General features: G+C 70.4%; 58 protein-coding genes (1 of these 58 cut by a window edge). 20 read left to right on the forward strand and 38 right to left on the reverse strand.

The genetic code is table 11. The features are described 5' to 3' along the window. From ACWD3I_RS40005 to ACWD3I_RS40015, 3 genes are all read right to left on the reverse strand, one after another. The coding region (locus ACWD3I_RS40005) for an NACHT domain-containing protein (protein ID WP_451084316.1) at positions 1 to 2375 on the reverse strand (2375 nt) is incomplete at its 3' end. A gap of 40 nt (positions 2376 to 2415) precedes the next feature. Further along, entirely contained in the window at positions 2416 to 4335 is a 1920-nt protein-coding gene (locus ACWD3I_RS40010) for an AMP-dependent synthetase/ligase (RefSeq protein ID WP_365393975.1), read from the reverse strand. 289 nt (positions 4336 to 4624) lie between these two features. Then, positions 4625 to 5896: an acetyl-CoA C-acetyltransferase gene (locus ACWD3I_RS40015; protein ID WP_365393974.1), complete on the reverse strand. Its 1272-nt coding sequence runs from the start codon at positions 5894 to 5896 to the stop codon at positions 4625 to 4627. A 99-nt stretch (positions 5897 to 5995) separates the two neighbouring features. Here ACWD3I_RS40015 and ACWD3I_RS40020 point away from each other — a divergent pair, with 99 nt between their 5' ends. Together ACWD3I_RS40020 and ACWD3I_RS40025 are read left to right on the forward strand one after the other, a co-directional pair. Further along, positions 5996 to 7264, forward strand: a complete 1269-nt coding sequence (locus ACWD3I_RS40020; RefSeq protein ID WP_365394078.1) for a 3-oxoacyl-ACP reductase — start codon at positions 5996 to 5998, stop codon at positions 7262 to 7264. Continuing rightward, positions 7264 to 8106, forward strand: coding sequence for a MaoC family dehydratase (locus ACWD3I_RS40025; protein WP_365393973.1), 843 nt, complete (start codon positions 7264 to 7266; stop codon positions 8104 to 8106). Before ACWD3I_RS40020 ends, ACWD3I_RS40025 begins: the two co-directional genes overlap by 1 nt. On the opposite strand, the gene ACWD3I_RS40030 is transcribed toward ACWD3I_RS40025, so the two are convergent. The 6 genes from ACWD3I_RS40030 to ACWD3I_RS40055 form a co-directional block, all read right to left on the reverse strand. Further along, entirely contained in the window at positions 8088 to 8738 is a 651-nt protein-coding gene (locus tag ACWD3I_RS40030) for a TetR/AcrR family transcriptional regulator (RefSeq protein ID WP_365393972.1), read from the reverse strand. The two genes, ACWD3I_RS40025 and ACWD3I_RS40030, sit on opposite strands and share 19 nt — an antisense overlap. Positions 8739 to 8858: 120 nt before the next feature. Continuing rightward, positions 8859 to 9158 carry a DUF4229 domain-containing protein gene (locus ACWD3I_RS40035; protein ID WP_365393971.1) on the reverse strand — a complete coding sequence of 100 codons (300 nt, stop codon included), beginning with the start codon at positions 9156 to 9158 and terminating at the stop codon, positions 8859 to 8861. An 86-nt stretch (positions 9159 to 9244) separates the two neighbouring features. Then, on the reverse strand, positions 9245 to 9766 hold the full coding sequence (locus ACWD3I_RS40040) for a GNAT family N-acetyltransferase (RefSeq protein WP_365393970.1): 522 nt from the start codon (positions 9764 to 9766) through the stop codon (positions 9245 to 9247). Between the two features lie 103 nt (positions 9767 to 9869). After that, complete coding sequence (mqnE, locus tag ACWD3I_RS40045) at positions 9870 to 11033, reverse strand: aminofutalosine synthase MqnE (protein ID WP_266889153.1); 1164 nt, start codon at positions 11031 to 11033, stop codon at positions 9870 to 9872. 38 nt (positions 11034 to 11071) lie between these two features. Next, on the reverse strand, positions 11072 to 11527 hold the full coding sequence (locus ACWD3I_RS40050) for an Lrp/AsnC family transcriptional regulator (protein ID WP_266889154.1): 456 nt from the start codon (positions 11525 to 11527) through the stop codon (positions 11072 to 11074). 79 nt (positions 11528 to 11606) lie between these two features. Then, positions 11607 to 12296, reverse strand: a complete 690-nt coding sequence (locus ACWD3I_RS40055) for a UbiX family flavin prenyltransferase (protein WP_365393969.1) — start codon at positions 12294 to 12296, stop codon at positions 11607 to 11609. 81 nt (positions 12297 to 12377) lie between these two features. Here ACWD3I_RS40055 and ACWD3I_RS40060 point away from each other — a divergent pair, with 81 nt between their 5' ends. Continuing rightward, positions 12378 to 12980 carry a rhomboid family intramembrane serine protease gene (locus ACWD3I_RS40060; RefSeq protein WP_365393968.1) on the forward strand — a complete coding sequence of 201 codons (603 nt, stop codon included), beginning with the start codon at positions 12378 to 12380 and terminating at the stop codon, positions 12978 to 12980. A gap of 8 nt (positions 12981 to 12988) precedes the next feature. Here the strand turns inward: ACWD3I_RS40060 and ACWD3I_RS40065 are convergent, their stop codons facing one another. From ACWD3I_RS40065 to ACWD3I_RS40075, 3 genes are read right to left on the reverse strand one after another with little or no spacing between them, the layout of a single operon-like run. Next, positions 12989 to 13126: a hypothetical protein gene (locus ACWD3I_RS40065; protein ID WP_365393967.1), complete on the reverse strand. Its 138-nt coding sequence runs from the start codon at positions 13124 to 13126 to the stop codon at positions 12989 to 12991. Positions 13127 to 13140: 14 nt separating this feature from the next. Continuing rightward, on the reverse strand, positions 13141 to 14043 hold the full coding sequence (gene mqnP, locus ACWD3I_RS40070; protein ID WP_365393966.1) for a menaquinone biosynthesis prenyltransferase MqnP: 903 nt from the start codon (positions 14041 to 14043) through the stop codon (positions 13141 to 13143). Next, entirely contained in the window at positions 14040 to 15497 is a 1458-nt protein-coding gene (locus ACWD3I_RS40075; protein ID WP_365393965.1) for a menaquinone biosynthesis decarboxylase, read from the reverse strand. Before ACWD3I_RS40075 ends, mqnP begins: the two co-directional genes overlap by 4 nt. A gap of 87 nt (positions 15498 to 15584) precedes the next feature. Here ACWD3I_RS40075 and ACWD3I_RS40080 point away from each other — a divergent pair, with 87 nt between their 5' ends. Continuing rightward, a complete protein-coding gene (locus ACWD3I_RS40080) occupies positions 15585 to 15905 on the forward strand; it encodes a PLD nuclease N-terminal domain-containing protein (RefSeq protein ID WP_365393964.1) in 321 nt (106 codons plus the stop codon). Then, positions 15905 to 16813, forward strand: a complete 909-nt coding sequence (locus ACWD3I_RS40085) for a LysR family transcriptional regulator (RefSeq protein ID WP_365393963.1) — start codon at positions 15905 to 15907, stop codon at positions 16811 to 16813. The genes ACWD3I_RS40080 and ACWD3I_RS40085 overlap by 1 nt, the downstream gene beginning before the upstream one ends. On the opposite strand, the gene ACWD3I_RS40090 is transcribed toward ACWD3I_RS40085, so the two are convergent. After that, positions 16758 to 17699: a DMT family transporter gene (locus tag ACWD3I_RS40090; RefSeq protein ID WP_365393962.1), complete on the reverse strand. Its 942-nt coding sequence runs from the start codon at positions 17697 to 17699 to the stop codon at positions 16758 to 16760. The two genes, ACWD3I_RS40085 and ACWD3I_RS40090, sit on opposite strands and share 56 nt — an antisense overlap. Positions 17700 to 17868: 169 nt before the next feature. On the opposite strand from ACWD3I_RS40090, the gene ACWD3I_RS40095 reads away from it, so the two are divergent. Further along, positions 17869 to 19266: a purine-cytosine permease family protein gene (locus ACWD3I_RS40095; RefSeq protein WP_365393961.1), complete on the forward strand. Its 1398-nt coding sequence runs from the start codon at positions 17869 to 17871 to the stop codon at positions 19264 to 19266. On the opposite strand, the gene ACWD3I_RS40100 is transcribed toward ACWD3I_RS40095, so the two are convergent. Together ACWD3I_RS40100 and ACWD3I_RS40105 are read right to left on the reverse strand one after the other, a co-directional pair. Further along, on the reverse strand, positions 19248 to 19874 hold the full coding sequence (locus tag ACWD3I_RS40100; protein ID WP_365393960.1) for a hypothetical protein: 627 nt from the start codon (positions 19872 to 19874) through the stop codon (positions 19248 to 19250). The genes ACWD3I_RS40095 and ACWD3I_RS40100 overlap by 19 nt on opposite strands. Before the next feature lie 41 nt (positions 19875 to 19915). After that, a complete protein-coding gene (locus ACWD3I_RS40105; RefSeq protein ID WP_365393959.1) occupies positions 19916 to 20248 on the reverse strand; it encodes an ArsR/SmtB family transcription factor in 333 nt (110 codons plus the stop codon). A gap of 116 nt (positions 20249 to 20364) precedes the next feature. Between ACWD3I_RS40105 and ACWD3I_RS40110 the strand changes: the two genes are divergently transcribed. Both ACWD3I_RS40110 and argG read left to right on the forward strand, forming a co-directional pair. Further along, positions 20365 to 21339, forward strand: coding sequence for a quinone oxidoreductase family protein (locus ACWD3I_RS40110; RefSeq protein ID WP_365393958.1), 975 nt, complete (start codon positions 20365 to 20367; stop codon positions 21337 to 21339). 201 nt (positions 21340 to 21540) lie between these two features. Beyond that, a complete protein-coding gene (argG, locus tag ACWD3I_RS40115) occupies positions 21541 to 22995 on the forward strand; it encodes an argininosuccinate synthase (protein WP_365393957.1) in 1455 nt (484 codons plus the stop codon). 149 nt (positions 22996 to 23144) lie between these two features. Here the strand turns inward: argG and ACWD3I_RS40120 are convergent, their stop codons facing one another. After that, entirely contained in the window at positions 23145 to 23912 is a 768-nt protein-coding gene (locus tag ACWD3I_RS40120; RefSeq protein ID WP_365393956.1) for a CDP-alcohol phosphatidyltransferase family protein, read from the reverse strand. A gap of 133 nt (positions 23913 to 24045) precedes the next feature. Between ACWD3I_RS40120 and ACWD3I_RS40125 the strand changes: the two genes are divergently transcribed. Then, entirely contained in the window at positions 24046 to 24957 is a 912-nt protein-coding gene (locus ACWD3I_RS40125) for a transglutaminase-like domain-containing protein (RefSeq protein ID WP_365393955.1), read from the forward strand. Here the strand turns inward: ACWD3I_RS40125 and ACWD3I_RS40130 are convergent. Together ACWD3I_RS40130 and ACWD3I_RS40135 are read right to left on the reverse strand one after the other, a co-directional pair. Continuing rightward, positions 24954 to 25598 carry a PucR family transcriptional regulator gene (locus tag ACWD3I_RS40130; RefSeq protein WP_365393954.1) on the reverse strand — a complete coding sequence of 215 codons (645 nt, stop codon included), beginning with the start codon at positions 25596 to 25598 and terminating at the stop codon, positions 24954 to 24956. The two genes, ACWD3I_RS40125 and ACWD3I_RS40130, sit on opposite strands and share 4 nt — an antisense overlap. After that, positions 25550 to 26296, reverse strand: a complete 747-nt coding sequence (locus ACWD3I_RS40135; protein WP_365393953.1) for a PucR family transcriptional regulator ligand-binding domain-containing protein — start codon at positions 26294 to 26296, stop codon at positions 25550 to 25552. Before ACWD3I_RS40135 ends, ACWD3I_RS40130 begins: the two co-directional genes overlap by 49 nt. A gap of 112 nt (positions 26297 to 26408) precedes the next feature. Here ACWD3I_RS40135 and ACWD3I_RS40140 point away from each other — a divergent pair, with 112 nt between their 5' ends. After that, positions 26409 to 26858: a nucleoside deaminase gene (locus tag ACWD3I_RS40140; protein ID WP_365393952.1), complete on the forward strand. Its 450-nt coding sequence runs from the start codon at positions 26409 to 26411 to the stop codon at positions 26856 to 26858. Then, positions 26851 to 27819, forward strand: a complete 969-nt coding sequence (locus ACWD3I_RS40145; protein ID WP_365393951.1) for an isopenicillin N synthase family dioxygenase — start codon at positions 26851 to 26853, stop codon at positions 27817 to 27819. The genes ACWD3I_RS40140 and ACWD3I_RS40145 overlap by 8 nt, the downstream gene beginning before the upstream one ends. Before the next feature lie 129 nt (positions 27820 to 27948). Here the strand turns inward: ACWD3I_RS40145 and ACWD3I_RS40150 are convergent, their stop codons facing one another. The 9 genes from ACWD3I_RS40150 to hemL form a co-directional block, all read right to left on the reverse strand. Further along, positions 27949 to 28899 (reverse strand): CU044_5270 family protein, encoded by a 951-nt coding sequence (locus tag ACWD3I_RS40150; RefSeq protein WP_365393950.1) that lies wholly within the window; start codon positions 28897 to 28899, stop codon positions 27949 to 27951. Next, positions 28896 to 29501, reverse strand: coding sequence for an RNA polymerase sigma factor (locus tag ACWD3I_RS40155; protein ID WP_365393949.1), 606 nt, complete (start codon positions 29499 to 29501; stop codon positions 28896 to 28898). The genes ACWD3I_RS40150 and ACWD3I_RS40155 overlap by 4 nt, the downstream gene beginning before the upstream one ends. A 91-nt stretch (positions 29502 to 29592) precedes the next feature. Continuing rightward, a complete protein-coding gene (gene ccsB, locus ACWD3I_RS40160; RefSeq protein WP_365393948.1) occupies positions 29593 to 30693 on the reverse strand; it encodes a c-type cytochrome biogenesis protein CcsB in 1101 nt (366 codons plus the stop codon). Beyond that, complete coding sequence (gene resB / locus ACWD3I_RS40165) at positions 30690 to 32477, reverse strand: cytochrome c biogenesis protein ResB (protein ID WP_365393947.1); 1788 nt, start codon at positions 32475 to 32477, stop codon at positions 30690 to 30692. Before resB ends, ccsB begins: the two co-directional genes overlap by 4 nt. Positions 32478 to 32480: 3 nt before the next feature. Continuing rightward, complete coding sequence (locus tag ACWD3I_RS40170) at positions 32481 to 33248, reverse strand: cytochrome c biogenesis CcdA family protein (protein WP_365393946.1); 768 nt, start codon at positions 33246 to 33248, stop codon at positions 32481 to 32483. A gap of 1 nt (position 33249) precedes the next feature. Continuing rightward, positions 33250 to 33852, reverse strand: coding sequence for a TlpA family protein disulfide reductase (locus tag ACWD3I_RS40175; RefSeq protein WP_365393945.1), 603 nt, complete (start codon positions 33850 to 33852; stop codon positions 33250 to 33252). Positions 33853 to 33918: 66 nt separating this feature from the next. Continuing rightward, positions 33919 to 35202, reverse strand: coding sequence for a polysaccharide deacetylase family protein (locus ACWD3I_RS40180; protein WP_365393944.1), 1284 nt, complete (start codon positions 35200 to 35202; stop codon positions 33919 to 33921). Positions 35203 to 35333: 131 nt separating this feature from the next. Further along, the gene (locus ACWD3I_RS40185) at positions 35334 to 35981 is read right to left on the reverse strand and encodes a histidine phosphatase family protein (protein WP_365394077.1); all 648 of its coding nucleotides are present in this window, start codon (positions 35979 to 35981) and stop codon (positions 35334 to 35336) included. A gap of 38 nt (positions 35982 to 36019) precedes the next feature. Then, complete coding sequence (gene hemL, locus ACWD3I_RS40190; RefSeq protein ID WP_046261349.1) at positions 36020 to 37336, reverse strand: glutamate-1-semialdehyde 2,1-aminomutase; 1317 nt, start codon at positions 37334 to 37336, stop codon at positions 36020 to 36022. 483 nt (positions 37337 to 37819) lie between these two features. On the opposite strand from hemL, the gene ACWD3I_RS40195 reads away from it, so the two are divergent. Further along, positions 37820 to 38257, forward strand: coding sequence for a hypothetical protein (locus ACWD3I_RS40195; RefSeq protein ID WP_003974483.1), 438 nt, complete (start codon positions 37820 to 37822; stop codon positions 38255 to 38257). An 84-nt stretch (positions 38258 to 38341) separates the two neighbouring features. On the opposite strand, the gene ACWD3I_RS40200 is transcribed toward ACWD3I_RS40195, so the two are convergent. Continuing rightward, positions 38342 to 38707 carry an SCO4225 family membrane protein gene (locus tag ACWD3I_RS40200; protein WP_351691759.1) on the reverse strand — a complete coding sequence of 122 codons (366 nt, stop codon included), beginning with the start codon at positions 38705 to 38707 and terminating at the stop codon, positions 38342 to 38344. A gap of 79 nt (positions 38708 to 38786) precedes the next feature. After that, complete coding sequence (locus tag ACWD3I_RS40205) at positions 38787 to 39149, reverse strand: SCO4225 family membrane protein (RefSeq protein WP_365393943.1); 363 nt, start codon at positions 39147 to 39149, stop codon at positions 38787 to 38789. Positions 39150 to 39353: 204 nt separating this feature from the next. On the opposite strand from ACWD3I_RS40205, the gene ACWD3I_RS40210 reads away from it, so the two are divergent. Beyond that, positions 39354 to 40184, forward strand: a complete 831-nt coding sequence (locus tag ACWD3I_RS40210) for a LolA-like protein (protein ID WP_365393942.1) — start codon at positions 39354 to 39356, stop codon at positions 40182 to 40184. 438 nt (positions 40185 to 40622) lie between these two features. On the opposite strand, the gene ACWD3I_RS40215 is transcribed toward ACWD3I_RS40210, so the two are convergent. From ACWD3I_RS40215 to ACWD3I_RS40235, 5 genes are all read right to left on the reverse strand, one after another. Then, a complete protein-coding gene (locus ACWD3I_RS40215; protein WP_365393941.1) occupies positions 40623 to 41885 on the reverse strand; it encodes an ArgE/DapE family deacylase in 1263 nt (420 codons plus the stop codon). A gap of 71 nt (positions 41886 to 41956) precedes the next feature. After that, positions 41957 to 43369: a HAMP domain-containing sensor histidine kinase gene (locus ACWD3I_RS40220; protein ID WP_365393940.1), complete on the reverse strand. Its 1413-nt coding sequence runs from the start codon at positions 43367 to 43369 to the stop codon at positions 41957 to 41959. Beyond that, complete coding sequence (locus ACWD3I_RS40225; RefSeq protein ID WP_365393939.1) at positions 43370 to 44086, reverse strand: response regulator transcription factor; 717 nt, start codon at positions 44084 to 44086, stop codon at positions 43370 to 43372. It abuts the gene before it with no gap. 259 nt (positions 44087 to 44345) lie between these two features. Beyond that, on the reverse strand, positions 44346 to 44984 hold the full coding sequence (locus ACWD3I_RS40230) for a CE1759 family FMN reductase (protein WP_365393938.1): 639 nt from the start codon (positions 44982 to 44984) through the stop codon (positions 44346 to 44348). After that, a complete protein-coding gene (locus ACWD3I_RS40235) occupies positions 44981 to 46069 on the reverse strand; it encodes an LLM class flavin-dependent oxidoreductase (RefSeq protein ID WP_365393937.1) in 1089 nt (362 codons plus the stop codon). The genes ACWD3I_RS40230 and ACWD3I_RS40235 overlap by 4 nt, the downstream gene beginning before the upstream one ends. A gap of 109 nt (positions 46070 to 46178) precedes the next feature. Between ACWD3I_RS40235 and ACWD3I_RS40240 the strand changes: the two genes are divergently transcribed. Further along, on the forward strand, positions 46179 to 47597 hold the full coding sequence (locus tag ACWD3I_RS40240) for an MFS transporter (RefSeq protein WP_365393936.1): 1419 nt from the start codon (positions 46179 to 46181) through the stop codon (positions 47595 to 47597). Positions 47598 to 47699: 102 nt separating this feature from the next. Here ACWD3I_RS40240 and ACWD3I_RS40245 read toward each other — a convergent pair whose 3' ends face one another. Continuing rightward, the gene (locus ACWD3I_RS40245) at positions 47700 to 48596 is read right to left on the reverse strand and encodes an NADP-dependent oxidoreductase (RefSeq protein ID WP_365393935.1); all 897 of its coding nucleotides are present in this window, start codon (positions 48594 to 48596) and stop codon (positions 47700 to 47702) included. A 151-nt stretch (positions 48597 to 48747) separates the two neighbouring features. Here ACWD3I_RS40245 and ACWD3I_RS40250 point away from each other — a divergent pair, with 151 nt between their 5' ends. Beyond that, entirely contained in the window at positions 48748 to 49146 is a 399-nt protein-coding gene (locus ACWD3I_RS40250) for a winged helix-turn-helix transcriptional regulator (protein ID WP_365393934.1), read from the forward strand. Positions 49147 to 49178: 32 nt separating this feature from the next. Here the strand turns inward: ACWD3I_RS40250 and ACWD3I_RS40255 are convergent, their stop codons facing one another. Continuing rightward, entirely contained in the window at positions 49179 to 49664 is a 486-nt protein-coding gene (locus tag ACWD3I_RS40255) for a MarR family winged helix-turn-helix transcriptional regulator (RefSeq protein WP_365393933.1), read from the reverse strand. Between the two features lie 78 nt (positions 49665 to 49742). Further along, on the reverse strand, positions 49743 to 50219 hold the full coding sequence (locus tag ACWD3I_RS40260; protein ID WP_365393932.1) for a hypothetical protein: 477 nt from the start codon (positions 50217 to 50219) through the stop codon (positions 49743 to 49745). Between the two features lie 132 nt (positions 50220 to 50351). Between ACWD3I_RS40260 and ACWD3I_RS40265 the strand changes: the two genes are divergently transcribed. Next, on the forward strand, positions 50352 to 50687 hold the full coding sequence (locus ACWD3I_RS40265) for a YnfA family protein (RefSeq protein ID WP_361547159.1): 336 nt from the start codon (positions 50352 to 50354) through the stop codon (positions 50685 to 50687). Between the two features lie 30 nt (positions 50688 to 50717). Here ACWD3I_RS40265 and ACWD3I_RS40270 read toward each other — a convergent pair whose 3' ends face one another. Further along, the gene (locus tag ACWD3I_RS40270; RefSeq protein ID WP_365393931.1) at positions 50718 to 51152 is read right to left on the reverse strand and encodes an ester cyclase; all 435 of its coding nucleotides are present in this window, start codon (positions 51150 to 51152) and stop codon (positions 50718 to 50720) included. 236 nt (positions 51153 to 51388) lie between these two features. Here ACWD3I_RS40270 and ACWD3I_RS40275 point away from each other — a divergent pair, with 236 nt between their 5' ends. From ACWD3I_RS40275 to ACWD3I_RS40290, 4 genes are all read left to right on the forward strand, one after another. Further along, positions 51389 to 52165: an SDR family NAD(P)-dependent oxidoreductase gene (locus tag ACWD3I_RS40275; protein ID WP_365393930.1), complete on the forward strand. Its 777-nt coding sequence runs from the start codon at positions 51389 to 51391 to the stop codon at positions 52163 to 52165. Beyond that, positions 52166 to 52324, forward strand: a complete 159-nt coding sequence (locus ACWD3I_RS40280; protein WP_365393929.1) for a hypothetical protein — start codon at positions 52166 to 52168, stop codon at positions 52322 to 52324. Positions 52325 to 52520: 196 nt separating this feature from the next. Next, complete coding sequence (locus ACWD3I_RS40285; protein ID WP_365393928.1) at positions 52521 to 54365, forward strand: hypothetical protein; 1845 nt, start codon at positions 52521 to 52523, stop codon at positions 54363 to 54365. A 29-nt stretch (positions 54366 to 54394) separates the two neighbouring features. Then, positions 54395 to 54430: the 5' portion of a DUF5955 family protein gene (locus tag ACWD3I_RS40290; protein ID WP_365393927.1), read on the forward strand. It continues 390 nt past the right edge of the window; 36 of the gene's 426 nt are visible here — the first part of the coding sequence; the start codon lies at positions 54395 to 54397; its stop codon lies off the right edge, out of view.

Genomic DNA, 54430 nt, shown 5'->3' on the forward strand with positions numbered 1-54430 from the left:
TGAATCCGGTACTCAGCCACCAGGGACACCGCTTCGCAACGGGCAGCCGCATCACCCCCGGAGCCTGCGAACTCGACAATCGGCTCCCACAGAGCCTCGGCGTCATCCCTCAGGGACAGTGCGAACGCTCGCACTGTCAGCGAGGGGTCCGTGGTGGAACGGTCTCTGACGAGTCCACGTACGTCGCCTCGCCCGGACAGAAGCTCCAAGACCGTTTTGCGAACGTACTCGTCCGGTTCCGCCACCACCCGAGCCCGGAGCAGCTCACGAACTTCCCGCTCGCCGCCCCAGTGCGCTGACAGAGTCTCCAGCAGTGCCGCCCGAGCGTGCATCACATAGGCATGCACGGCCATGACCTGTGGCAATGCCGGTTGCTGGTAGAGCGCGGCCGCGATCCTCCCTGGCTGGGGCCGCCACCCGAAGTGACCGCGCAGGTGAAACCAGCGCAGGAGTCGGCGTCTCCCACTCCAATGGGGCGGAAATGTTCTGAAAGCGGCAGAGATATCCACCGCCCCTTCCAACAGGCCGAACCTCGAGTCAGCCGCCTCCAGCCCCATGATGACCGCGTCCACCACTGCCCGGCTCTGCCGCGCCAACGCCCCGATCCCGCGCACCTCAGCCAGAGCGCGCACCGCCAGGACCAACAGCCCTCCACCCCAAGGATCCTCAACCCGCCGCCGATGCAGGTCCAACAACCGGTCGATGACCGCCGCCGCCTCCCGCTCTCCCACCCTCCCCACGACCAGCAGCAACACCTCATGCCACGCCGGATCCTCCGCATGCCCCGCGAAGATCTCCTCGATGAACTCCTCCGGCGTCCACTCCCGCTCCCGCGTGTACCGCCGGTCGATGTCCACCGCCGCCAGGTACTCCAGGAACGCCCGATGGACGAAGCCGTACACCCCGCCCCCGTAGTGGCTGAGGATGAAGTTCCGTTCCCGGAACTGCCGCACCATCGTCCGGGCCGCCGACACCGCCTGGGCGACGGGGAGTTCGTACTGCCCGCGCAGGTAGTCCTTGAACGTGTCCAGCAGCACGTCCTGGTGGATGTGGTTGCCCGCGATGCCTCCCTCACCGTCCTGCATCCGCCGTGCGACCAGCCGCAGCAGCTCGTGCCGGTCCTCGTCGCCCAGGTACGACAGGGCTTCGACCTCGTCGGGCGCGCGCAGGTGCTTGGCGTGCTCGTCCCAGTGGGCGACCAGGACCGCGACGGCGTGCCGGTAGACGCCCTGGCGGTCGCGTGGCAGTTCCCGGCGCCGGCCGATGATGGCGAGGATCGTCAACAGGAGGGGGTTGCCCGCCAGTTCACCCACGGGGCGGGACTGGCCCACCGCGTCGGTGAGCCGTCGGCACAGCCGGGCGGCGCGCTCCTCGTCGTACGGGTACGCGGAGGCGTACCACTGCCGGGCGAACCGTTCGATCTGGCGGGAGTTCAGGTCCTGGACCATGTGGTGCGAGAACCCGGCACGCTCCAGGACGCCCCGTCGATAGCCGATGACGCGCGAGGTCACCACGACACGGACGCCGCGCGTCCCGCCGTACCGGCCGGCGAAGTCCGCGATGCGATGGCTCACCTGTTCCCGGGCGGCGGGGTCGAAGAGTTCGTCCAGGCCGTCGAAGACGACGACCGCCCGCCTCTCGGCCAACAGCCGCTCCACCACCGGCACCGGCGGGGCCATGCCCTTCGTGCCGTGCAGATACCTGAGGAAGTCCTCGAAGGTCCGCTCCCGCCACTCCCCCACGGCGTACTCCCGCAGCTCCACGACGAGGGGTACGAGGCCCGCGAGCGGTTCCAGTGGGTCGCCCGGCGGGACCTCTCGTGTGAGCGTGAGCGCGAGGTGACGGGCGAGCGTCGACTTGCCAGCGCCCGGATCACCGAGCAGCACGAGACGCCCCTCACTCGGGTCGGCCAGCATCTCCAGGACATCGCGTGCCGGACGCTCCGCGTACGCCTGCCGGGCACGGTCCAGCGCCTCCCGTTCCAGGCCGGGCGGGAGGCTGGACGGCCACTCCCCGGTGTCGACGAGCCTCTGGCGGATGTCCCTCGGCAGCTCGAGTGGCGGTGGGTCCGCGCGCACGGCCGGCGCCACGAACACCTCGTCCAGGCCGATGGGCGGGTGCTCGCCCGCCTCCGTGGGGATCAGGACGTCCAGGTCCAGACGTCCGTAGGTTTCACGGATACGGGTGGCGTAGCGCCGCAACGCCTCGTCGATCTCCTCACCGGTCAGCGCCACCGGCTCCGGCGCCTGCTGCACGTACTGATTCTCGATGTACGTCGCACTGCTGCCGTCCCCGGTCACCACGGCCCTGGCATCACCCGCCGCCCCGACCGCCCGCTCCCCATCCGCCGCGACCTGCTCCGATTCCCGCCCCATGCCAGGACGGTAGCGGTCAGGGGACAGTGGTGAGGGGTGGTCAGCGGGCGTACAACCCCTCGATCTCCGCGGTGAAGTCCCCCATCACCGTCTCCCGCCTCAGCTTCATCGACGGGGTCAGGTGGCCGTCCGTCTCCGTGAAGTCCCTCGGCAGTACCGTGAAGCGGCGGATCGACTCCGGTCTCGACACGAGTTTGTTCGCCTCGTCCACCGCGCGCTGGAGGATGGCCCGCAACTCCTCGTCGTCGGCGAGGAGTTCCGCCGGAACGGGGTGTTTGCCGTTCATGCGGCGCCAGTGGGTGATGCCCTCCATGTCGAGGGTGATCAGGGCGGCCACGTAGGGGCGGCGGTCGCCGACCACCATGCACTGGGAGACCAGGGGGTGTTGGCGGAGCCAGTTCTCCAGGGGGGCCGGGGCGACCGTCTTGCCGCCTGCCGTGATCAGCAGTTCCTTCTTGCGTCCGGTGATGGTGAGGTAGCCCTCGTCGTCCAGGCTGCCGATGTCGCCGGTCGCGAACCAGCCGTCGGAGGACGCCGGGGTGACGCCGCCCGCGTTCGGGTCCCAGTAGCCGCGGAATATCTGGCCGCCGGCCAGCAGGATCTCGCCGTCCGCGGCTATGCGGACCCGGGTCCCGGGCAAGGGCCAACCCACCGTTCCCAAGCGGGACTTCAGGGGTGGGGTCACCGTTGCCGCGCCCGTGGACTCGGTCAGGCCGTACCCCTCGTAGATCTCCATGCCCGCGCCCGCGAAGAACGCGTGGAGGCTGCGGCCCAGCGGTGAGCCGCCGCTGATGATGTGGCGGACCCGGCCGCCCATGGCGTTGCGGATCCGGCGGTAGACGAGGGGGTCGTAGAAGGTGCGGGCCGCCTTGAGCGCGGTGCCCGGGCCGCTGCCGGTGCCCGCCTGGCGGGCCTCGGTCGCCTCGCCGTAGCGGACGGCCACGTTCACCGCACGGTCGAAGGCCGAGACCCTGCCGCCTAGCTCCGCCTTGGCCCGGGCGCTGTTGAAGACCTTCTCCAGCATGTACGGGATGACCAGGAGGAAGGTGGGCTTGAAGCTGGCCAGGTCCCCCAGCAGATCCTCCGACTTCAGGCTCGGCGCGTGGCCCAGCCGGACCCGGGCCCGGATGCACGCGATCGCCACCATGCGGCCGAAGACGTGGGACATGGGGAGGAACAACAACGTAGCCAGTTCCTCGTCCGACCTCGACCTGAACACCGGGTCGAGGATCTCGATCGCGTTGTCGACCTCCGCCAGGAAGTTGCCGTGCGAGATCGCGCAGCCCTTGGGGCGGCCGGTCGTGCCCGAGGTGTAGATGACCGTGGCCAGGGTGTCGGGGCCCAGCATGCCCCGGCGTACGTCGATCTCCGCTTCGGAGACCGGTTGGCCGAGCTCCGCCAGCCGCTCCACATGGCCCTTCTCCACGACCCACAGGTGGCGCAGGTCGGGCAGACGGTTGAGTTCGGGGCCGAGGGCCGAAGCCTGGGCGACGGTCTCCGTCACCAGTGCCACGGCGCCCGAGTCCTGGAGGATCCAGCGGGTCTGGAAGACCGAGGAGGTCGGGTAGACGGGGACCGTCACCAGGCCTGCCGCCCACGCGGCGAAGTCCAGCAGCGTCCACTCGTAGATCGTGCGGGCCATGACGGCGACACGGTCGCCCGGCTGGAGTCCCTCCGCCACCAGGCCCCTGGCCAGCGCCAGTACCTGGGCCGCGAACTCCGCCGCAGTCACATCCGACCAACCGCCGTCCTCCGCACGGCGGCTGAGCACCCGGTCCTGGGGAGCGGCGGCCGCGTTGTCGAAGGGCAGGTCGGCCAGCGAGCCGTGGGTCACGGGCGGCACGACCGGCGGTACCGACACCTCCCGGACCTCGCCGTCCAGCCGCTTGATCTCCGGCTCCACGAGCACGGGCGCGCCGTCGTAGTCGGTCGCGGAGACATAGGGAAGGGACGACGACATGGGCAGCTCCTGGGGCGCGCAGCTGGATACCGCTCTGCTGCATAGGTACGCGCCGTGCGTACCCGGGCGTTCACCGGTGGTGGGCGGGTATGGGGGGTTACCGGCAGTTAGATCGGCGATCTTAGGAGGTGCAGGTGGCGAGTTCGTGTGGGTTCGGGGATGCTTCGGGGCCGGGTCTGTGCAACCTCTCCCGCAATATGAACCTTTGTCAGCTAAGGGCGGTTAGCAAGTCGGCCGGCCACCGCTCACGCCAGGCCGGCCACCCGTCACGGCCGTTCCAGCGCCGCCGTCACGGCCGCTCCAGCACCGCCGTCACCCCCTGCCCACCCGCCGCGCACACCGAGATCAAGCCCCGGCCCGGACCCCCGCGCTCCGCGAGCGACTTCGCCAGCGTCGCGACGATCCGCGCCCCGGTCGCCGCGAAGGGGTGCCCCGTGGCCAGGGACGAGCCCGTCACATTGAGCCGCCCCCGGTCCACCGGCTCCAGCCCCGCCTTCTCCCACGCCTCCAGCGTGGCCAGCACCTGTGACGCGAAGGCCTCGTGGACTTCCACGAGGTCGAAGTCGGCCATGCCCAGACCGGCCCGTTCCAGCATGCGCGGCACCGCGTAGGCCGGTGCCATCAGCAGGCCGTCCTCGCCCTTCACGAAGTCGACGGCCGCCGTCTCGTACGTCGACAGGTACGCCAGCGGCTCCAGCCCGCGCGCCGCCGCCCACTCCTCCGAGGCCAGCAGCACGACCGCCGCCCCGTCGGTGAGCGGGGTCGAGTTCCCGGCGGTCATGGTCGGGTCGGGTGCGTCGAGGCCGAACACCGGCTTCAGCGCGGCCAGTTTCTCCGCCGTCGAGTCCGGGCGCAGGTTCTGGTCGCGGTCCAGGCCCCGGAACGGCACCACCAGGTCCTGGAAGAAGCCGCGTTCGTACGCCGCCGCCAGCCGCTGGTGACTCGTCGCCGCCAGTTCGTCCTGGGCCTCGCGCGAGACACCCCAGGTGCGGGCCGTCACCGCCGCGTGCTCGCCCATCGACAGGCCGGTGCGGGGCTCGGCGTTGCGCGGGATGTCGGGGATCAGATGGCCCGGGCGGATGCGGGCCAGCGCCTTGAGCCGGCCGCCCGGCGACTTCGCCCTGCGCGCCGTGAGCAGGATCCGCCGCAGGCCGTCGTTCACGCCCAGCGGTGCGTCGCTCGCGGTGTCCGCGCCGCCCGCGATCGCCGACTCGGTCTGGCCGAGCGCGATCTTGTTGGCGGCGGCGATGACGGCCTGCAGTCCGGTGCCGCAGGCCTGCTGGATGTCGTACGCCGGGGTGGTCGGGGCCAGCCCGGAGCCGAGGACCGTCTCGCGGGCCAGGTTGAAGTCGCGGCTGTGCTTGAGCACCGCGCCGGCGACGAACTCGCCCACCGCGCCCGGCTCCTGGAGGCCGTGGCGCTCCACCAGTCCGTTCACGACCGTCGTCAGCATCTCCTGGTTCGAGGCGGTGGCGTACGGGCCGTCCGAGCGGGCGAAGGGCACGCGGGTGCCGCCGATGATCGCGACCCGCCGGGCCACGGGCACCTGAAGGTGGCTCATCTCGACCTGCTCCTCATGCGTGACGTAGGCTTACCTGCGGTAACCTTACTCCAGAGTAAGAAGACTGATAAGAGGTGGGACCGAGTGGGGGAGACGGCAATGGCCGACCGCTATCTGAGCTTCACCGGCACCGCGCCCGGCCGCTTCCTGACCCGCAGACTCGGGCTGCCGCAGCCCTCGGCGCTGCGCCGCTGGTCACCGGAGCAGCCCGCGCTCGCAGGGGGCGAGGTCCTCCACCTCACCGCGGGCAAGCCCGCACCCTCCCCTGCCGACAGCCCCTCCGCCGTCGTCCTCGACGCCACCGGCGTGCGGGACGTCGACGGCCTCGCCTACGTCCACGCGGCCCTCCACCCCGTGGTGCGGTCGGTCGCCGCGAGCGGCCGCATCGTCGTGCTCGGTGCGCCCCTCGACCCCGCCGACCACCATCAGGCCGCCGTCCAGCAGGCACTGGAGGGCTTCACGCGCTCGCTCGGCAAGGAGATCGGGCGGGGCAGGACCGTGAACCTCGTACGGCTCACCGACCGGGACGCCGCCGAGTCCACCCTGCGCTTCCTCCTCTCCCCCAAGTCCGCCTACGTCAGCGGTCAGGTCATCGAGGTGACGGGGACGGCTCTGGAGGTGACCGTCGATCGGGACCGGCCCCTCGCCGGCCGCACCGCCCTCGTCACCGGCGCCGCCCGCGGCATCGGCGCGGCCGTCGCCGAGACGCTGGCCAGGGACGGGGCCGAGGTCGTCGTACTCGACGTACCGCAGGCCGAGGAGGACGCGCGAAGGCTCGCGGAGAAGCTCGGCGGCAGGGCCCTCGCGCTCGACATCACCGCCGCCGACGCGGGTGAGCGGATCGCCGCCGAACTCCCGGACGGGCTCGACGTGTTGATCCACAACGCCGGGATCACCCGGGACCGCCGCCTGGTCAACATGCCCGCGGAACGCTGGAGTTCGGTCCTCGACGTGAACCTCGCGAGTGTGCTGCGCACGACGGACGCCCTGCTGGCCTCGGGCACCCTCAGGCCCAACGGCCGGATCGTCGCCACCGCCTCCATCGCCGGGCTCGCCGGGAACGCGGGGCAGACCAACTACGGCGCCGGCAAGGCCGGGGTCGTGGGTCTGGTGCGGTCGCTCGCGCCCCGCGCCCTCGCCGAGCACGGGGTGACCGTGAACGCCGTCGCTCCCGGGTTCATCGAGACGAGGATGACCGCCGCCGTGCCCCTCCTCATCCGTGAGGCGGGGCGCCGGATGAACTCCCTCGCCCAGGGCGGGCTGCCCGTCGATGTCGCCGAGACGACCGCCTGGCTCGCGCATCCGGCGTCGGGTGCGGTCAACGGGCAGGTCGTGCGGGTCTGCGGCCAGAGCCTGTTGGGGGCGTAGTGACCGTCGTCCTCACCCGGTCCCCCGCGCTCGCGCCCCTGTTCGCCCGCGGCGCCCTGCTCTCCGCCGTCAAACGGCCCCGCCCGGACGCCGAGTTCCCGCGCACCCGGCTGCTCCTGCCCGCGCTGCGGGTGGACCTGGCACGGCTGGCGGCGTACGAGCGGGTGTGCGGGTTCGCCACCGGCGACGACGCGCTGCCGGTGACGTATCCGCATGTGCTGGGCTTTCCGCTGGCCATGCGGCTGATGAGCGCGCGGGACTTCCCGCTGCCGCTGCTCGGTCTCGTCCATACGTCGATCGCGATCACCCAGCACCGGGCGCTCGCCGCCACCGGGGAACACGAACTGACCGTGTACGTCGACGGGTTGGCGCCGCATCGGCGCGGCACGGAGGCGGGGGTCGTCACCGAGGTGCGGGTCGGCGACGATGTCGTATGGGAGTCGCGGAGCACGTATCTGGCGCGGCACGGCTCGGCGTCCGGCGGAGGTGTCTCCCCTGCCGAGAAGGGCGCTTCGCTCCCCTCGGTCGCCGAGTGGCGGCTCGCCGGGGACGTCGGCCGGCGCTACGCCTCCGCGTCCGGTGACCGCAACCCCATCCACCTCCACCCGCTCACCGCCCGTCTCTTCGGCTTTCCGCGGGCCATCGCGCACGGCATGTGGACGGTGGCCCGGTGTCTAGCCGCGCACGGTGTGCCCCAAGCGGCGTTGGTGCGGGCGGAGTTCAGGGCGCCGGTGCTGCTGCCGGGGGTGGTGACCTACGCGGCGGAGGGCGAGCGGTTCGAGCTGCGGGGCGGTGGAGACCGGCTCCACGTCAGCGGAAGCGTCTATCCGCTGACGCCCTGACGGGCCCAGGGCCGGCCCTCCATCAGGTTCCCCAGCCCGGCCCACGCGAAGTTCATCAGCGTCGCCGCCGCCTGTTTGGCGGTGACGCCCGGGGTGGTGTTGGCCCACGCGGCCAGGGACTCGGCGGCGCCGACCAGGGCCTCGGCGAGCCCGGCGACCTCGCGTTCGGGCAGGTCGGGATCGCGGTGGGCCTCCCGCGCGGCGACGACGATCAACTGCGTCACGAACGCGACGATCTCCTCGCGCATCGCGGCGACCTCGGCGGCGAAGGGTTCGCCGTGCGTACGGGCCTGGAGGTGCAGCACGGACCAGGCGTCCGGCTTCTGCCCGGTGTGCGTGAAGAACGCCAGCAGCCCGTCCCAGAGTTGGCGGTCGGCGGGCTGGTCGGTACGGACCCCGGAGCGCACCGCCTCGGTGAGCGCGAGCGCCTCCCGGCGGATGCAGGCGGTGAAGAGGTCTTCCTTGGAGTTCAGGTACAGATAGACCAACGGCTTGGAGACACCCGCGAGTTCGGCGATCTCGTCCATCGAGGCGGCCATGTACCCACGCCGCCCGAAGGTCTCCACGGCAGCGTCCAGCATCTGCTGTTCACGGACCGCGCGCGGCATCCGCTTGGTCTTCACTGCACCCATAGGGGCAAGACTAGGGCCTGCCCGGCGGATCAGCTCGGCTGCACGGGACGGAGACTGACGACAACGCCGCAGATGCGCGCACCAGAGCCCGCGACGCCGACATGATCCGCCGCGGAGGTCCTAGGTCGTCTGACCGTGCGCACGCGCCGTGTCGTCGGCTACGTCCTCCTGGTTGCGGTTGGCTTCCAGGTTCGCCTTGGCGCGGTCGACCTTCTCGACGATCTGGACGGAGGCCCGGTCGCGCTCCTTGCGGAGGGCCACGAAGCTGATGGGCGCGGAGATCACCAGGGAGAGCAGGACGATCCACATGCCGTTGGAGTCGCCGAGGCCGCGCGGGGCGACACCGGCGTAGACGAGGCCCCAGACGACCACGAGGCAGCCCACGAAGATCCCGAGGCGCATCAGTGTGTAGCGGAGCATCTCAATCCACTCTTCCGTTCCGACTGAAAGTTCCCAAAGGGTGCCTTCCAGTGAAGCACGCCCGGTACCCGATCTTGCAGGGGGTGTCAGGTCAGCGGGAGCCACATCATGATGTCGTCCCGGTAGTCGTCCGCGGACATCCGCAGCCCGCCCGGCACCCGGCCGACCTCCTTGTACCCGGCGGACGCGTAGAACCGCTCGAGGCCGAGGCCGCCCCGGCAGGTCAGCTTCAGCGCCTCCAGGCCGAAGCCACGGGCGTGCGTCTCGACCTCCGCCAGCAGGGACCGGCCGTGGCCGCCGCCCTGGACGGCCGGGTCGATCATGACCGTGTAGAGCCAGGCGTAGTGGCTCTGCAGGCGGTGCGTGTTGAAGCCGAAGAAGGCGGTCGCCCGCAGCCGGCCCTCCGCGTCGAACCCGGCCAGAAGACGGTGGCGTCCCGCCGCGGTCGACTCCGCGTAACGCTCCACGTCCGGACGTACGTCGTCATACGTCGTCGTACCGATGAATCCGACCGCCCCACCGGCGTTGTTCACGGCCACCCACAGGTGGGTCAGCTCGTCGAGGAGGTCAGGGGTGAGGTCGAGGTCCAGGCGGTACGTGAGCTCCATGGGCCACGAGTCTAAAACGGCGCCGGAAGCACTCGTGATGGGGGCAGGCGTCCCCGCCTGAGGGGCGCGACCAGCCCCCACGACCGTCAGCCCGACGACAACCTCAGACCCTCATCGGCTGCGGGGACTCCCGACGCGCCGGGTCCGCACCCTCGTACTCCCGGATGATCTCGTACCGCGTGTTCCGCTCCACCGGCCGGAACCCGGCGTCCCGGATCAGGTCCAGGAGATCCTCACGCGTCAGCTTGTTCGGCGTGCCGTAGTTGTCCGCGTCGTGGGTGATCTTGTACTCGACGACCGACCCGTCCATGTCGTCCGCACCGTGCTGGAGGGCCAGCTGGGCGGTCTGGACGCCGTGCATGACCCAGAAGACCTTGACGTGCGGGACGTTGTCGAAGAGCAGACGGGAGACCGCGAAGGTCTTCAGGGCCTCCGCGCCGGTCGCCATCTGCGTGCGTGCCTGGAGGCGGTTGCGGACCTTGCCGTCCTTCACGTCGACGAAGTCGTGCTGGTAGCGCAGCGGGATGAAGACCTGGAAGCCGCCGGTCTCGTCCTGGAGCTCACGCAGCCGCAGGACGTGGTCCACCCGGTGCTTCGGCTCCTCGATGTGGCCGTAGAGCATGGTGGACGGGGTCTTGAGCCCCTTCTCGTGCGCCAGGCGGTGGATGCGCGACCAGTCCTCCCAGTGCGTCCGGTGGTCCACGATGTGCTGGCGGACCTCCCAGTCGAAGATCTCCGCGCCACCGCCGGTGAGGGACTCCAGACCGGCGTCGATGAGCTCGTCGAGAATCTCGCTCGCGCTCAGCCCGCTGATCGTCTCGAAGTGGTGGATCTCGGTCGCCGTGAAGGCCTTCAGCGAGACGTTCGGCAGCGCGGCCTTCAGCTCCCGCAGGGACCGCGGGTAGTAGCGCCACGGCAGGTTCGGGTGCAGGCCGTTGACGATGTGGAGCTCGGTGAGGTTCTCGCCCTCCATCGCCTTGGCGAGCTTGACCGCCTCCTCGATGCGCATCGTGTACGCGTCCTTCTCGCCCGGCTTGCGCTGGAACGAGCAGTAGGCGCAGGACGCCGTGCACACGTTGGTCATGTTGAGATGGCGGTTGACGTTGAAGTGGACGACGTCGCCGTTCTTCCGCGTCCGCACCTCGTGCGCGAGTCCGCCCAGCCAGGCCAGGTCGTCCGACTCGTAGAGCGCGATGCCGTCCTCGCGGGTCAGGCGAACGCCCGCCCGTACCTTCTCCTCCAGCTCGCGCCTGAGCCCGACGTCCATGCCACAACCTTTCTACGACGACCTGTCCAACCGTACGTCTACGCCTCTTCGGGAAGCTCTCCGACCCGGTTCTCCCACTTCGTGGAGAGCACGATGGTGGTACGGGTCCGCGAGACACCCTGCGTGCCGCTGAGCCGCCGGATGGTCTTCTCCAGGCCGTCGACATCGGCGGCCCGCACCTTGAGCATGTACGAGTCGTCGCCGGCGATGAACCAGCAGTCCTCGATCTCGCCGAGGTCCTTGAGCCGGCGGGCCACGTCCTCGTGGTCGACGGCGTCGGAGAGGGAGATGCCGATCAGAGCGGTGACGCCGAGGCCGAGCGACGCGGAGTCGACGGTGGCGCGGTAACCGGTGATGACGCCGGCCGCCTCCAGCCGGTTGATGCGGTCGGTGACGCTGGGTCCCGACAGACCGACGAGGCGCCCCAGCTCCGCGTAGGAGGCCCGGCCGTTCTCCCTCAGGGCCTGGATGAGCTGCCTGTCCACCGCGTCCATGCGATCGAAGCCTTCCGCTGAAAAGTTCCCGAAGTGATGAGAGGTACTGCTGACCTGCTGCGACTTGCTCAGACGGCGTTCACGTCGTGTGGGTTCCGCCGCCGAGTTCGCCCTTCCAGCGGCGGTAGAGCCGGTGCTCGACGCCCGCCGCGTCGAGGACCCGTCCGGCGACGAAGTCCACCAGGTCCTGGATGTGCGTCGCCCCCGAGTAGAAGGCGGGCGAGGCGGGCACCACGGTGGCGCCCGCGTCGTCCAGGGTCACCAGGTGCCGGAGCGTCTGACCGTTCAGCGGGGTCTCCCGAACGGCTACCACCAGCTTGCGCCCCTCCTTGAGGGTCACGCTCGCCGCACGCTGCAGCAGGTCCTTGGAGAGCCCGAGGGCGACACCGGCGACACAGGCGGTCGAGGCGGGCACGATCAGCATCCCCTTGACGGGATACGACCCCGAGGACGGCCCCGCGGCCAGGTCCCCGGCGGCCCAGTACCGCACCCGCTCGATGCCGGCGCCGATGTCAAAGCTGCCCGGCTTGCCGTCGGCCCCCCTGGCCAGCCATTCCCGCAGGTCGTCCTGCCAGTGCGCGTCCCTGAAGGAGATCCCCGTCTCGTCCAGCAGCGTGAGCCGCGAGGCCCGGCTGACGACCAGGTCGACGCTCTCGCCGGCATCGAGGAGCGCGCGCAGTACGGACGCGGCATACGGGGTGCCGGAAGCGCCGGACACCCCTACGATCCAAGGCGTACGCCGTGTCTCTCCTGGCTTGACTGGGTTCACGCCCCCGAGCCTATCCGGCGTCGCAGGGTGGGAACCGGTCAAGGGGGTCCGGGCGTTCTCCGGAGGGGAATGGGGGTTGCCATGTCCGGTACCGGGCTGGAGCAGTCGCGGGGCGACCGTGCGCGGACCGCGGCCAAGCTGATGCTGGGCTGGGTCGCCCTGCTGTGGCTGCTGGAAGTGGTGGACGTGGTGAGCGGCCACGCGCTGGACGACTTCGGCATCGTGCCGCGCGAGCCCTCGGAACTGATCGACGTGGTCCCGGCCTCGTTCATCCACTTCGGCTGGGCCCACGTGGCCGCGAACACCGTCCCGCTGCTGGTCATGGGCTTCCTCGCGGCCCTCGGCGGCATCCGCCGCTTCCTCGCGGTCTGCGCGCTGGTCATCGTGGCCGACGGGCTGGGCGTCTGGCTCATAGCCCCGGCCCACACCAACACCGCCGGTGCCTCGGGCCTGATCTTCGGCCTCTTCGGCTTCCTGCTGGTCAGCGGTTTCGTGGAGCGACGGCTGCTCGGCGTCCTGGCCGGCCTGCTGGTCGGTGCCGTCTGGGGCAGCTCGATATTGACGGGCCTCGCACCGACCCAGACGGGGGTCAGCTGGCAGGGGCATCTGCTGGGTCTGGTCGCGGGGGTGGCGGCGGCGTTCGTGTTCCGGCGCCGGGTCGGGAGTGGTGTCGCTCAGCTCTGAGGGCGGGCCTACGGCACCGAACTGGCCGTCGACTCCCCGTGGAACGGCGTGACCGGGCTCGCCACGATGCAGCCCTCGGCGATCTCCGCCCGGAATCCGGGCAGAGCCTCCTCGCGGCGGGCGCGCCCGGTGTGCAGACGGTCCACGGTCCGGGCCGTACTCAGACCGTCAGTCCCCGAACCAGAAGATCCAGCAGCGCGCACACGAACAGGGCGATCCCGATGAACCCGTTGACGCTGAAGAACGCCCTGTTCAGCCGGGACAGATCGTTCGGGCGCACGATGTTGTGCTCGTACACGAACGCGGCCGCGACGATCATCAGGCCGACCCAGAAGAACCCGCCCGCGTCCGTGGCCACCGCGTACCAGAGCAGCAGCGCCGTCGTCAGCGCGTGGCACACCCGGGCGCCCCAGATCGCCGCCGGGATGCCGAAGCGGGCCGGGACCGACATGACACCGACCTCGCGGTCGGTCTCCACGTCCTGGCAGGCGTAGATCAGGTCGAAGCCGCCGATCCAGATGCCGACCGCGAGGCCGAGGATCACCGCGTCCCAGGACCACTCGCCGGTGATGGCCAGCCAGCCGCCGACCGGGCCCATGGCCTGGGCGAGGCCCAGGATGGCCTGCGGGAAGTTCGTGAACCGTTTGCCGTAGGGGTAGACCACCATCGGGATCACCGCGACGGGGGCCAGGGCCAGGCAGAGCGGGTTCAGCAGGGCCGCCGAGCCCAGGAAGACCACGACCGCGACCAGCGCGCCCGTCCAGGCGTGGCGCACCGACATCGCGCCGGTCACCAGCTCACGATGGGCCGTCCGGGGGTTCCGCGCGTCGATCTCGCGGTCGATGATCCGGTTCACGGCCATCGCGAAGGTGCGCAGGCCGACCATGCAGATCGTCACCAGGAGCAGCCGGCCCCAGTGGATGTTCTTGTCCATCTGGAACATCGCGGTGAGCGCGGCGATGTACGCGAAGGGGAGCGCGAACACCGAGTGCTCGATCATCACCAGGCGCAGGAACGCCTTGGTGCGTCCCGGCTGCGGGATCGCGGCGGAAGCTGAACTCACAGTCCGTATTCCTTCCAGCGTCGGTCGACCGTCGCCGCCGTCTCCGGGTCGGACAACACCATGTCGGGCCAGCCTCCGTCCCGGGTGTAGCCCTCCTCGGGCCACTTCTTCGTCGCGTCGATCCCCGCCTTGCCGCCCCAGAACTGCTGGTAGGAGGCGTGGTCGAGATGGTCGACGGGACCCTCGACGACCGAGAGGTCGCGCGCGTAGTCCGTGTTGCCGAGCGCGCGCCACGCGACCTCGTGGAGGTCGTGGACGTCGCAGTCGGAGTCGACCACCACGATCAGCTTGGTGAGGGACATCATGTGGGCACCCCAGATCGCGTGCATCACCTTCTGGGCGTGTTTGGGGTACTTCTTGTCGATCGAGACGATCGCGCAGTTGTGGAAGCCGCCCGCCTCGGGCAGGTGGTAGTCCACGATGTCCGGGACGATGATCTTCAGCAGGGGGAGGAAGAAGCGCTCCGTCGCCTTGCCCAGCGGACCGTCCTCCGTCGGGGGCCTGCCCACCACGATCGACTGGAGCAGCGGCCGCTTCCGCATCGTCACGCAGTCGATCTTCAGCGCCGGGAACGGCTCCTGCGGGGTGTAGAACCCCGTGTGGTCGCCGAACGGGCCCTCGGGCAGCATCTCGCCGGGCTCCAGCCAGCCCTCGATCACGACCTCCGCCTGCGCCGGCACCTGGAGCGGCACCGTCTTGCAGTCGACCATCTCGATCCGCTTGCCCGCGAGGAAGCCGGCGAAGAGGTACTCGTCGATGTCGCCGGGGAGCGGCGCGGTGGAGGCGTACGACACGGCCGGCGGGCAGCCGAAGGCGATCGCGACCGGAAGGCGCTCGCCACGCCGCGCCGCGACCTGGTAGTGGTTGCGGCTGTCCTTGTGGATCTGCCAGTGCATGCCGATCGTGCGCTTGTCGTGGCGCTGGAGCCGGTACAGACCGAGATTGCGGATCCCGGACTCGGGGTCCTTGGTGTGGGTCAGGCCGAGGTTGAAGAAGGAGCCGCCGTCCTGCGGCCAGGTGAAGAGGGCGGGGAGCTGGTCGAGGTCGACGTCGTCGCCGGTGAGGACGACCTCCTGCACCGGCGCGTCCCCGGACTTCACCTTCTTCGGCGGTACGTGCGTCATCGCGCCGAGCTTCCCGAACGCCTCGCGCACCCCCACGAAGCCGTGCGGCAGCTCGGGCCGCAGCAGGCCGCCGATCTTCTCCGAGATCTCGGCGTACGACTTCAGGCCCAGCGCCTTCAGCAGCCGGCGGTCGGTCCCGAAGACGTTCATCGCGAGGGGCATCGCGGAGCCCTTCACGTTCTCGAAGAGCAGCGCCGGACCCCCGGACTTCTGCACCCGGTCGACGATCTCCCCGACCTCCAAGTACGGATCCACCTCGGCCTTGATGCGCTTGAGGTCGCCCTCGCGCTCCAGGGCCCTGAGCAGCGAGCGAAGATCGTCGTAAGCCATGGGGTCAAGTATCCCCGAGCGGCTACCCTGGGCCTGAACCCGGGGGCCGTGCCCCCGGCCCGTCGACCGTTTCGCTGGAGAGGACCCATGCTCCGGGTGCTGATGTTCCTCGTCCCACTGGCGCTGAGCGTGTACACGTTCATCGACTGCATCAGCACGAAGGAGGAGGACGTCCGCCACATGCCCAAGCCGCTGTGGGCCATCCTCGTGCTGCTGTTCCCGCTCGTCGGCTCGATCTCGTGGCTGATCGCGGGCAAGAAGCGCAGCCCGGCGGCCGAGGGCTGGTCCGGTGTGCGAGAGCGGGGCGGGCGCGGCCAGTGGGTCGCCCCCGACGACAACCCCGACTTCCTGAAGTCCCTCAACGAGGAGAAGAAGGAGCGCGGCGAGGACGGCTCCAAGGACAGCTGATGGAGCTGCGGCTGCTCGTCACCTTCGAGAAGGTCGCGACCGTCCTGAGCTTCACCCGGGCCGCGGCCGAGCTGAGCTACGCGCAGTCCAGCGTGACCAACCAGATCCGCGCCCTGGAGGACTCCCTCGGCACCCCGCTCTTCGACCGGCTCGGCAGTCGCATCCGGCTGACGGAGGCCGGTGAGCGGCTGCTGCCGTACGCCCGGCAGATCATCGAGCTGAGCGAGGAGGCCCGCGCGGCGGTCGTCGACGCGGAGGAACCCTCGGGCACGCTCGCCGTCGGCACGATGGAGTCGCTGACCTCCTACCGTCTGCCGCCGCTGCTGGAGCTCTTCCACCACCGGCATCCGAAGGTCCGGCTCTCCCTGCGCACGACGCTGGGCGACGAGACCCGGCAGGCGCTGCGTCAGGGCACGTACGACGTGGGCTTCCTGATGGAGCCGGAGACCGAGCACGCGGGGCTGGAGAGCAGGGTGCTCGCGCCGGAGCCGCTGGTCCTGGTCGCCGCGCCCGGCCATCCCCTCGCCAGGAGGACCGCCGCGCTCAAGACGGAGGACCTGACCGAGGTCCAGCTCGTCGGCACCGAACCCGGCTGCCCCTACCGCGACCTCTTCGAGTCCGAGCTCGTCCACCGCACCGGATCCCCGCCGCCCTTCATGGAGTTCGGCACGATCGAGGCGACCAAACGGGGTGTGGCGGGCGGTCTCGGCGTCGCGCTGCTGCCCCGGGTGACGGTGGGCGCGGAGCTGGCGTCCGGGGCGTTGGTCGAGCTGCCGTGGGAGCCGCCGTTCCAGCTGTACACGCAGGTGGCGTGGCGGGCGGGGAAGCGCCTGCCACGCCATCTGACGCTGTTCATCGAGGCTGCGGTGCGGCTGGTGCGGGAGCAGACGTCGTACGACGGGACGTGACGACCCGGGGGTTCCGGGCCAGCGTCACCTTGAGGCTCGCCAGCACGATCAGCGGGACGCCCAGCGCCTGCACGAGACCGATGTGGTGGCCGTACACCGCCCAGTCCATGACCATCGCGACGGCCGGGTAGACGAAGGCGAGTACGGCGATCTTCGAGACCGGCAGCTGGGCGTAGGCGGCGTACATCAGGACGTACATGACGCCCGTGTGGATGAACCCGAGCCCGACCAGCCAGCCCCAGTCCGCGCCCGTGCCGGCCATCGCGCCGAAGTCGGCGAAGGGGAGCAACAGCGGGATGCCGACGAGGACTTGGACGAGGGCGATGAGATGGGGGCGTACCCCGGTGATGCGCTTGGTGACCAGGGTGGACAGCCCGTAGAGGAGGGCGGCGAGCAACGCCTGTCCGACGCCGAGGAGATAGGTACCGCCGCTGGTGAAGTCCCCTGGCGTCACGCCCGATACGAGGGTCAGGCCAGCGAAGGCCAGGGCGATCCAGCCGACCTTGGCGGCCGTCAGCCGCTCGCGGAAGAGCAGGGCGCCCAGCAGCACGACGTAGAACGGCTGGGTGTGGTAGACCACCGTCGCGACGGAGATCGACGTGTTCTCGTAGGACTGGAAGAGGAACACCCAGTTGAAGACGATGAACACCCCTCCCAGGACGGCGAGTCCGAGGGTGCGCGGGGTGAAGCCGTGGTCGTGGAGCCAGCCGCGGGCCAGGACATAGCCGCCGAGCGCGAGGGCGCCGAACAGGACGCGGAAGAAGACGACGTTGAAGGGCGAGGCGCCCGACTCGACGACGAAGACGCCGAGGGTGCCGGAGAGCACCATCGCGGTCGTCAGCTGGGCGATGCCCTTGGTCTCTGTGCCCTTGCTCTCTGAGGTCATGTCCTTGACGCTACGAGCGGGCATCGGTGCTGGTCCACGCGCCAGTGGGGCGTCCTGCCGATGCCCCCATCGGTCCCGCCGATGCGTGCAGGTTGTACGCCGGTGAGGCTCCCGAAGCGGACAGTGCGCCTCTGGGCCGCGACCGCCGGGAACCGGACACTTGGCTCGTATGACGACTGCTCCGGCCGGCTCCGCCACGGCCATCGCCCCCGCATACGGTGACAAGGTCATCGCCGTCGAGACGGCCGGCTCGGAACCGATCCCGGACTCCGAGCGCCACGGCGGCCCGCTCCAGCTGCTGTGGACGTGGGCCTCTCCGAACATCGAGTTCGCGACCGTCTACATCGGCGTGATCTCGGTCCTCTTCTTCGGCCTGAGCTTCTGGCAGGCGACCGCGGCCCTTCTTCTGGGCACGGCGCTGGGCGCGCTGACCCAGGGGATCCTGTCGCTGGACGGTCCGCGGTTCGGTGTTCCGCAGATGGCGATCGGCCGCTTCTCCTTCGGCTATCGGGGGAATCTGCTGCCGTCGGGGGTCAACGCCCTTGTCGCGGGCGTCGGTTGGTTCGCCGTGAACAGTGTGAGCGCGGCCTTCGCCCTCAACACGCTGACGGACCTGCGGCCGCTCCCCTCCCTGTTGATCGTGGTCGCCGCCGAGATCGTGATCGGTTTCATCGGCCACAACTTCGTCCACGCCTTCGAGAAGTACGCCTTCCCGGCCCTGGCGGTGGTCTTCCTGCTGGCCGGGGTGTGGACCTTCAGGGAGGCCGACCTGGGCGGCTCCGGCGCGGGCGGCGGCATCGGCGGCTTCCTGCTGGCGTTCAGCACGGCCTGGGGTTACGCGGCGGGCTGGAACCCGGGCGCCTCGGACTACTCCCGTTACCTCCCGCGCACGGCGAACCGCTTCAAGACGGTCCTGTACCCGGCGGTCGGTCTCTTCGTGTCGATCGCGATCGTGTCGGTGATCGGCGCGGCCTCGGCGACGGTCGTCGCCCCCGAGGGCGCCACCCCCACGGCCGCCTTCACCGGCCATCTCCCCGGCTGGCTCAGCCACTTGGTGCTGCTGGCGATCATCCTGGGCGCGGTCTCCGCGAACGCCCTGAACGTCTACTCCTCGGCCATGTCGATCACTTCGCTGGGCCTGAGGCTCCCGCCGTGGCTCGGCCGCGGCGCCATCGTCGTGCTGTGCGGTCTCGCAGGTACGGCGGCGGCGTGGGCGTCGCTGGCGGACGCGGGGCACGCCTACGAGGCGTTCCTCCTGGTGATCGCGTACTGGGTGGGGCCGTGGCTCGGAGTGGTGCTGGTCGAGCGGTGGCGGCAGGCGCGGACGCCGGACGAGGTGCTGGCTGCGAGGATCGCCGACCGCACCTTCGCCAACTGGCCCGGCATCGCCGCCCTGCTGACCGGCATCGTGGTGTCCGTGCCGCTCTTCTCCAACCAGGAGAAATACGTCGGGTGGGTGCCCGAGCAGTGGCCGTCGTTCGGTGACATCACCTGTCTGGTCGGGTTCGCGGTGAGCGCGGGGCTGTACGCGGTGCTGCGGCGGGCGGATCAGCCTGCGTCGGCGTGAATCTGCCCGACGTGCTCCACCTTGATGTACCGGGGGCCGAACTCCTTCTCCACGAGGGGTTCGGCCTTCTTCGGGTCGTCGACGCCCACATGCACGAACCCCCGCTCGTCGACGCCGACTTCACGCAGCTGGAAGGTGCCGTCCCAGCGGTTCATGTCCTCGCTGATCCGATCGGCGAGGGCGTCGAGGGTCCTGCGGTCGGCGTCGGCGGAGTGCAGCCGTAGCTTCACGCCCTTCTCGGCGGCGTCGCAGACGGCCGTGTCGAAGGCGTCGGAGGGGATGCGCCAGATGTCGGCGGCGTTCTTGTCCTCGTCGACGCCCATGCCCGTGTAGACGGCGGAGTGCTCGCCCGCGGCCAGCTTGTCGATGCGGGCGAGGGTGCGGTCCAGCGGGGTCACCTCGGGGTCGGCTTCCGGGGGCGCCGGGACCGTGCCGACACACCGGTCCTCGGCCGGAGCGCTCGCCTTCCTGACCGAGGCGCTTTCCCGGGGTGCGTCCAGCAGGCCGCCGTCGGTGTGCCCGGTCTCCAGCGCGTCGATGTACAGGGCTGCCCCCACCACCACACCGGCAGTGGCGACGGCCGCCGCGATCCACCTGAGGTTCGTCATGCCACTGTGACGCCGGAGCGGGCCAAATGGTTCAGAACAGGTCAGGAGACGACGTCCTCGCGCAGAACCAGCGCCAGCAGCCCCGGGAACCGGGCGTCGAACTCCTCCCGCCGCAGCCGGTTGACCCGCTTGGGCCCCTCGTCGCGCTGCTCCACGAGCCCGGCCGCGCGCAGCACCGCGAAGTGATGGCTCTTGGCCGCCTTGCCGACGGGCACGTCGAAGGTGCCGCAGCTGCGCGACCAGTCGGCGGAGGCGGCCAACTCCCGTACCAGTTGCACGCGTACGGGGTCGGCGAGCGCCGCGAGCGCCGTCAGGACGGGCACGTCGTCGGGGTGGGTGTGCTCGGGGGCGGCGCGATGACTGGTGGTGGCCATGGTGAGTGGTCCTTCCGTGCGCCGCTTGCCGAGTGGCCGCTTGCAGAGTGTTCGATGAAAACCATACACTCGCGAGTGTTCGCTTTTCATTGAACACTCCCCGGACGAGGTGTGGCATGCGCGCGGTCGAGATCCAGGAACACGGCGGTCCCGAGGTCCTCGAGGTCGTCGAGGTGGACGCCCCCGAGCCCGGCCCCGGGCAGGTGAGCGTCGACGTGGCGTACGCCGGGATCAACTTCGCCGACCTGAAGGCGAGGGAGACCGGGTACCGGGTGCCGTCGCTTCCCTTCCGGCCGGGGCTCGAGGTCTCCGGGCGCGTGCGGGCCCTCGGCGCGGGCGTCACCGGGCCGGCCGTCGGGCAGGAGGTCGCCGCGCTGACCGCCGGCGGCGCCTACGCCGAGGTCGTCGTCGCGGACGCGGCCACCGTCTTCGCGGTGCCGTCCGGCGTCGGCCTGCGCACCGCCGCGTCCCTGCCGACCGTGCTGCCGACGTCGTACGCGCTCATCCATTCCGTGGGCCGGCTCCAGCCCGGCGAGACGGTCCTCGTGCAGGGTGCCGCCGGGGGCATCGGGACGGTCGCCGGCCGGCTGGCGAAGGCGGCCGGGGCCACTGTCCTGGGGGTCGTGTCGAGCGCGGGGAAGGCCGCGTTCGCGAAGGAGCACGGCTCCTACGACGAGGTCTTCGTCGGCGACTTCGAGAAGGCCGTACGGGAGTCCACCCACGGCCGCGGCGTCGACCTCGCCCTCGACCCCGTCGGCGGCGACACCTTCCGCGCCTCACTCGCCGCCCTCGCCCCCTTCGGGCGCCTCGTCTCCTTCGGCAACGCGAGCGGCGCGGCGCCGTGGAGCGTCGGGCAGCCCGAGCTGTTCCCGTACGGCGTGACCGTCGGCGGCTTCTCCATCCTCACCCTCGCCCAGACCGCGCCTGACAAGCTGCGGGCACTCACCGAGCGGGCCTTCGCGAAGGTCGCCGACGGGACCGTCACGCTCCCCGTCACCGCCGAGTTCGGCCTGGCCGAGGCGGCGGAGGCGCACCGGCTGATGGGGACGCGGTCGAGCACGGGCAAGCTGCTGCTGCGGGTGAACGGCTAGATCCTGGACGGCCGACCGCCACGGGATGACCAACGGCAAGGAACTGCGGGACGCGCAGACGGATCCCGCCGGAGCGGATCCGGCTGTCGGTGGCGGGGAGAGTGACCGCCCCAAGGGGAGAGCGACCGCCCACGGGAGGGTGACGGGCGCCACTCACCACGGGGGTTTGCATGACCATGCGTTCCGATGCATAATCTTCCTATGTCCAAGGTCCTCACCTCCCTGCCCGCCGGCGAGCGCGTCGGCATCGCCTTCTCGGGCGGCCTCGACACCTCCGTCGCGGTCGCGTGGATGCGTGACAAGGGCGCCGTCCCGTGCACCTACACCGCCGACATCGGCCAGTACGACGAGCCCGACATCGCCTCGGTGCCCGGCCGCGCCCAGACCTACGGCGCCGAGATCGCGCGCCTGGTCGACTGCCGCGCCGCGCTGGTCGAGGAGGGCCTGGCCGCACTCACCTGCGGCGCGTTCCACATCCGCTCCGGCGGTCGGGCGTACTTCAACACCACCCCCCTCGGCCGTGCCGTCACCGGCACGCTGCTGGTCCGGGCGATGCTCGAGGACGACGTCCAGATCTGGGGCGACGGCTCGACGTACAAGGGCAACGACATCGAGCGGTTCTACCGCTACGGTCTGCTCGCCAACCCGCACCTGCGGATCTACAAGCCCTGGCTGGACGCGGCGTTCGTGACCGAGCTCGGCGGCCGCAAGGAGATGTCCGAGTGGCTGGTCGCGCACCAGCTGCCGTACCGGGACTCCACGGAGAAGGCTTACTCCACCGACGCCAACATCTGGGGCGCCACCCACGAGGCCAAGACCCTGGAACACCTGGACACCGGCCTCGAGACCGTCGAGCCGATCATGGGCGTCAAGTTCTGGGACCCGTCGGTCGAGATCGCCACCGAGGACGTGACGATCGGCTTCGAGCAGGGCCGCCCGGTCACGATCAACGGCAAGGAGTTCGCCTCCGCCGTGGACCTGGTCCTGGAGGCCAACGCCATCGGCGGCCGCCACGGCCTGGGCATGTCCGACCAGATCGAGAACCGGATCATCGAGGCCAAGAGCCGCGGCATCTACGAGGCGCCGGGTATGGCCCTCCTGCACGCCGCGTACGAGCGCCTCGTCAACGCGATCCACAACGAGGACACCCTCGCCCAGTACCACAACGAGGGCCGTCGCCTCGGCCGGCTCATGTACGAGGGCCGCTGGCTGGACCCGCAGGCGCTGATGATCCGCGAGTCGCTCCAGCGCTGGGTCGGCGCGGCGGTCACGGGCGAGGTCACCCTGCGCCTGCGCCGCGGCGAGGACTACTCGATCCTCGACACCACGGGCCCGGCCTTCAGCTACCACCCCGACAAGCTCTCCATGGAGCGCACCGAGGACTCGGCCTTCGGCCCCGTCGACCGCATCGGCCAGCTGACCATGCGCAACCTCGACATCGCCGACTCCCGCGCCAAGCTGGAGCAGTACGCGGTCCTCGGCCTCATCGGCACCGGCAGCCCCACCATCGGCGCCTCCCAGGCCGCGGCGACCGGTCTGATCGGCACGATGCCGGAGCTGCCGGAGGGCGGCGCCGAGGTCATCGCCTCGCGCGGCGAGGTGTCCGAGGAGGACGCACTGCTGGACCGGGCGGCGATGGAGCTGGGCACGGACTAGGAATACGGGCACAAGGGAAAGGCCGGTCGGAGCTTCCGACCGGCCTTTCCTGTTGATGCCGGGTCCTACAGCCCCTTCAGGGGCGCGGGGAACTACGCGACCAGCCACGACGGCGCAGCAGTCAGCCGACGACCGATGGCGGCAGACGCTCAGCGCAACCGCGACGACGACAAGATCGACAACAAGTGCGCCGGCACCATCACCCACGTGATGACAGCCAACGCACCCAGCACCCACCGAGTCGGCTCGATACCGCCGATGACCTCATCCGCAACCGCGGCAACCAGCAGAACCAGCGACGCCTCGATCCCGTTCGTCACCCGGTGAATCTTGAACGCGGCGGCAAGCCGCCGTACCGTCGCCACCCCCTCCGACCGCGGCCGTGTCGCCTCGTCGTCGACGACACCCAGCCCCCGCCGCGCCCGAGCCACATCCACCAGATCGGTGGACGCCTTCAGCAGTACGACCCCCAACGCGGTGGCGACACCGACGGACAGCCACCCCCCGACCCCGGACTCGGCCGCCCGATACCCCGCTCCCGCCATCAGCGCCGCGTCGGCCAAGTAGGCACCCAGCCGGTCGACATAGATCCCGCCCGCACTGTTCTGCCCCTTCCAGCGCGCGACTTCCCCGTCCACGCAGTCGAAGAGCAGGAACAACTGCATGCACACCACGGCCAGTACGGCACCGGTGAGCCCCGGAATCATCAGCGCGGCGCCCGAGGCGACCCCGAACACGACCATGGTCCAGGTGAGTTGGTCCGGTGTGACCCGCGTCCGCACCAGCTGCCGGGTGAACCGCAGCGACACGCGCCGCATGTACAGCCGCCCCGCCCAGTGCTCACCGTTGCGGCTGGCCAGCTTGGCCTGCGGCTGGACCACCTCCCGCAGCTCCTCCAGAACCGGGGCAGCGACCATGACCGTTCTTCCTTCTCCAGGGTCCCAACTGCCGCTGAAGCGGCGGTGGTCGGCACAGGCTACTTGACCTGTTGCGGAAGTTTCCCGACGGGCCCTCTGGACATTTTGTGCCGAATTTTGACACCGTCGAGCCATGCCCGAGACCAAGGAAGCCCTCGCCTTCTACGCCGCCCAGAGCCCGTACTCCGACCCGGGCGCACTCGCCGGCGTCTACGCCGATCTGCCGCACGACCCGGCCGAACTGGCCCGCGTCTCCCGGGACTTGCTCATCCACCGCGTCGAGGGCGACCTCTTCGGCCACACCCACCCGACCGACCGCCTCCACAACGACGCCGAGTCCCGGTACATCGACGACACCCTGAGCATCCTCGTCGAGCGCAACGCCGCCCCGCTGTCCGTGCGACGCGAGCTCGGCGACCGGTTCGTCGGCACCTGCCGGGACTTCACCCTGCTGCACTGCTCGTTCCTGCGCCACGCGGGCATCCCGGCCCGGGTCCGGATCGGCTTCGCCGACTACTGGGGGTCGAGCTTCCACGGCGACCACGTCGTCACCGAGTACTGGGACGACGAACGCGGCTGGCTGCTCGCCGACGCCCAGCTCGCCGACCCCTTCGTCAGCGGCCACTGGAAGGTGGGCTTCGACCCGATGGACGTCCCCCGCGACCGCTTCCTCGTCGCGGGCGAGGCATGGCGGGCGATCCGTGAACAGGGCGCCGACGAGAGGACGTTCGGCCTCCATGGTCCACAAGAGGGACCGTTCTGGGGCGAGCGATACGTGGCCGGCAGCATCCGCCTCGACCTCGCCGCCCTCAACAAGGTCGAGACCCTGCTGTGGGACGTCTGGGGAGAGGACGAGGGCGAACCGGGAACACCACTGCCGGAGCCGTCGCGGAAGTTCTACGACGAGGTGGCCCCCGTCGTCTCGGACGAGATCTCTTTCGAGGCGGCACGAAAGCTGTTCACCGAGAACGAGGTGCTGCGCACCCCACAGACGGTGACCACCTACGCCCCCTTCAACGGCCCGAGCGTCACAACTCTCCGCTAGGCCAACCCCCTCAGGGGCGCGGGGCTGTGTTGAATTTGCGGCTGCCGCCGCGCGGGCGCGACCATCCACGACGGCGCGGCAGTCAACCGACTACCTTGCACCTCGCCCATCCCCCCGGAACGCCCCCGAACAACCCGATGCGCACAGGCCGCCGCCAACAACTCCCCCAACAGATCCGGATCCCCGATCTCCAGCCCCAGCAGAGACTCGATCCGCTCCAAGCGCTGGTAGAGCGACTGCCGCCCGATATGCAGAAGGGCAGCCGTACGAGTGGGCGAGCACCCGTTCCGCAGATGCACCTCCAACGTCCGCACAAGATCACTCGCGTGGGCGGCCTCCCACTCCAACAGCGGCCCAAGCGCGTGCTGCACCAACCGAGCCAGCCGATCCCGGTTCGCATCGACGCCGCCCCGCGTCAGCTCCCGTTCCAGCGCGAGCGCCCGAGAGGACGTCACCAACGGCCCCTCGGGCGCCCCCGGCTCCGCGGCCGGGACGGTCAGCGCCAGCTCCAGGGTCGTACGGGCCGCCCGCAACGTGTCGCTCCACCGCAGCCAGCCGCTCCCGACGGCGACGGCATGCCCGACGGCCACGGTCAGGCCGGGTTCGGCGGCGGAGCGGAACGCGTCCTGGACCCCTCGCACAGGGTCACCGGCCGGGTTCCGGGCAACGCCAGCAGCGCCAGCACGTCCCCCGGAAACGCCGCCCGCAGGACACTCGCCCCGCCCAGCACGCGTACCGCCCGGTCCACCACCCCCGTCTCCCGAGCCCCGTGCACCGACACCCCGATCAGTCGCGCCCCCGGCCCCGGATGGAACCCCGCGAGCGCCGCCCGCGCCTCCACCTCGGGCTGGTTCAGTGCCGCCCGGTCGGCGAGGTCGGCCAGCAGGGCCGCCGTGTGGTCGTCGCCCCAGGGCCGTACGACCGACCGCCCGGACAGCCCCCGTGCCACGATCGCCCGATTGGCGGCCTCCGTGATCCGTACGAAGGGCACGACGCGGTGCATGGCCAGCAGCGGCAGCTCCAGGCGGCGGGCCTCGTCGACCACCTCGGCCGGCATGGCGGGCAGGGACCGGCCGACCTCCACCGCGAGCCCGGCCGCACCGCGCGCGGCCAGCTCCCGGACGTACCGGCGGCGGACCTCCTCGTCCGGCTCGCTCAGCCCGAAGCCGTTGGTCAGCAGCAGTTCGCCGCCGTCGAGGAAGTTGGCGCCCTCGTAGACCTCACTGGAGTGCACCCAGCGGACCGGGCGGTCCAGGGCGCCCTCCCCGGCCAGTAGCTCGGGCTCGGTGGCGCGGACGGGGTCGAGGGTGAGGACTTCGCGGAGGGTGAGGGCGGACACGGGGTACCTCCAGGGCGCTGACAGTCCCGCTGACAGAACGTCCGGCTGTGGGATGCGGGGAGAGTACTTTCCGCACGTTGCCCTCGTGTTTCGCCCACAGGAGAGTGAAGGCATGGACCCCACGGACCCGCACACCCAGCTCGCCACCGCCGTCGCGGAGGCCCGCGCCGGTCTCGCCGAGGGCGGCATCCCGATCGGCGCCGCGCTCTACGGAGCCGACGGCGTCCTGCTGGGCCGCGGCCACAACCGGCGCGTCCAGGACGACGACCCCTCCATGCACGCGGAGACGGCGGCGTTCCGGGCGGCGGGGCGGCAGCGGTCGTATCGCGGTACGACGATGGTGACGACCCTCTCGCCCTGCTGGTACTGCTCCGGCCTGGTCCGGCAGTTCGGCATCTCCCGGGTGGTGATCGGCGAGTCGGCCACCTTCCACGGCGGCCACGACTGGCTCGCCGAACACGGCGTGGAGATCGTCCTCCTGGAGGACCCCGAGTGCGTCGCGATGATGCGCGACTTCATCAAGAACAACCCGGCACTGTGGAATGAGGACATTGGTGACTGAGCAGCCGCGTATCCCCACGATCGACCTGAGGCCCTGGGTGGACGGCGACACGGACACCCGGGCCGCCATCGCCCGTACCGTCGACGAGGCCCTCCAGACCGCCGGGTTCCTGCTGGTCACCGGCCACGGCGTGGACCCGGAGCTGCGCGCCGCCATCCGGGAGGCCGCGCGGAACTTCTTCCGGATGCCCGTCGACGTCAAGGAGCCCTACACCGCGAAGGTCGGCGGGCGTGGCTGGCTCGGTCCGGGTGCGGAGGCCAACGGCTACTCGGAGGGGACGGAGACCCCTCCGGACCTGAAGGAGTCGCTGACCTTCGCGACGCACGAGCCCTTCGAGGATCCCGAGATCAACGCGGAGTGGTACGCGCCCAACGTGTGGCCGGCGGAGGTGCCGGAACTCCGGACCCTGTGCGCGGAGTACCTGGCACGGATGGGTGAGCTGGAGAACCAGCTCCTCGACCTGCTCGGTGTGGCCCTCGGGCTCGAACACGACTTCTTCTCCCGGCACATGGACCACCCCACGTACGGCTTCAACATCAACTGGTACCCCGGGACCGAGGTCATCGGCGAGCCCCAGCCCGGTCAGTTCCGCATCGGCCCGCACACCGACTTCGGCACGGTGACGATCCTCGACCGGCAGGCGGGCAAGGGCGGGCTCCAGGTCTGGACGGACGAGGGCGGCTGGGAGGACGCCCCCTTCGACCCGGACGCCTTCACCATCAACATCGGTGACCTGATGGCCCGCTGGACCGGCGACCGCTGGCGCTCCGGACGCCACCGGGTACTGCCCCCGCCGGCGGACGCACCCGCCGAGGAGCTCATGTCCCTCGTCTACTTCGGCGAGTGCACCCCGGGCACGGTGGTGGAGTCGGTACCGGCGCCGGTGGGGCGGGTGGCGTACGAGGCCGTGGACTCCCACGTGTACCTGCGGGAGAAGCTGGACTCGATCACGGTGGACTAGCTCTCCAACCGCCGGATCAGTCGCTCGAAGCGGCCCCGCCGGCGCGGCCCGGACTCCGCCTCGCCCTGGAACTCGTGGGTGAGGCGGAGGGCCCGCGAGCCCGTCGCGGCGGGATCCGCACATGGCCGGTTACGGGCGCTCGCCGCGCTCGTCGACGACCGTGCGCTCCAGGACCGCCGTGCGCGCGGTCACCTCCCCCTTCTTGAAGCCCCACGGCAGGTCCTCCACCGCGACCTCCCGCTCGCCGAGGAACTCCTTGGTCTGCTTGTCGAAGATCAGCTCCCGGCGCTGCCCGTCGTCGATCCGCGCGACCGCGACCCCGTGCCGTCCGGCCGCGTCCACGGCGTCGTCGATCACGAAGACACCGGAGATCCTCGCGGCGGCCCGGTAGAGCGCGGCGGTCTGGGCGGGCGGCATCAGGGACTCGCGGGCGAGGTCACCGACGAGGACGAAGTTGGCCTCGTCCTTGCTGCCGCTGCCGTCGCCGCTCGCCTTGACCAGCCACTCGTACATCTTGTCGGGGTCGGTCGGCAGGGTCTGGAGGTGGCGGTAGTTGGTGTTGCGGGCGTTGCCCGGGGTGTCCTTCTCCAGGAGCAGGTTCTCGGAGCGGGCGAACGGTTCGTGCACCATGCCCTGCTCCTTGCCGTCGACCGACAGCCACACCTCGCGCTGGTGGACCGGGTCGAGCTTCGCGGACCCCTCACCGTCGTGGGAGGTCCAGGCGACCTTGCTCTTGATGTACACGAACTGGTCGTCCCGGATGTCGCCCGGCACGTCTGCGTGCTCGGCGGCGAGCGCGATGTCCTCCAGCAGGGCCGCGGCGGTCCGCGGGACGGTCGCCGACGGCACGGCCACCGGCGGCCCTGCCCCGTCGGAGCCGGACGGCACGGCGAGGGTGAGGGTCACGGCGGTGACGGCCGCGACGGCTCCGGCGACGAGGGCCGGTCGCAGCCAGGGCCTGCGCGCCCGGGTCCCGTTCTCCCGCGACTCCCGTGCTTCCTGCCGGATCTCGGTCATCAGATGCTCCTTGAGCAGTCGGTGACGGCCCGGTGGAAGGTCCTTCTCGGGAAGCTGGTTCATCGGTTTCCCTCCCTCAGGGGCCTGACCGCGGTGGTGCGGTCATCTCTCATCTGTCCGACCGTTTGGGAGAGTTCCATGTGTTTCGCGAGTTTTGTTCTCGCGCGTGAGAGCCGCGACCGTACGGTCCCCACCGGCACCCCGAGCGCCTCGGCGGCGGCCGCGTAGTCGAGGCCCGACCACACGCACAGCGCCAGCACCTCCCGCTCGGCCCGCCGCAACCGCGCCAACGCGGTCCGTACGACGGCCAGTTGCGCGGAGTCGTCCAGGCGCCTGGCGACCTCGTCGGCGAAGTCCCCGACCGCCTCGTCACGCGGCAGCCGGGCGACGGCGGCTGCATGACGACGGGCCGCGCGGCGGGTGTTGCGCGTGACGTTGGTGGCGATGCCCAACAGCCAGGGCCGCAGCGAGCCGCCCTCCTCGTCGATCCTCGCCCGCAGCCGCCACGCGTCGAGGAAGGTCAGCGAGACGACGTCCTCGGCGGTCGTCCACTCCCCGGTGAGCCGGTAGGCATGGTTGTAGACGGAGCGTGCGTACGCGTCGAAGAGGTCGCCGAAGGCGTCGTGGTCCCCCGCGCGAATCCGTTTCCGCAGATTCGTATCCACGCCCCTCTACCTGTCCGCACGACGAAGGCCGGTTCCCGTGACTCAGGTCACAGGGAACCGGCCTTCACCGTAAGGCGGTTACGCGCTTCGCCTACACACCCGCGTAGGAGTGCTTGCCGGAGACGAAGATGTTGACGCCGTAGTAGTTGAACAGCCAGCAGCCGAACGCCAGGAGCGCGAGGTACGCGGCCTTGCGGCCCTTCCAGCCGGCCGTGGCGCGGGCGTGCAGGTAGCAGGCGTAGGCGACCCAGGTGATGAACGCCCAGGTCTCCTTGGGGTCCCAGCCCCAGTAGCGGCCCCACGCGTCGCCCGCCCAGATCGCGCCCGCGATGATCGTGAACGTCCACAGCGGGAAGACGGCCGCGTTCACGCGGTAGGAGAACTTGTCGAGGGACGCCGAGGCGGGCAGCCGCTCCAGGAAGGACGTGGCGAAGCTGCCGGGCTTGCCGCCGTTCGCCAGCTTGTTCTCGTACGAGTCCTTGAACAGGTACAGGATCGTGCTGACCGCGCCCACGTAGAAGACCGCGCCGCACAGGATCGCGGTGGAGACGTGGATGTACAGCCAGTACGAGTGGAGGGCGGGAACCAACTGGTCGCTGGCGGTGTACAAGACAGTGACGGCGATGCCGAGATCGAGGAGGACCGACGTGATCAGGAACAGCCCGAGCCAGCGCACGTTCTTCCTCAGCGCGAGCAGCGTGAGGTACACAGCGACGGCCACCGTGGAGAAGGTGATGTTGAACTCGTACATGTTGCCCCACGGCGCCCGCTCCACCGAGGCCGCGCGGGCGATGACCCCGGCGAGCTCGATGAGAAAGGCGAGCACGGTGAGGGACACGGCGATACGTCCGTAGAGGTCCCCCTGCTCGTCCCCGCCGTGCGCCCCGGGCCCGTCCGGCACGTCCCGCTGGCCGGCGGCGGCCCGCACCACGACCTTCGGCCGTTCCAGTACGGCGGTGGAGCCGCCCTTCTTCACCGTCACGGCCGGCGCCTTCGCCTTGCCGTCCGCCCCCTCGGTGAGCGCGGCGGCGGTACGGCCGATCTTGCTGCGGCTACCGAAGATCCATTCGGTGATGTAGGCGAAGAAGGCCAGGGTGTAGACGGCCATCGCGGAGTAGATCAGCGTGTTGCTGAGGTTCGCGAGGTTTTCGTTGGTGGCGGCGGCCAACTCGGTTGTGGCGGCGAGAGTCACTTCTCGGCCCCTTCGGCAGGTACGACTTGGGGGTTGGGGGTGGTGGGTTTCTCGGTGCTCGGCTCCGCGACGGGGTCGGCGACCGGGGACTTGGCGGCGCTCTCGGGATCGGCGGCCTTCGGCTCGCTCCGCGTCCCGTCGGCACCCGTGTCGTCCTCGCTGTCGGGTGCGCCCGGCGCCTGGTCGTAAAGAATCCCCGCGAGGTCGCCCAGTTCCTCCGGCACCTTCGCGGACTCGCTGCGGCCCAGGCCGGCCATCTCGACGACCGTCACACCGTCGGCGCCCCTGACCGCCCGCACCCACACCCGGCGGCGGGAGATGAACAGGGAGCCGGCGAGGCCGAAGATCGCGACGATCGAACCGATCAGTGCCCAGTCGCTGGCGGGCTGGCGGGTGACCTGGAAGTTGGCCCACTCCGCCGTGGAGTCGTAGGTGATCGAACCGGCGCCGTTCGGGAGCTTCATGGTCTCGCCCGGCTTGAGGTTCTCCCGCTGCTGCTTGCCCTTGGAGTCCTTGAACTCCTTCAGATGGGACTTGTCGAGCTGGTAGACGCTCTGCGGGATGCCCGCGTCGACCCCGAGGTCGCCGTAGTAGCCCGCCAGGTTCAGCACCGGGTTGTTCAGCGCGGGGAAGGTGGAGGCCGTCTCGCTGCCGGCCGTGTACGTCGGCAGGAAGAAGGCCTCGAAGCCGAGCTGCTCCCGCACACCCTTGGCGTTGCGGTAGCCGTCCATGATCTTGATGACACCCGAGGAGGTGATGTTGTTGTCGAGCGGCAGCAGCGGTACGGAGTCGTGGTAGACGACGTTGCCCTTGCCGTCGCGCACCGTGATCACGGGGGCGTAGCCGTGGGCGGTGAGGTAGACCTTGGAGTCGCCGACCTCCATGGGCTTGTTGACCTTGATGACCGTCCGCTTGCCCTTGCCGTAGGCGCCCACGCTGTAAGTGAGGTCGGCCTGGAAAGTGCGCGCGGTGCCCCGGTTGGGGCCGGTCTTCTCGTAGCTGCCCTGGAAGTCGTTGAGGGTGAAGCTGAACGGGTCCAGCTCGTCCTGGGTGAAGAGGGTGCCGGACTTGAAGTCGTCGTACTGCGTGAGGGTGTTGGAGAACCCGCCGCCCTCGACGACCAGCTTGTTGCCCTCCATCTTGAACAGCTGGCCCCAGGCGAAGGCGATCAGCATCACGATGAGCGCGATGTGGAAGGCGAGGTTGCCGACCTCGCGCAGATAGCCCTTCTCGGCGGCCACGTTGTCACCGGCGAGGTGGGCGCGGAAGCGGCGCTTCTTGAGCAGGGCGAGCGCGGCCTCGCGGACCTGCTCGGGCTCGGCCCGGGTGCGCCAGGTCGTGTAGGCGGGCAGCCGGGTCAGCCGCTTCGGGGCGCCCGGCGGGCGGCCGCGCAGCTGGCCCACGAACTGCCAGGTGCGGGGCACGATGCAGCCGATGAGGGAGACGAACAGCAGGATGTAGATCGAGGAGAACCACATCGAGCTGTAGACGTGGAAGAGACCGAGCTTGTCGTAGACGTCCCCGAGGGTGGGGTTGGCGTTACGGAAGTCGGCGACCTTCGTCTCGTCGGTGCCGGTCTGCGGGATCAGCGAGCCGGGGATCGCGCCCAGCGACAGCAGCAGGAGCAGCAGCAGCGCGACCCGCATGGAGGTCAGCTGCCGCCAGAACCAACGGACCCAGCCGATGACGCCCAGCGAGGGCAGGTTGGCGGCGTCCTCCACGGGGGCGGTGGAGAGCTGGGAGCCGGCGGCGCTCAGGTCGTCGTCGGTCGTGGTCTTGCTCATCGTTCAGACACCCACCGTGAAGCCGTTGGACCAGACTTGCATCTCCTGCACGAGGCTGTCCCACGCGCCCGTCAGCAGCAGCACCCCGGTCAGGATCATCATCGTGCCGCCGATGCGCATCACCCAGACATAGTGCTTCTTGACCCAGGCGAAGGCGCCGAGCGCCTTGCGGAAGGCTACTGCGGCGAGCACGAAGGGAATGCCGAGACCCAGGCAGTAGGCGACCGTCAGTATGGCGCCACGTCCCGCACTGCCCTCGTTGGCCGCGAGGATCGTCACGGAGGAGAGCGTGGGGCCGAGGCAGGGCGTCCAGCCGATGCCGAAGAGGGCGCCGAGGAGGGGGGCGCCCGCGAGCCCGGTGGCCGGCTTGGTGTGGAAGCGGAACTCCCGCTGGGTGAGCCAGGGCATCAGGCCCATGTAGAAGAGGCCCATAAGGACCATGAGGACGCCCAGGATCTTCGTCAGGACGTCCTTGTTCTCCTGGAGGTTCGAGCCCCAGTAGCCGAACAGCGCCCCGCCGGAGACGAAGACCACGGTGAAGCCGAGCACGAAGAGAGACGCACCGGCGACCATCCGCCCGCGTCGGGCGTCCGCCAGGTCGGTACCGCTGACCCCGGTGACGTACGACAGGTAGCCGGGGACGAGCGGCAGGACGCACGGCGAGAAGAAGGAGACGAGACCCCCCAGCACCGCGATGGGCAGCGCGAGCAGCAGGGCGCCGTGCAGCACCGTGCCGTTCGTCTGGGCGGCGAGCGCAGTCACTCCGCTCACGTCACTTCTCCGCGAGTACGGGCTTGATCATCCCGGTCAGCGTTTCCTCGCTGAGCGCCATCAGCGCCCGTGCCGCGATCTTGCCGCTCCGGTCGATGACGAGCGTGGAGGGGATCAGCTGCGGGTTGAGCGTGCCCTTCTTGAACCGGAGCATCTGCTTGCCCGTCGGGTCGTACAGGCTCGGGAAGGTGACCCCGAACTCCTTCTCGAAGTTGATCGCCGAGGTGGTGTTGGTGTCCCGGGTGTTGATGCCGACGAACCGGACGCCCTGGCTCTTGAGCTTCTCGGAGACGGCCTGGAGGTTCTTCGCCTCCGCCCGGCAGGGGGTGCACCAGGAGCCCCACACATTGACGACGAGGACCTTGCCCTTGTAGTCGGCGGTGGAGAGCTGCTCGCCGTCGATGGTCTTGCCGGACAGCACCGGGGCGGCGTCCCGCTTGCCCTGGGCGACCGTGTCGACGCCGTCGTTTCCGGTGATGAACTTGGTGTCACCGCTGCCGCCCACCTTGCCGCCGGAACTGCACGCGGTGAGGGTCAGCGCGGCTGCGGCGGCCATGGCGGTGAACAGGACGGCTCGACGGTCGGTGCGGGTCAGGGCACTCATGTGAAAAGTTTCGCATGCCCGTTCTGGGGATCTTGCGCACCCCCCTTGCGGGCGGAAATCCGCATTTCAGGCGGCGTTCGCGGAGCTCCCCGCGGTGCTCTGCGAGCTGTCCTTCATGAACGCGTTCCAGCCACCGGCCGGTTCCTGCCCGACGTCCAGCGTCCGCAGCTGGGCCAGCACCTCCGGCTTCTGCACGTCCATCCAGTCGACGAACTGCCGGAAGGAGACCAGCCGTACGTCCTCGCCCTTCTCCTTCTCCGCCGCGATGTGCTTCAGGGCTTCCTCGACGGCGTCCATGTAGATGCCGCCGTTCCACTGCTCGAAGTGGTTGCCGACGAAGAACGGGGCGCGGTTGGTCTCGTAGGCACGCTGGAAGCCGGCTATGTAGGCCCCGGCGGACTGTTCTCGCCAGGCCGGGTAGTTGTGGGCGGGCGCGTTGGTGGAGTTGATCGACTGGTTGGCGAGCATGTTGTAGTCCATCGAGAGAACCTCGAAGCTGCGCCCGGGGAACGGGATCGCCTGGAGCGGCAGGTCCCACAGCCCGTCCTTCTTCTCCGGCCAGACCTGGCGGCCGCCGGGCGAGGAGGCGTCGTAGCGCCAGCCGAGCTCCTTGGCGGTGGGCAGCAGGTTGTCCTGGCCGAGGAGGCAGGGCGTACGACCGCCGACGAGTTCCTTGTCGTAGTCGAAGGGGAGAGCCGGCAGGTCGGTCCAGCCGGTGTTGGTCCGCCACTCCTTCACGAAGGCCTTGGCCTGGTCGATCTCGCTGCGCCACTGCTGGGGCGTCCAGTTGCCGACGGTGCCGGAACCGGCGCAGAAGTGGCCGTTGAAGTGGGTGCCTATCTCGTGCCCTTCGAGCCAGGCGCGCCGGACGTTGGTCAGGGTGGCCTTGACGTGCTCGTCGGTGAGATAGCCGATGTCGGAGGCGCCGACCGGGTTGTTGGGCGGGTCGTAGAGCCGCTTCTTCGACTCGGGCAGCAGATAGAGCCCGGAGAGGAAGAAGGTCATGTGGACGCCGTGCTCCTTGGCGAGGTCCAGGAAGCGCGGGAAGAGTCCGTTGCCGACCTCGCCGGCGCCGTCCCAGGAGAAGACGACGAACTGCGGCGGCTTCTGGCCCGGCTCCAGCGGTTCCGGCTTGGCCGGCTGGTGGGGCTGCTTGCCCGTGTACGAGGTGGAGCCGTCACCGAGGGGGCGGGCGCGGTGGGTCTGGCCGCGCGGCTTGTTGCCGGTCGTGGAACCTCCGGTACCGCCCGACCCCTCTGACGGGGTGAGGGTGCCGCAGCCCGCGAGCCCGAGGGCGGCCGCACCACCCACACCGAGTCCGAGTGCTCCCCTACGGGTGAGAGTGCGCATTGCATCCCCGTTCGTCACGTCCTGCGAAGTGGTCACCCATTCAGAGGACGCGACGAACGAGGAGGTTCCCCTCGGTCACACGGATTTCGCAACAAATGTCACAAACACGTCTTGAGCATCAGGTCTGTCGGCTATGCACCGAACGCCTTGTCCTTGCCCTTCACCGGCTTGGCACCGGCACGGAGATGCGCGGGGACGAGATCGATCGCGGGCTCGCTGTACCCCACGGACACGATCTTGTCGCCCTGATACGTGAACGTCGTCAGCGAAGCCAGCGTGCACTGCCGCCGCCGCGGGTCGTGCCACAGCCGCCGCTTCTCGACGTACGATCGCACGATCCAGATCGGCAGCTGATGGCTGACCAGTACCGCCTCATGCCCGCGCGCGGCGTCCTTCGCGGCGCCCAGCGCCCCCATCATGCGGACGACCTGGTCGACGTAGGCCTCACCCCACGACGGCTTGAACGGGTTGACGAGGTGCTTCCAGTTCTCGGGCCGCTTCAGGGCGCCGTCACCGACGCCGAAGGTCTTGCCCTGGAAGACGTTGTCGGCCTCGATGAGCCGCCCGTCGGTCGCGAGGTCGAGGCCGTGCGCCTTGGCGATCGGCGTGGCCGTCTCCTGAGCCCGCTCCAGCGGGGAGGAGCAGACGTACGTGACGTCCCGGGGGGCCAGGTGCTCGGCGACCCGGTCGGCCATCTGCCGCCCCAGCTCGGACAGGTGGTAGCCGGCGAGACGGCCGTAGAGGACCCCGTCGGGGTTGGCCACCTCACCGTGCCGCATGAGGTGTACGACGGTGATGTCGGGGTTGGTCGAGGTGCTCACGCGGTCGCCTCCGCTGCCGCTCGGGCCGCCGCCGGGAGGGCGTCGGCGATGCGCTGGACCGCCTGGTCGTCGTGGGCCGTGGAGACGAACCAGGACTCGAAGGAGGACGGCGGCAGATAGACGCCGTCGGCCAGCAGCGAGTGGAAGAAGGCGGTGAAGCGGAAGGACTCCTGCTTCTTGGCGTCCTCGTAGTCCCGCACCTCACGGTCCGTGAAGAAGACGGAGAACATGTTGGAGGCGTTCTGCACCCGGTGGGCGACGCCTTCCTTGGTGAGCGCCTCGGTGACGAGCGACTGGATCCGCGCGGACACGGCGTCGACCTTGTCGTACGCGGCGTCGTCGAGCAGCCGCAGCTGGGCGAGGCCCGCGGCGGTGGCGACCGGGTTCCCGGAGAGGGTGCCGGCCTGGTAGACGGGCCCGGCGGGCGCGAGGTGCGCCATGACGTCGGCGCGACCGCCGAACGCCGCGGCCGGGAAGCCGCCGCCCATGACCTTGCCGAAGGTCATGAGGTCGGGCTTGACCCCGTCGATCCCGTACCAGCCGGCGCGGCTCGTGCGGAAGCCGGTCATGACCTCGTCGGAGATGTAGAGGGCGCCGTTCTTCGAGCACGCGTCCTTGAGGCCCTGGTTGAAGCCGGGCCGCGGCGGTACGACGCCCATGTTGCCGGGCGAGGCCTCCGTGATCACACAGGCGATCTCGCCGGGGTGCCGGTGGAAGGCCTCCTGTACGGCCTCGAGGTCGTTGTACGGCAGGACGATGGTGTCGCCGGCCTGGGCGCCGGTGACGCCGGGCGTGTCCGGAAGGGCGAACGTGGCGACACCGGACCCGGCCGCTGCGAGGAGCGAGTCGACGTGACCGTGGTAACACCCGGCGAACTTGATGACCTTGGTCCGCCGGGTGAACCCGCGGGCGAGCCGGATGGCCGACATGGTGGCCTCGGTGCCGCTGGACACCAGCCGCACCTGCTCCAGCGGCTCGATCCGGGCGACCATCTCCTCGGCGAGCGCGACCTCGCCTTCACCGGGCGTACCGAACGACGTACCGCGCGAGACGGCGTCCTGGACCGCGGCGATGACCTCGGGGTGTGCGTGCCCGAGGATCATGGGCCCCCAGGAGCAGACGAGGTCGACGTACTCACGTCCGTCGGCGTCGGTCAGATACGGGCCGGTACCGGACACCATGAACCGGGGCGTTCCGCCCACGGCGCGGAAGGCGCGCACGGGGGAGTTCACGCCGCCTGGTGTGACAGTGGCCGCACGGTCGAACAGTGCCTGTGAGGCAGGCGCATCATATGAATAGGGCGTTTCGCTCATGACCTGCGACTTCTCCGACTTCTCGGACTCCGGTTGCCGACTTTCCTCCTCAGGGTAGGCCAGCGGCCCTGACCGACAGCGGTCTGTGGTCCGACGGCATCTGCGAAACTGAGAGCTGATAGACACAGCTCGTGCGGCCCTTGGTGTTCGGGTGCTGCGAAGATCCTGCGGACAGGTGTTTCAACGCACGTTTCGGCGGGCGGCCGCGGGGGAGGTCACTGACACGATGATCGGGTTGCGCGGCGGGGGCCACGCCTCCTAGAAAAGCAGTCGGGTGGAGATATGCATCGCGGTGGCGGACTGGGCGAGGGGACTGATGACCTGGGTCCTCGACGTGCCCGGCGGGGAAGGCACCGGCGCGACGCGGAGGAAGCCGCAGAATCACGTCAAGGACATGCGGTACCGAGTGAGTCGGAGCGGGACGACCGACGTATCGAACGTCGGATCGAGCAGCTGAGGGCGGGGAGCAGGAATGGTGGTCGGGTGGGGGTGACGTACAAGTACTTCGGCGCGCCGGACGGCGCGACCGCGGCCCGCGTCCCGATCTCGATGCGCCCCGAGGAACTCGGCGGCGACGAGCTCGGGATGAACGGCATGTTCACCAAGATCAAGCCGGAGACCATGGCGGCAATGGTCCTCACCGGCATAGAAGGCGTCCCGCTGCACAAGGTCCCGCCCCTCGAACTGGTCGTCCTGCACCCCGACTACGCGGTCGTGAAGCTCCCCATGACGGTCGTCGACCCGCTGCGCGGCATCGGCGAGGAAGCGGTGGGCGCGGCGGCGTTCATCTGGTCGACGGTCCCGGACCGTGGCGGTCCGCGGGACGCGTTCAACGTGTACCAACTGCTGCACGAGTGGCAGGACTTCAGCCACCGCCTCCACGAGGCGGGGCATCAGCCGTACTGCCTGGTCTGGCCCTGAGCCGGGGCGCGTGCGTCGCCGCACCGCCCCAGGGATCCACGGATCACGCTCCCGACAGGCCCGTCGGGCCGCCCTCGGGGGCGGTCAGGCCGCCGGGTGCGGCTCCCGTCCCGTCAGCCTGCGGGCGAGCAGGCCGAGCAGTGCGGCGTTGAACAGCCCGCACAGGACGGTCCCCGCGGAGAAGAGCAACGGGGTCAGCCAGGCGAGCGGGGAGTCCCCGTCGGGTGCCAGCGCCATCAGGGGCATATTGACGATCATGCTGAGCGGAGCCGTGGTCATGAGCGGCCAGATCCCGGCGAACCCGGGGTCCGGCGACAGGTACACGGCCCACAGGAAGAACCCCAGCGACGCCGCGACCACCGCGAGGTAGCCCCGCGCGAGCCAGTTGTCCACAGCGGGCGCCAACAGGGCCCGGATCCTCGGGAATCGGGGGCGTGCGGAGCGGGCCATGTCGGTGCCTTTCTCTTCGAGGTGACGTTCGAGGTGACGTTCGAGGTGACATTCGAGGTGAAGGGGAGAGGGGAGGGATTCACGCGTGCCGGGCGTCGGCACGGACATCCCGGACGTGGTGGGCGAGCGCACCGACCACGGCGGCGTTCACCAGAGCGCACGCGAGCAGCCAGGCACCCATGCCGACCGAGGCGGCCACGACAGCCGGCCCGCCACTGCCCTCGGCGCTACCGGGCCCGAAGGGCACGACCGCGCCCAGCATCGACAGAGGCTCCGTGAGCAGCATCGGACCCATCGCGTACGCACTGTCCGGAAACAGGAACGCCACCGGCACGGATGCGGCGAAGACCGCCAGATACCCCCGGCCGCCCCAGTTGTCCGTGGCGAGCGCGAGCAGCCGCCGCAACCGCACAAGGCGGCCCGGCCGCGAGACGTTCGACATCGCGGATCCCTTCGGTTCGTCCGTTGTCGCTGTGTGTTCCAACGGTGTCCCGAGCCCCCGCCCCGAGGCATGAGTACGGGTGCTCATCTCCGCCTGGGTTTCCGCCCCGCGGACCACAGGCCACATCCCGGGTTAGGCTCGCGATCTTGACTCGAATACGCCGTCCGTCCTGGGGGGATTGTGGGTATATCCACCGTTGTTTCGGTGTCCGGCAGAGTGAGGATCGCGGCGTTCACGGCCATGCTCATCGCCGGGGGATCGGTTGCCTGCGGAGGGAGCGCCAAGAGCGATTCCGCCGCTGGAGACCCGCCCGAAATGACGCCCGCGGCGGCCGTGGCGAAGGCGGCGAAGAACTCCGAGAGCATCACGTCGCTCCACTATCGGATCAGCGGAACCGTGGCGGGGAAGGGCCGGCTGAAGGCCGAGGCCTCCATGACCACGAAACCCTCGGCAATGAGCCTGAAAATGAACCAGACGGAAGACCGGGGCGGGGACGGTCGTCTGGAGATCCGGTTTGTCGACGGGGTCATGTACGTCGGTGGCAGCGCGATTCGTTCCGAGAAGCTGAACGGCAAGAGCTGGCTGAGCGCCGCGCCGGCCGTGTGGGGCCGCGGCAACACGGAGAACCAGTCCTACGGCGTGCTTCCCCGTCAGCTGGAGCAGAACCTGCTCGTGCAGTCCACGCTCCTGGTCGGCTCGAAGGATCTGCGGGTGATCGGGACCGAGACGGTCGACGGCACCAGGGCCACGCACTACAAGGGGACGGTCGACGTCGACAGCCTGAGGGGCGAGCGCCTTGACCAGATCTTCGGGCTGGAGGTCTCCGAGCCGCTCGCCATGGACCTGTGGACCGACGGCGACGGCCGCACCAAGCAGTTCCGCTTTCAGGCCAGGCACCTCGACCTGCTGACCGACACCGAAGACGGGCGGCTCGAACTGACCGTCACCTTCCTCGACATCAACCAGCCCGTCACCATCAAAGCCCCGCGGGCCGAGGACACCGCGCCTCTCGGAGACGACACAGCGGAAGGGTGAGCATCACCGGGGCACCTGACCGTTCCGTTCGGCACGACCGTATCGAGCGCGCCTGCCATGGCCTCTCACCGCGCGGGCCCAAGAACAGGCGGCACCTGACCGCCCCCGGCAGGCTCGGTGTCGCCGTCCTCCCGATCGGGGTCGCCGGTCAGGGCGAGTGGTGCGGGCGGGTCCTGTCGTAGGAGGACGTCGCCCGCGGTGAACTCTTCTCCCGCAAGGACGACGACAGTCTCGAGGAGACGATCCTCGGCCAGGACGAACAGGCGGTACGGCGTGAGCTGGACCGTGCGGTCAGGAAGTGAGCGCCGCTCCCCCGGTCGAGACGCGGCTGCTGCCCCCGCCGTCGCGCTGGAGTACGGCCGGCATCGACACCGGTCCGGGCCGACCCGACCCCCGGCCCACTCAAGAAGATCGCCGAACGGGCCCCGCCGGTTCCCGTCATTTCGTCCCCGCCGTCCGCAGCACCGTCAGCGCCAGCGTCCGCGCCACCGCCACCACCTCCCGCACGGACACCCGCTCCCGCGCACTGTGGGCGAACTGGATGTCCCCGGGCCCGAACTGCAGCGTCGGAATCCCGGCCCCGGCGTACAAGCGCAGATCACTCCCGTACGACGCCCCGCGCTCCCTGAGCGGCCCGCCCCCGGTGTCCGCGTGCGCGCCGCGGATCACGCCGGGCAGCAGATGCCCCTCCGGCAGCCGGCCGCTCGCGAACTGCCCACCGGGCCAGGTCACGGTGACCGGATGGTCGGCCAACCAGGCGTCCCCGGCGCACACTTCGGCCACACTCCGCTCGAACGCGGCCCGCGCCGCCACCGGCTCCTCCCCCAGCCGCACCCCCAACCGCCCCTCCGCGACCAGCAGATCGGGCACACTGCTCGCCCAGTCCCCGGAGCGCAGGGTCCCCACCGACAGGGCGTACGGGATCGGATACTCCGCCATCAGCGGATGCGGCTCCCGGTTCCGCTCGGCCTCCAGCCGCCCCAGCGCCCGGTGCAGCGGCAGATAGGCGTCGATCGCGCTGACCCCCTCGTCGCGTGAACTGCCGTGCGCGGACTTCCCGTTGACGGTGAGCCGGAACGTCAGCGCACCGGCGTTAGCGGTGACCAGGGTGCCGCCGGTCGGTTCGGCGATGACACAGACGTCCCCGCCGTGCCCCCGCCGCAACGTCCCGAACGCGCCGAGCCCTCCGTCCTCCTCCCCCACGACGAAGTGCACGGCGACCCGCCCCCGCAGCCGCGCCCCGCTGGCCCGCACCGCCTCCAACGCGATCAGCTCCGCCACCAGCCCGGCCTTCATGTCACAGGCCCCGCGCCCGTGCACGACATCCCCGACGACCCTGGGCACAAAGGGATCCCCCTCCCAGGCACCGAGATCCCCGGGCGGTACGACGTCCACATGCCCCTGAAGGATCAGCGTCGGCCCGTCCCCGCCCTCCCCGGTCCGCCCGACGAGCCCCCACGCCTCGTCCCGGGCCGCCTCCGCACCGGGAAAGTCCGGGTGGGCGCGCAGCGCGTCCAGATCCATGGCCCACAGATCGACATCGAGCCCGAGCCGCTCCAGCCGCCCGGCGAGGTGATGCTGCAACTCCGATTCGGCGGCACTCCCGGTAACGCTGGGAATGGCAACGAGCTCGGCGAGCATCCGCCCGACGGCGGCTTCGTCGATGTGGTCCAGCGCGGCGGCTTCCCCGGCATCCAGCATGTACGCCCTCCCCATCCTCGACGGAGCGATACCTGCTCACCGTAGACGGCGGGTAAGCCCGCGACCGGACCTCAGCCCCCGCCCACCGTGAACCCGATCGCCGAGCCGCCGCCGTCCCTCCGCAGCGCGAACGGGGCTCCGCCGTGGGCCAGGGCCACCTCGCGGACGATCGACAGGCCCAGGCCCGAGCCGGGGAGGGAGCGGGCGTCGGCGGCTCGGTAGAAGCGGTCGAAGATGCGGATCAGGTCCGCTTCGACGATTCCGGGGCCCCGGTCCAGGACCTCCACCCGGACGGTGCCCGGGCGGGCGGGGCCGGTCACCCTGATCTCGATCGGGGCGCGGCCCGCGCGGTCGAACTTCGCCGCGTTCTCCACGAGGTTCGACACCGCGCGCGTCAGCATGCCCGGCCGGCCGTCGGTCGTCGTGTCCCCGCTGACCCGGACCACGACCTCGCGCCCGGTGCGGCGCCGCGCGAGCCCCGCCACGTCCTCCGCGATGTCGGCGAGGTCCACCCGCTGCGGCGGCTCGGTGTCGGACTGGCCGGCCGCGAGATCGACCAACTCGTTCACCAGGTCGGTCAGTTCGCGGGCCTCCTGGCCCAGGTCCGCGACCAGTTCGGCGCGGGTCTCGGGCGGCAGTTCGTCGATCCGCCGCAGCAGCGAGATGTTGGTACGCAGGGAGGTCAGCGGCGTCCGCAGCTCGTGCCCCGCGTCCTGGACCAGGCGGCGCTGGTCCTCCTCCGACTGCGCCAGCCGGCCCAGCATGCGGTCGAAGGCCCGACCGAGGCGGCCCACCTCGTCGTACCCCGTCACCGGCACCTGGATACCGAGGCGGCGGGTGCGGGCGACATCCTCCGCGGCCGAGGTGAGGATCACCAGGCGGCGGGTGATGCGCCGGGCCAGCCACCAACCGAACAGCCCGGCCCCGACCACCACGGCCGCCATCAGGATCAGGGTGCGTTGCTGGAGCGCCCGCAGCAGGTCCTCGGTGTCGCTGAACTCCTGCGCGACCTGCACCGCGCCCCGGCCGTCGCCGAGGGAGACGGTCGCGACCCGGTAGACGTCGCTGCCGACGTCGACGTCCTTGTGCTCGGCCAGCCGCCCCGCCTCCGTGGCCGCCGCGACGAGACGGTCGGCGTCGATGACGGGCAGCCCGGGGCTGCCGGGGTCGACGACCGAGCCGTCCGGCCCCAGCACCTGCACATCGGTACGGGCCGGGCGGACCAGGTCGTGTCCGGGCGCCGACGAGGAGAAGTCCTCCGGCGTCATCCTGTGCTCGCGCACCTCGTCCCGCAGGTCCTGCACGACCTCGTCGAACACGGTCTGCTGGTCCACCCGGACCAGACGGGCGGCGGCCCCGTACGACAGGATCCCGACGAGGACGGTGACGGCCGCCGTGACCGCCGCGAAGGACACCGCGAAGGTGGTCGCGAGCGAGACCAGCCCGGGCCGGCGTCTGCGCAGCAGCCGCGCGAGGCGGCCCACTCAGTCCTCCCGCAGCACGTAACCCACGCCCCGCACCGTGTGGATCAGCTGCGGGGCCCCCGGCTCGTCGAGCTTGCGGCGCAGATAGCCGACGTAGACGGCGAGGTTCTTGGAGCCCGGCCCGAAGTCGTACCCCCAGATCCGGTCGTAGATCGTGGAGTGGTCGAGGACGATCCCGCTGTTGCGCACCAGCAGTTCCAGCAGCTCGAACTCGGTACGGGTCAGCTCCAGCTCCCGCCCGTCCCGCCAGGCCCGCCGCGCCTGCGGGTCCATCTTCAGCCCGGCCGCCTCCAGGTACCGCTCGGGCACCGGCTGCTTGGGCGCCTCGACGGGGGCGACCCCGCCCGCCCCGCCGGTGCGGCGCAGCAGGGCGCGCAGCCGGGCGAAGACCTCCTCGACGTCGAAGGGCTTGAGGACGTAGTCGTCGGCGCCCGCGTCCAGGCCGGCGATCCGGTCCTGGGTCTCCACGAGCGCCGTCAGCATCAGGATCGGCGTCCGGTCGCCCTCGGCGCGCAGCACCCGGCAGACCTGGAGCCCGTCGATGCCCGGCATCATCACATCCAGCACGAGCACGTCGGGCGGGGTGCGGTGGGCCTGGGCCAGCGCCTCGACACCGTCGGCGACCGCGGTGACCCGGTAACCCTCCAGGGTCAGGGCGCGCTCCAGGGCGTGACGGATGGCGCGGTCGTCTTCGGCGAGCAGCACGGTCTGAGGCACGCCTCCATACTGCCAAGGCCGTCGCCGGTTCAGCCGGGTGAGCGGCCCGACGATCAGCCTTTTTACCGGGCTCTCACCGTCACAGAGGCAACCGGAGGGCGTACGCCCACGGTCTTCTCACCACCGAGCGGCCGAGTGGCCGAGTGGCCGAGTGGCCGAGTGGCCGAGTGGCCGAGTGGCCGAGTGGCCGAGTGGCCGAGCCACCAAGAGACCCCGCCACCGGGCCACCGAGCGTCCCAGCCACCGAGCGTCCCAGCCCTCAGGCCGCCGGTGCGCCCGTCGGTGACAGTGCCGCCAGCTGTTCGGCGAACGGGACCACCTCGAAGCGGTCCCTGGCCCTGGCCGACGTGACCGCCGTGACCGACGTGGCCGGCTTGGCCTCCGGACGGCCCTCGGGCAGCAGCGCCGCCAGCTCTCCCGCCGCCCGCTCGATCCGCCCGTCCAGCCCTTCCGCGCCCCAGTCCTCCGAGGCGGCGTACACCCCGGTCGGCACGACGACGGCCCGCAGGTAGGAGAAGAGCGGCCGCAGCGCGTGGTCCAGCACCAGGGAGTGCCGCGCGCTGCCTCCGGTCGCCGCGACCAGCACCGGCTTCCCGACCAGCGCGTCCTTGTCGAGGACGTCGAAGAACGACTTGAAGAGTCCGCTGTACGACGCCGAGAACACCGGCGTGACGACGATCAGTGCGTCCGCCCCGGCCACGGCGTCCTGCGCGGCGGCGAGAGCGCGCCCGGGAAACCCGCTGGTGAGGTGGTGGGCGATCTCCACGGCGAGGTCACGGACCTCGACGACCTGTACCTCCGCCGGAGCGAGCTGCTTCACGGCCGCCGCCAGCCGGTCGGCCAGCAGTCGCGTGGAGGACGGCACGCTCAGTCCCGCAGAGACGACGACGAGCTTCATACGGCGGTCTCCTTCTTCACTTCGGCGAGCAGCGACGCGTGGGTCGGCGCCTCGGGGACATCCTTCGCGCGGCCCTTCGCGAACTCCTCGCGCAGCACTGGAACGACCTCCTCGCCCAGCATGTCGATCTGCTCCAGGACGGTCTTCAGCGGCAGCCCGGCGTGGTCCACCAGGAACAGCTGGCGCTGGTAGTCGCCGGCGTACTCGCGGAAGCTCAGCGTCTTCTCGATGACCTGCTCCGGGGAGCCCACGGTCAGCGGGGTCTGGTCGGTGAAGTCCTCCAGGGACGGCCCGTGTCCGTAGACCGGCGCGACGTCGAAGTAGGGCCGGAACTCGCGGATCGCGTCCTGGGAGTTCTTCCGCATGAAGATCTGCCCGCCGAGTCCCACGATCGCCTGCTCGGGCGTGCCGTGGCCGTAGTGCGCGTACCGGCTCCGGTACAGCTCGACCATCCGCTTGGTGTGGTCGGCCGGCCAGAAGATGTTGTTGTGGAAGAACCCGTCGCCGTAGTAGGCGGCCTGCTCGGCGATCTCGGGCGAGCGGATGGAGCCGTGCCAGACGAAGGGCGGTACGCCGTCCAGGGGGCGGGGTGTGGAGGTGAAGCCCTGGAGCGGTGTGCGGAACTTCCCCTCCCAGTTCACGACGTCCTCGCGCCACAGGCGGCGCAGCAGGGCGTAGTTCTCGATGGCGAGGCTGATCCCGTCGCGGATGTCCTTGCCGAACCACGGATAGACGGGACCGGTGTTGCCGCGGCCCATCATCAGGTCCACCCGGCCGTCGGCCAGGTGCTGGAGCATCGCGAAGTCCTCGGCGATCTTCACCGGGTCGTTCGTGGTGATGAGGGTGGTGGAGGTCGAGAGGATGAGCCTCTCGGTCTGCGCGGCGACGTAGCCGAGCATCGTGGTCGGTGACGAGGGCACGAACGGCGGGTTGTGGTGCTCGCCGGTCGCGAAGACGTCGAGCCCGACCTCCTCGGCCTTCAGCGCGATGGCGACCATGGCCTTGATGCGCTCGCGTTCGGTCGGCGTCCGGCCCGTGGTGGGGTCCGGCGTGACATCGCCGACGCTGAAGATCCCGAACTGCATGGTCGCTCACCCTCCAGGTTGTTGACCGTTCAACTATACCGCTGAACGGCCACCCCCGCCCCGTTATTCCACTTGACCCACTCACCCTCCCGGTCCCATATTCATCTGCGTGACGCAGATATTGCACGACACAGATGAAGAGCGAGGGAAACCGACCCTCCCCGCCCGCACCCGCTGGGCGATCCTCGCCGTGATCCTCGCCGCGGACGTCCTCGACCTCCTCGACGCCACGATCACCAACATCGCCGCCCCGACGATCACCGCGGACCTCGGCGGCGGCCCCGGCCTCGTCCAGTGGCTCGGCGCCTCCTACGCACTCGCCCTCGGCGTACTGCTCGTCCCCGGCGGACGGCTCGGCGACAGATACGGCCGCCGCCGGCTCTTCCTGCTCGGGCTCGCCGGGTTCGTGGTGGCCTCACTGGCCTGCGGGCTCGCTCCCGACCCGACGACGCTGGTCGTCGCCCGGCTCGCCCAGGGCGCCTTCGGGGCCCTCGTCATCCCGCAGGGCTTCGGCATCCTCGGCGCCACCTGGCCCCGCGACCAGATCGGAAAGGCGTTCAGCCTGTTCGGGCCCGCGATGGGCCTGTCCGCGGTCGGCGGCCCGATCCTCGCCGGGTTCCTCGTCGACGCCGACGTCCTGGGCCTCGGCTGGCGCCCCATGTTCCTGATCAACCTGCTGCTCGGCGGCGCCGCCCTGTTCGCCGCCGCCCGCCTGCTGCCGCACGACTCAGGCGACCGGACCGTGTCCGTCGACGTCCGCGGCGCCGTGCTGCTCACCGGCGCGCTGCTCGGCCTGCTGGGCGGGCTGATCGACGGCTCGACGAGAGGCTGGACCAGTCGGCCACTGATCCTCCTGGCCATCGGCCTCGCCCTCTTCGCCGCCTTCTGCCACCGCCAGCGCACCGCCCCCCACCCACTCATCGAACCGACCCTGCTCCACAACCGCGGCTTCGCCGCGGGCCTGACCCTCGGCATCGTCGCCTTCGCCGCGACCGCCGGCCTCCTCTACGTCCTCTCCCTCTTCCTGCAACAGGGCCTCGGCCGCTCCCCCACCGGCACCGCGCTCGCCCTGATCCCCCTGACCATCGGCATCGTCATCGCCTCGATCGCCTGCCACGGCCTGATCCACACCCACGGCCGCCGCCTCATCCACGCCGGCCTCCTGACCCTCATCGCAGGCTGCGCCTGGCTGACCCTGCTGATCCACAACTCCGGCACCCACACCGGAACCTGGTCACTCGTCCCACCCCTGCTGATCCTCGGCATCGGCATGGGCACCTGCTTCGGCACGGTCTACGACATCACGATCGGCGACATCGCCCCGGCGGAGGCGGGCAGCGCGAGCGGCTCGCTCAACGCCGTACAGCAACTGGCCAACGCGATCGGAGCGGCAGCGGTGACCACGGTCTACTTCCGGACAACCGGCGACACGACCCACGCCACGACGGTCAGCCTCATCACGGTCACCGCCGCCCTCACTCTGTGCCTGCCGCTCGTAGGCCTGCTGCCGCGCAAGGCCCGCCCCTGAAGGGAAGGCGGGCCCAGCCGCCTTCCCCTTCAGGGGCGCGGGGAACTGCGCGACAAGCCACAGGCAACCCGCACCCGCCACACAACAGCCCCCACCACCCCACTAGACGCCCGGCACCAGAACAAGCCTCCCCCGCACCCCACCCTCGGCGAGCCGCGCATGCGCCTTCACCGCCTCCTCCAACGGAAACGTCTCCGCCACCCGCAACGTCAGCACCCCCTCCTCGACCAGTCCGACCAGCTCACCGAGCCGCGCCCCATCCGCACTCACCTCGACGGCGGTGGTCCGCACCCCCCGCACCGACGCCGGCTGAGCCTGCGGAATGACCCCGACGTACACGCCCCCGTCCCGCACCCACTCCAGCGCCGCCTCCCCGAGCACCGCCGCATCCAGCACGACATCGAACGCCCCCGCATCGACCGCACCGGACGTGAAGTCCGCGGCGCCCAGGGACCGTACGAGCTCCTCGTCCCCCTCCCGCGCGAGCCCGGTCACCGAAATCCCCCGCTGGGAGGCGAGTTGGATGACGAACCCCCCGACCGCACCCGCCGCACCGGTCACCAGCAGGGACTGCCCCTCCGTCAACTCCGCGAGATCCAGGGCCTGTACGGCGGTCAGCGCGTTCAGCGGCAGCGTCGCCGCGTGTACGACGTCGACCGTCCTCGGCGCCCGGGCCACCGCGTCCGTGTCCAGGACGACGTACTCGGCGTGCGCGCCCAGCGGCGCGACCATGCCGTAGTCGAGCCCGACCACCTGATCCCCCACGCTCCACGCACTCGCGACCCCGACGGCGTCCACCGTCCCGGCGACATCCCACCCGAGCCCGATCTGCTTGCCCGCGCCTCCGAAGACGCCCTGCCGCACCCCCGCGTCCACCGGGTTCAGCGTGGCCGCCGCCACCTTGATCCGTATCTGTCGCGCGGCGGGCTCGGGCACCTCGGTCTCCACGACCTCCACGGCCTCGGGCCCACCGAACGCGTTCACCACAACAGCACGCATGCCAAGTCTCCTGGTTTTATTGGCGTTTGTGGGGATCACCCGCTTGCAGGCCTTGCCGGGGATCCCCTTTCACTGCCAACGACCCTAGGAAGAGTTACTATCTATTCGTAAGTAGTTACCTGGAAGTGCGTAAGCACCCCGGAGGTGAGCCATGCCGACCATGACCGCGGCCCAGCGGCGCGAGCAGGCCCGTGTCGAGTACGACGCGTTCATCCGCGGCTGCCCCACCAACCAGCTGCTGGACCGCCTCAGCGACAAGTGGGTCAGCCTCGTCGTCTCGGCTCTCTCCACCGGCCCGATGCGCTACAGCGACCTCACCCGCAAGATCGCCGGCGTCAGCCCCAAGATGCTCACGCAGACCCTGCGCGCACTGGAACGCGACGGCATCCTCGTCCGCACGGTCACCCCGTCCGTCCCGGTCCGCGTCGACTACGAACTCACGCCGCTCGGCCACAGCCTGGCCGTACTCCTGACCGCGGTGAAGGCCTGGGCGGAGACCCACATCGACGAGGTCCACCAGGCCCGCGAGCACTACGACACCACGGACTGACCGACCGACTGGCCGTCCGTCCGGCCGGCCGGCTAGACGTCGCCGGAGCGCAGCCGCTCGACCTGCTCGGCGCTGAACCGCGTCGTACGCCTCATGTGCTCGATGATCAGGGCGAGTTGGGCATCACCGAGGTCGTCGAAGAGCGCGTTGTACCCGCCCCCCAGCCGGTCCCACACCCGCGTCAGCTCCGCGAGCCTCTCCGGCACGGTGGCCACCAGCACCCGCCGCCGGTCCGCCACGTCCCGCTCCCGCACCGCGTACCCGGCCCGCTCCAGCCGGTCCACCAGCCGCGTGGCCGACCCGGTGGTCAGCCCCGTCAGCTCGGCGACCCGCCCGGTGGTCACGGGCCCCCCTTCGAGGGCCAGCAGATTCAGGCACTGCAGATCGGTCGGATGCAACCCCAGATGATCGGCGAAGGCCTGATTGAAGAGAGCGTAAGCGGCCATGTACCGCCGAGAAACAGTCCCCAGCTCCTCGAGCAACCGCGCCCGCGCCGCCCCACCCTCCACCTGCACCATGCGGAGATCGTACGACGCGGCCGATGGACGGGGAGAGAGGCCGATCATCCCTCCAGCCGCCCACCCACTCACCCGCGGTCAGAAGTAGTACGTGTCGCCCGTGTCCAGGACCAGGACACGCTGGCGGTCGTTCAGGTGGTTCCGGTCCACCACACCGCCGCTCCACACCGTGTCGATCTCCAGCAGGGCCTCGGACGGCTCGCCCCTCAGGCGCAGCCGCAAGCCGATCTGGTTGCCCAGCCCGTCCGCGGCCAGCGCGCCGACCCGGCACAGCACCACCCTCACGCCCGACCGTGCGCACCCGTCCGGCAGCAGCTGTCGGTTCGCCAGCGGTGCCGACCAGCGCAGCCGCACCGTCGCGTCGGGCACCGCCGACGGCCCGTGATTCCGCGGCGTGAACCGCACCTCGACCTGGCCCGCCGCCATGGAGACGGCACCGTGATAGGCCAGATCGGCCTCGGGTTCACCGGGAAATGCCCCCGCGCCCGCGAAAGCCCCCGGCGCCACCCCGCAAACCGCCAGCGCGGCCGCGACGCACACAGCAACAACCCGCATACCGGCACTCCTCACTCCAGCGTGGCCATACCGTCGGATGTATCCCACGCGGAGTGGGCGACAGGCGCCCTCCAACAGGTGACTGGACCCATATGGCCAGGTGACGTGGACCCATATGGCAGGCTGCCCGGCATGCTCGTCCTGCGCTCGGCCGCCCTCTTCGTCGTCGCGGCCCTCTTCGAGATCGGCGGTGCGTGGCTGGTCTGGCAGGGCGTACGGGAGCACCGCGGCTGGCTGTGGATGACCGGCGGCGTGCTGGCCCTCGGCGCCTACGGTTTCGTCGCCACCTTCCAGCCCGACGCCCACTTCGGCCGCATCCTCGCCGCGTACGGCGGGATCTTCGTCGCCGGTTCGATCCTGTGGGGCGCCGTCGCGGACGGCTACCGACCCGACCGATGGGACGTCACGGGCGCGCTGGTCTGCCTCGCGGGCATGGCGGTGATCATGTGGGCACCGCGGGGAAACTGAACGCCGGCCGCCTCACCCGGCGTCTTCGCGTCACCCGGCCTCTTCGGGCAGCAGCCCCAGCTGCCCCAGGAACTCCATCTGGTCGAAGTAGAGCCGGTAACTGACGATCCGGCCGTCCCGCACGGTCGCGAGGTCCACCCCGCGGATCCTGATCTCCTTCTGCGTCGCGGGGAGGTACTCCCCGGAGGGCAGCAGAATCGGGCCGGTGTTCCGCCCGCTGAAGACCCCTTCGTCGATGGCCGTGTCGTCGACCTCACAGGCGTACAGCGTCTCGAACGTCGCATCCGGCACCGCGTCCGTCATCTGCCGCCAGTACTCGACGATGTTGTCCCGACCGTGAATCTCGCCCTCGTCCGGCGTGTACGCGACCGCGTCCTCCGCGTACAGCTCCCCGATCGCCTTGATGTCCGGATGCGCCGTCAGCGCCTCGGTGAGCCGATCCATGACCTCTCGCGCTTCACCCATGATCCACCTCCACTACCAGAGGACCACCCACCTCGATTTTCCCACGCCCCGAGCAAACCGGACCGCCGACCGAAACCGGCCCTCTGGCCGAGCCCGGACCGCTGCCCGAGATCGGACCCCCAGCCCACACCGGCACCCGGCCGGCACCGGACCGCTGGCTGAGATCAGAAACCGCTCCCCCGCCCACCCGCCTATCCTGGCGGCAGCCGTTCGTACGCACGCCCGAGGAGCAGCCCATGGCCACCGCCGCACCGTCCGCCGCCTCCCGCATCGCCGTCGTCACCGGTGCGAGCAGCGGAATCGGCGCCGCCACGGCCCGACAGCTCGCCGCCGCGGGCTACCGCGTCGTCCTGACCGCCCGCCGCAAGGACCGCATCGAGGCCCTGGAGGCGGAGATCAACGCGTCCGGCGGCCAGGCGACGGCGTACCAGCTGGACGTCACCGACCGCGCCGCGGTCGACGAGTTCGCGTCGGCGTTCCGGACGATCGGCGTCCTGGTCAACAACGCCGGCGGCGCGCTCGGCGCCGACCCGGTCGCGACCGGCGACCCGGCCGACTGGCGTTCGATGTACGAGACGAACGTCCTCGGCACCCTGAACGTCACCCAGGCCCTCCTCCCCAAGCTGGTCACGAGCGGCGACGGCACGGTGGTCGTCGTCTCCTCCACCGCCGGCCACGGCACCTACGAGGGCGGCGCCGGTTACGTCGCCGCCAAGCACGGCGCCCACGTCCTCGCCGAGACCCTCCGTCTGGAGATCGTCGGCCAGCCGGTCCGCGTCATCGAGATCGCGCCCGGCATGGTGAAGACGGACGAGTTCGCCGTGACCCGCTTCGGCGGCGACAAGGAGAAGGCGGAGAAGGTCTACGAGGGTGTCGCCGAGCCCCTGACGGCCGACGACGTCGCGGAGACGATCACCTGGGCCGTCACCCGCCCCCACCACGTCAACGTCGACCTCCTCGTCCTGCGCCCCCGCGCGCAGGCGTCGAACACGAAGGTCCACAGGGAGCTGTAGATGCCCGACAAGGAGGACGAGGCGGAGTCGGACCGCCGACACCTCGCGCTGGAGAAGAAGCGCGAACGGTTCGTCTGGTACTACCTCGCGTACTTCCTCTTCGGCATCCACATCGTGGCCTTCGTGATGATCTACGCCGTGACACACGCGCCGAAGTAGTCAGCGGAGCCGGAGCACGCCGTAAGACCGGGTGCTCCCGAACACTGCCGTGACCGGGAGCACTTAGAGCCGCTGAGGGGTCCTGTCCAAGCCGTCCCCCCTCCAGCACCCGACTGCTTCAATGAAGGGTTACGCAGGCGGATTCCGCGCCACCACCGCGAGACACCCGCCGCGGCGAACGAACGGGGGCACGCGCATGGCCATCCCCACTCCCGGACAACCACCACCCGGCCCAGCCCCGCCACTCCGCCCCCTGACACCCCGACACCCCACCGTCACGCCCGTCCCCTCCCTCCCGCTCATCGAGCACCACGCAGGACCGCCCGGCGGCCACGCCACCCGTTACCTCTCCGCCGCGCCCTACGTCGACCGGGCCTTCCGCGACGCCGTAATCGACGAACTCGTCGAACATCGCCACCGGGTACCCGCTCCCTCCCCCGGCGTCGACCTCGTCCGTGTCCTGCACGAATGCCTGCGGGCCCGCCGCATCGCCGCACTCTCCGGCTGCGTGTACCTCTTCACCCTCTTCTTCGGCGGCCTCACGAACAGAACGTCGACACTCCTCGCCCTCGCCACCCTCGCCGCGCTCCGCGTCCTCGGCATCGGCCGCACAGCCCGCGACGTTCCCCTCCCCGACGCGGCGAGCCGCACCCGCCTCACCCTGTGGAACGCCCTCATCTGGCTGCTGCGCGTCATCGTCGTCGCCGCGCTGGCCACCGGCGTATCCCTGCTGTGGTGGAAGGGCTTCTCTCTCTACGACGACACCCAGACCGGCAAGGCCGACACCCCCCTCGCCGCCATCCTCAAGTTCCTGCGCGCCGAAGAACCCTCCGCGCGCGTCTACGCACTCATCCTCGCCGTCTTCTTCATGACCGGCGTCGTCTGGCGGTTCCGCCTGTTGTCTCTGCTCGGCAACCGCACGGGCCCCCTGTCCGGCACCGGCCCCAGCCCGGACACCGACAACCCCTGGCTGCAACGCATCTACGACACCCTGCACCACCAGCGGACCGGCCCCGAACTCCTCTACCGCGACCACGTCCCCGTAGTGGGCCTCGGCGTCCTTCACGAGGAAGTCGCCTGGACGATGGCCTTCGAACTGCGCCCCGCAACCAACGACACCGGCACCCAGCGGGTCCCCACCCCGGTGACCGTCGCCCACCTCCACCAGGCGATCGCCGACGACGTCCGCGCTCTGGCCGCTGGCCGCGAATACCCCAGGGACACCTTGCACGGCCTGCGCGTCACCGACCGTGTCTTCCGCCCCGGCATCCGCCTCGGACCCACCCGGGACTGGCTCGGCGGCATGTCCCTGTCCGACCCGTACACCCCCGGAGCCGCCGTCCTCGACCGTCGCTGGGCCGACGCCCTCGACCTGTGCGGCCACGAACGACTGCGCCACTTCCTGGCCATCCGTATCGGCGCCTGGCAGGAGGAGATCGCCGTCACCGTGCTGATCCGCGTCAACACCCAGGGCCAGCTGCTGTACGTGGACTGGCAGCCGTACGTCCTCTTGCCGATCAAGCGCCGTTACCACGTCGTGGACACTTTCGACGCGGCATCACCCCTGATCGACGGCGTCCAAGTAATGACCGGAACGATCGTCGGTGCAGGCCACGACCTCACCGCGGCCTGCGCCGAGATCGGCACCACCCTCGCCTCTCTGCGCCGTGTCCTGCGCGCCCGCCTGCGCTACTGGCGCCTCACGCGCCGTGGATACGCCGTCAACCACGCCCCCGCCCTCAGCGTGCGCGAACGGGGCGCGGCGGACAGCTTCCAGAACGACTTCCAGCTCGACGACGTGAAGCGGTTCCTCCGCACGGTCGAAAAGCGCGTACAGAGCGCACTGGCACGAGAACTGAAGGCCCGCGGGTATGACGTGAGCGCCCTGGAGGAACAGGCCCGCTCGATCACCAACAACAACATCAACTACGGCATCCAGGCCCAAGGCACCCGCGTGAACGCCCACCAGCACAACACACCTGCCGGCCGCGGCGGCCGCCCCAACCCGCCGTCGCCCCCGCCGACCCCAGGCGGACACTGACCGCGGCCACCCCAACCGAAGGGAAACCCATGCCGACCGACCCAGCCCAGTACCCCCCGATCCCG

The organism is Streptomyces sp. NPDC002817 (assembly GCF_053592055.1).

Bases quoted from the DNA above. Each gene is read 5' to 3' on its own strand.
- ACWD3I_RS40010 (WP_365393975.1), bottom strand. From the start codon at position 4,335: ATGTCGTCGTCCCTTCCCTATGTCTCCGCGACCGACTACGACGGCGCG.
- ACWD3I_RS40015 (WP_365393974.1), bottom strand. From the start codon at position 5,896: ATGAGCCACCTTCAGGTGCCCGTGGCCCGGCGGGTCGCGATCATCGGC.
- ACWD3I_RS40020 (WP_365394078.1), top strand. From the start codon at position 5,996: ATGGCCGACCGCTATCTGAGCTTCACCGGCACCGCGCCCGGCCGCTTC.
- ACWD3I_RS40030 (WP_365393972.1), bottom strand. From the start codon at position 8,738: ATGGGTGCAGTGAAGACCAAGCGGATGCCGCGCGCGGTCCGTGAACAG.
- ACWD3I_RS40035 (WP_365393971.1), bottom strand. From the start codon at position 9,158: ATGCTCCGCTACACACTGATGCGCCTCGGGATCTTCGTGGGCTGCCTC.
- ACWD3I_RS40040 (WP_365393970.1), bottom strand. From the start codon at position 9,766: ATGGAGCTCACGTACCGCCTGGACCTCGACCTCACCCCTGACCTCCTC.
- mqnE (WP_266889153.1), bottom strand. From the start codon at position 11,033: ATGGACGTCGGGCTCAGGCGCGAGCTGGAGGAGAAGGTACGGGCGGGC.
- ACWD3I_RS40050 (WP_266889154.1), bottom strand. From the start codon at position 11,527: ATGGACGCGGTGGACAGGCAGCTCATCCAGGCCCTGAGGGAGAACGGC.
- ACWD3I_RS40060 (WP_365393968.1), top strand. From the start codon at position 12,378: ATGTCCGGTACCGGGCTGGAGCAGTCGCGGGGCGACCGTGCGCGGACC.
- ACWD3I_RS40075 (WP_365393965.1), bottom strand. From the start codon at position 15,497: ATGGCTTACGACGATCTTCGCTCGCTGCTCAGGGCCCTGGAGCGCGAG.
- ACWD3I_RS40080 (WP_365393964.1), top strand. From the start codon at position 15,585: ATGCTCCGGGTGCTGATGTTCCTCGTCCCACTGGCGCTGAGCGTGTAC.
- ACWD3I_RS40085 (WP_365393963.1), top strand. From the start codon at position 15,905: ATGGAGCTGCGGCTGCTCGTCACCTTCGAGAAGGTCGCGACCGTCCTG.
- ACWD3I_RS40090 (WP_365393962.1), bottom strand. From the start codon at position 17,699: ATGACCTCAGAGAGCAAGGGCACAGAGACCAAGGGCATCGCCCAGCTG.
- ACWD3I_RS40095 (WP_365393961.1), top strand. From the start codon at position 17,869: ATGACGACTGCTCCGGCCGGCTCCGCCACGGCCATCGCCCCCGCATAC.
- ACWD3I_RS40100 (WP_365393960.1), bottom strand. From the start codon at position 19,874: ATGACGAACCTCAGGTGGATCGCGGCGGCCGTCGCCACTGCCGGTGTG.
- ACWD3I_RS40105 (WP_365393959.1), bottom strand. From the start codon at position 20,248: ATGGCCACCACCAGTCATCGCGCCGCCCCCGAGCACACCCACCCCGAC.
- ACWD3I_RS40110 (WP_365393958.1), top strand. From the start codon at position 20,365: ATGCGCGCGGTCGAGATCCAGGAACACGGCGGTCCCGAGGTCCTCGAG.
- argG (WP_365393957.1), top strand. From the start codon at position 21,541: ATGTCCAAGGTCCTCACCTCCCTGCCCGCCGGCGAGCGCGTCGGCATC.
- ACWD3I_RS40120 (WP_365393956.1), bottom strand. From the start codon at position 23,912: ATGGTCGCTGCCCCGGTTCTGGAGGAGCTGCGGGAGGTGGTCCAGCCG.
- ACWD3I_RS40125 (WP_365393955.1), top strand. From the start codon at position 24,046: ATGCCCGAGACCAAGGAAGCCCTCGCCTTCTACGCCGCCCAGAGCCCG.
- ACWD3I_RS40140 (WP_365393952.1), top strand. From the start codon at position 26,409: ATGGACCCCACGGACCCGCACACCCAGCTCGCCACCGCCGTCGCGGAG.
- ACWD3I_RS40150 (WP_365393950.1), bottom strand. From the start codon at position 28,899: ATGAACCAGCTTCCCGAGAAGGACCTTCCACCGGGCCGTCACCGACTG.
- resB (WP_365393947.1), bottom strand. From the start codon at position 32,477: ATGAGCAAGACCACGACCGACGACGACCTGAGCGCCGCCGGCTCCCAG.
- ACWD3I_RS40175 (WP_365393945.1), bottom strand. From the start codon at position 33,852: ATGAGTGCCCTGACCCGCACCGACCGTCGAGCCGTCCTGTTCACCGCC.
- ACWD3I_RS40180 (WP_365393944.1), bottom strand. From the start codon at position 35,202: ATGCGCACTCTCACCCGTAGGGGAGCACTCGGACTCGGTGTGGGTGGT.
- ACWD3I_RS40185 (WP_365394077.1), bottom strand. From the start codon at position 35,981: ATGCGGCACGGTGAGGTGGCCAACCCCGACGGGGTCCTCTACGGCCGT.
- hemL (WP_046261349.1), bottom strand. From the start codon at position 37,336: ATGAGCGAAACGCCCTATTCATATGATGCGCCTGCCTCACAGGCACTG.
- ACWD3I_RS40200 (WP_351691759.1), bottom strand. From the start codon at position 38,707: ATGGCCCGCTCCGCACGCCCCCGATTCCCGAGGATCCGGGCCCTGTTG.
- ACWD3I_RS40205 (WP_365393943.1), bottom strand. From the start codon at position 39,149: ATGTCGAACGTCTCGCGGCCGGGCCGCCTTGTGCGGTTGCGGCGGCTG.
- ACWD3I_RS40215 (WP_365393941.1), bottom strand. From the start codon at position 41,885: ATGCTGGATGCCGGGGAAGCCGCCGCGCTGGACCACATCGACGAAGCC.
- ACWD3I_RS40230 (WP_365393938.1), bottom strand. From the start codon at position 44,984: ATGAAGCTCGTCGTCGTCTCTGCGGGACTGAGCGTGCCGTCCTCCACG.
- ACWD3I_RS40235 (WP_365393937.1), bottom strand. From the start codon at position 46,069: ATGCAGTTCGGGATCTTCAGCGTCGGCGATGTCACGCCGGACCCCACC.
- ACWD3I_RS40245 (WP_365393935.1), bottom strand. From the start codon at position 48,596: ATGCGTGCTGTTGTGGTGAACGCGTTCGGTGGGCCCGAGGCCGTGGAG.
- ACWD3I_RS40250 (WP_365393934.1), top strand. From the start codon at position 48,748: ATGCCGACCATGACCGCGGCCCAGCGGCGCGAGCAGGCCCGTGTCGAG.
- ACWD3I_RS40255 (WP_365393933.1), bottom strand. From the start codon at position 49,664: ATGGTGCAGGTGGAGGGTGGGGCGGCGCGGGCGCGGTTGCTCGAGGAG.
- ACWD3I_RS40260 (WP_365393932.1), bottom strand. From the start codon at position 50,219: ATGCGGGTTGTTGCTGTGTGCGTCGCGGCCGCGCTGGCGGTTTGCGGG.
- ACWD3I_RS40265 (WP_361547159.1), top strand. From the start codon at position 50,352: ATGCTCGTCCTGCGCTCGGCCGCCCTCTTCGTCGTCGCGGCCCTCTTC.
- ACWD3I_RS40270 (WP_365393931.1), bottom strand. From the start codon at position 51,152: ATGGGTGAAGCGCGAGAGGTCATGGATCGGCTCACCGAGGCGCTGACG.
- ACWD3I_RS40275 (WP_365393930.1), top strand. From the start codon at position 51,389: ATGGCCACCGCCGCACCGTCCGCCGCCTCCCGCATCGCCGTCGTCACC.
- ACWD3I_RS40280 (WP_365393929.1), top strand. From the start codon at position 52,166: ATGCCCGACAAGGAGGACGAGGCGGAGTCGGACCGCCGACACCTCGCG.
- ACWD3I_RS40285 (WP_365393928.1), top strand. From the start codon at position 52,521: ATGGCCATCCCCACTCCCGGACAACCACCACCCGGCCCAGCCCCGCCA.